At 42.1% G+C, this 57,671-nt stretch carries 49 protein-coding genes (1 of these 49 running past the window's edge); 40 read left to right on the top strand and 9 right to left on the bottom strand.

What is annotated here, in order from left to right:
- The 3 genes in view from tatC to H7U22_RS18925 are tightly spaced (at most 7 nt apart) and all read right to left on the bottom strand, a layout consistent with a single transcriptional unit that may run on beyond the window.
- On the bottom strand, positions 1–47 hold the beginning of the coding sequence (tatC, locus tag H7U22_RS18935) for a twin-arginine translocase subunit TatC (RefSeq protein ID WP_187072908.1). The gene continues 832 nt to the left of window position 1, outside the view; 47 of the gene's 879 nt are visible here — the first part of the coding sequence; the start codon lies at positions 45–47; its stop codon lies beyond the left edge, outside the window.
- Between the two features lie 7 nt (positions 48–54).
- On the bottom strand, positions 55–1,095 hold the full coding sequence (locus H7U22_RS18930) for a permease prefix domain 1-containing protein (protein WP_187072907.1): 1,041 nt from the start codon (positions 1,093–1,095) through the stop codon (positions 55–57).
- Positions 1,065–1,406: a PadR family transcriptional regulator gene (locus H7U22_RS18925; RefSeq protein ID WP_222621903.1), complete on the bottom strand. Its 342-nt coding sequence runs from the start codon at positions 1,404–1,406 to the stop codon at positions 1,065–1,067. Before H7U22_RS18925 ends, H7U22_RS18930 begins: the two co-directional genes overlap by 31 nt.
- A 640-nt stretch (positions 1,407–2,046) precedes the next feature.
- On the opposite strand from H7U22_RS18925, the gene H7U22_RS18920 reads away from it, so the two are divergent.
- From H7U22_RS18920 to H7U22_RS18880, 10 genes are all read left to right on the top strand, one after another.
- The gene (locus tag H7U22_RS18920; RefSeq protein ID WP_187072906.1) at positions 2,047–4,641 is read left to right on the top strand and encodes a galactose oxidase; all 2,595 of its coding nucleotides are present in this window, start codon (positions 2,047–2,049) and stop codon (positions 4,639–4,641) included.
- 148 nt (positions 4,642–4,789) lie between these two features.
- Positions 4,790–7,894, top strand: coding sequence for a SusC/RagA family TonB-linked outer membrane protein (locus tag H7U22_RS18915; protein WP_187072905.1), 3,105 nt, complete (start codon positions 4,790–4,792; stop codon positions 7,892–7,894).
- Positions 7,895–7,903: 9 nt separating this feature from the next.
- A complete protein-coding gene (locus H7U22_RS18910) occupies positions 7,904–9,337 on the top strand; it encodes a SusD/RagB family nutrient-binding outer membrane lipoprotein (protein WP_262890377.1) in 1,434 nt (477 codons plus the stop codon).
- The gene (locus H7U22_RS23340; RefSeq protein ID WP_262890376.1) at positions 9,243–9,500 is read left to right on the top strand and encodes a SusD/RagB family nutrient-binding outer membrane lipoprotein; all 258 of its coding nucleotides are present in this window, start codon (positions 9,243–9,245) and stop codon (positions 9,498–9,500) included. Before H7U22_RS18910 ends, H7U22_RS23340 begins: the two co-directional genes overlap by 95 nt.
- A gap of 9 nt (positions 9,501–9,509) precedes the next feature.
- Positions 9,510–10,559 carry a glycoside hydrolase family 99-like domain-containing protein gene (locus H7U22_RS18905; RefSeq protein ID WP_248284806.1) on the top strand — a complete coding sequence of 350 codons (1,050 nt, stop codon included), beginning with the start codon at positions 9,510–9,512 and terminating at the stop codon, positions 10,557–10,559.
- Between the two features lie 2 nt (positions 10,560–10,561).
- Positions 10,562–11,707, top strand: coding sequence for a metallophosphoesterase family protein (locus H7U22_RS18900; RefSeq protein WP_248284805.1), 1,146 nt, complete (start codon positions 10,562–10,564; stop codon positions 11,705–11,707).
- On the top strand, positions 11,704–14,850 hold the full coding sequence (locus tag H7U22_RS18895; RefSeq protein WP_187072904.1) for a SusC/RagA family TonB-linked outer membrane protein: 3,147 nt from the start codon (positions 11,704–11,706) through the stop codon (positions 14,848–14,850). Before H7U22_RS18900 ends, H7U22_RS18895 begins: the two co-directional genes overlap by 4 nt.
- A 9-nt stretch (positions 14,851–14,859) precedes the next feature.
- A complete protein-coding gene (locus H7U22_RS18890) occupies positions 14,860–16,464 on the top strand; it encodes a SusD/RagB family nutrient-binding outer membrane lipoprotein (RefSeq protein WP_187072903.1) in 1,605 nt (534 codons plus the stop codon).
- A gap of 29 nt (positions 16,465–16,493) precedes the next feature.
- Positions 16,494–17,546: a glycoside hydrolase family 99-like domain-containing protein gene (locus tag H7U22_RS18885; protein ID WP_187072902.1), complete on the top strand. Its 1,053-nt coding sequence runs from the start codon at positions 16,494–16,496 to the stop codon at positions 17,544–17,546.
- A 32-nt stretch (positions 17,547–17,578) separates the two neighbouring features.
- Complete coding sequence (locus tag H7U22_RS18880; protein WP_248284804.1) at positions 17,579–18,823, top strand: purple acid phosphatase family protein; 1,245 nt, start codon at positions 17,579–17,581, stop codon at positions 18,821–18,823.
- 121 nt (positions 18,824–18,944) lie between these two features.
- On the opposite strand, the gene H7U22_RS18875 is transcribed toward H7U22_RS18880, so the two are convergent.
- Complete coding sequence (locus H7U22_RS18875; RefSeq protein WP_248284803.1) at positions 18,945–19,442, bottom strand: EamA family transporter; 498 nt, start codon at positions 19,440–19,442, stop codon at positions 18,945–18,947.
- 170 nt (positions 19,443–19,612) lie between these two features.
- Here H7U22_RS18875 and H7U22_RS18870 point away from each other — a divergent pair, with 170 nt between their 5' ends.
- The 19 genes from H7U22_RS18870 (at position 19,613) to H7U22_RS18780 (ending at position 41,941) form a co-directional block, all read left to right on the top strand.
- Positions 19,613–20,212 carry an HD domain-containing protein gene (locus H7U22_RS18870; protein ID WP_187072900.1) on the top strand — a complete coding sequence of 200 codons (600 nt, stop codon included), beginning with the start codon at positions 19,613–19,615 and terminating at the stop codon, positions 20,210–20,212.
- Positions 20,213–20,294: 82 nt separating this feature from the next.
- Positions 20,295–20,972: a response regulator transcription factor gene (locus tag H7U22_RS18865; RefSeq protein WP_187072899.1), complete on the top strand. Its 678-nt coding sequence runs from the start codon at positions 20,295–20,297 to the stop codon at positions 20,970–20,972.
- Positions 20,969–22,222: a sensor histidine kinase gene (locus H7U22_RS18860; RefSeq protein WP_187072898.1), complete on the top strand. Its 1,254-nt coding sequence runs from the start codon at positions 20,969–20,971 to the stop codon at positions 22,220–22,222. The genes H7U22_RS18865 and H7U22_RS18860 overlap by 4 nt, the downstream gene beginning before the upstream one ends.
- A 67-nt stretch (positions 22,223–22,289) precedes the next feature.
- Positions 22,290–23,081, top strand: coding sequence for a phosphatase PAP2 family protein (locus H7U22_RS18855; protein ID WP_187072897.1), 792 nt, complete (start codon positions 22,290–22,292; stop codon positions 23,079–23,081).
- Between the two features lie 63 nt (positions 23,082–23,144).
- Entirely contained in the window at positions 23,145–24,656 is a 1,512-nt protein-coding gene (locus H7U22_RS18850; RefSeq protein ID WP_187072896.1) for a glycosyltransferase family 39 protein, read from the top strand.
- An 81-nt stretch (positions 24,657–24,737) separates the two neighbouring features.
- Positions 24,738–25,979 carry a TolC family protein gene (locus H7U22_RS18845; protein ID WP_187072895.1) on the top strand — a complete coding sequence of 414 codons (1,242 nt, stop codon included), beginning with the start codon at positions 24,738–24,740 and terminating at the stop codon, positions 25,977–25,979.
- Positions 25,980–25,981: 2 nt separating this feature from the next.
- Complete coding sequence (locus H7U22_RS18840) at positions 25,982–26,905, top strand: HlyD family efflux transporter periplasmic adaptor subunit (RefSeq protein ID WP_187072894.1); 924 nt, start codon at positions 25,982–25,984, stop codon at positions 26,903–26,905.
- A 2-nt stretch (positions 26,906–26,907) separates the two neighbouring features.
- Positions 26,908–29,952, top strand: a complete 3,045-nt coding sequence (locus H7U22_RS18835; RefSeq protein WP_187072893.1) for an efflux RND transporter permease subunit — start codon at positions 26,908–26,910, stop codon at positions 29,950–29,952.
- The gene (locus H7U22_RS18830) at positions 29,942–30,604 is read left to right on the top strand and encodes a phosphatase PAP2 family protein (protein WP_187072892.1); all 663 of its coding nucleotides are present in this window, start codon (positions 29,942–29,944) and stop codon (positions 30,602–30,604) included. Before H7U22_RS18835 ends, H7U22_RS18830 begins: the two co-directional genes overlap by 11 nt.
- 95 nt (positions 30,605–30,699) lie before the next feature.
- Positions 30,700–31,707 (top strand): YncE family protein, encoded by a 1,008-nt coding sequence (locus tag H7U22_RS18825; protein ID WP_187072891.1) that lies wholly within the window; start codon positions 30,700–30,702, stop codon positions 31,705–31,707.
- 113 nt (positions 31,708–31,820) lie between these two features.
- The gene (locus tag H7U22_RS18820) at positions 31,821–32,411 is read left to right on the top strand and encodes an RNA polymerase sigma-70 factor (protein WP_187072890.1); all 591 of its coding nucleotides are present in this window, start codon (positions 31,821–31,823) and stop codon (positions 32,409–32,411) included.
- A 24-nt stretch (positions 32,412–32,435) separates the two neighbouring features.
- The gene (locus H7U22_RS18815) at positions 32,436–33,473 is read left to right on the top strand and encodes a FecR family protein (RefSeq protein WP_187072889.1); all 1,038 of its coding nucleotides are present in this window, start codon (positions 32,436–32,438) and stop codon (positions 33,471–33,473) included.
- A 12-nt stretch (positions 33,474–33,485) separates the two neighbouring features.
- Complete coding sequence (locus tag H7U22_RS18810; RefSeq protein WP_187072888.1) at positions 33,486–36,023, top strand: TonB-dependent receptor; 2,538 nt, start codon at positions 33,486–33,488, stop codon at positions 36,021–36,023.
- 2 nt (positions 36,024–36,025) lie between these two features.
- A complete protein-coding gene (locus H7U22_RS18805; protein ID WP_187072887.1) occupies positions 36,026–36,847 on the top strand; it encodes a DUF4249 family protein in 822 nt (273 codons plus the stop codon).
- 84 nt (positions 36,848–36,931) lie between these two features.
- On the top strand, positions 36,932–37,120 hold the full coding sequence (locus H7U22_RS18800) for a hypothetical protein (RefSeq protein ID WP_222621902.1): 189 nt from the start codon (positions 36,932–36,934) through the stop codon (positions 37,118–37,120).
- A gap of 26 nt (positions 37,121–37,146) precedes the next feature.
- On the top strand, positions 37,147–38,001 hold the full coding sequence (locus H7U22_RS18795) for a sterol desaturase family protein (RefSeq protein WP_187072885.1): 855 nt from the start codon (positions 37,147–37,149) through the stop codon (positions 37,999–38,001).
- Complete coding sequence (locus tag H7U22_RS18790; protein WP_222621901.1) at positions 37,988–38,488, top strand: DUF2147 domain-containing protein; 501 nt, start codon at positions 37,988–37,990, stop codon at positions 38,486–38,488. The genes H7U22_RS18795 and H7U22_RS18790 overlap by 14 nt, the downstream gene beginning before the upstream one ends.
- A gap of 78 nt (positions 38,489–38,566) precedes the next feature.
- Entirely contained in the window at positions 38,567–41,173 is a 2,607-nt protein-coding gene (locus tag H7U22_RS18785) for a DUF5686 and carboxypeptidase-like regulatory domain-containing protein (RefSeq protein WP_187072883.1), read from the top strand.
- Between the two features lie 351 nt (positions 41,174–41,524).
- Entirely contained in the window at positions 41,525–41,941 is a 417-nt protein-coding gene (locus tag H7U22_RS18780) for a DedA family protein (RefSeq protein ID WP_248284802.1), read from the top strand.
- Between the two features lie 86 nt (positions 41,942–42,027).
- Here H7U22_RS18780 and H7U22_RS18775 read toward each other — a convergent pair whose 3' ends face one another.
- Positions 42,028–42,492: a PepSY-like domain-containing protein gene (locus H7U22_RS18775; protein ID WP_187072882.1), complete on the bottom strand. Its 465-nt coding sequence runs from the start codon at positions 42,490–42,492 to the stop codon at positions 42,028–42,030.
- A 179-nt stretch (positions 42,493–42,671) separates the two neighbouring features.
- Here H7U22_RS18775 and H7U22_RS18770 point away from each other — a divergent pair, with 179 nt between their 5' ends.
- Together H7U22_RS18770 and H7U22_RS18765 are read left to right on the top strand one after the other, a co-directional pair.
- On the top strand, positions 42,672–43,349 hold the full coding sequence (locus H7U22_RS18770; protein WP_187072881.1) for a response regulator transcription factor: 678 nt from the start codon (positions 42,672–42,674) through the stop codon (positions 43,347–43,349).
- Entirely contained in the window at positions 43,346–44,617 is a 1,272-nt protein-coding gene (locus H7U22_RS18765; RefSeq protein ID WP_187072880.1) for a sensor histidine kinase, read from the top strand. The genes H7U22_RS18770 and H7U22_RS18765 overlap by 4 nt, the downstream gene beginning before the upstream one ends.
- 279 nt (positions 44,618–44,896) lie before the next feature.
- Here H7U22_RS18765 and omp85 read toward each other — a convergent pair whose 3' ends face one another.
- The 3 genes from omp85 to H7U22_RS18750 all read right to left on the bottom strand — a co-directional run bounded on the left by omp85 (position 44,897) and on the right by H7U22_RS18750 (position 48,338).
- On the bottom strand, positions 44,897–46,312 hold the full coding sequence (gene omp85 / locus H7U22_RS18760) for an Omp85 family outer membrane protein (RefSeq protein ID WP_187072879.1): 1,416 nt from the start codon (positions 46,310–46,312) through the stop codon (positions 44,897–44,899).
- A gap of 74 nt (positions 46,313–46,386) precedes the next feature.
- The gene (locus H7U22_RS18755) at positions 46,387–47,667 is read right to left on the bottom strand and encodes a sensor histidine kinase (RefSeq protein WP_187072878.1); all 1,281 of its coding nucleotides are present in this window, start codon (positions 47,665–47,667) and stop codon (positions 46,387–46,389) included.
- On the bottom strand, positions 47,664–48,338 hold the full coding sequence (locus H7U22_RS18750) for a response regulator transcription factor (RefSeq protein ID WP_187072877.1): 675 nt from the start codon (positions 48,336–48,338) through the stop codon (positions 47,664–47,666). Before H7U22_RS18750 ends, H7U22_RS18755 begins: the two co-directional genes overlap by 4 nt.
- Positions 48,339–49,024: 686 nt before the next feature.
- Between H7U22_RS18750 and H7U22_RS18745 the strand changes: the two genes are divergently transcribed.
- From H7U22_RS18745 to H7U22_RS18710, 8 genes are read left to right on the top strand one after another with little or no spacing between them, the layout of a single operon-like run.
- Positions 49,025–49,426, top strand: coding sequence for a single-stranded DNA-binding protein (locus H7U22_RS18745; protein WP_187072876.1), 402 nt, complete (start codon positions 49,025–49,027; stop codon positions 49,424–49,426).
- Positions 49,427–49,463: 37 nt separating this feature from the next.
- Positions 49,464–50,549 carry a DUF932 domain-containing protein gene (locus tag H7U22_RS18740; RefSeq protein ID WP_187072875.1) on the top strand — a complete coding sequence of 362 codons (1,086 nt, stop codon included), beginning with the start codon at positions 49,464–49,466 and terminating at the stop codon, positions 50,547–50,549.
- Between the two features lie 41 nt (positions 50,550–50,590).
- Positions 50,591–50,809 (top strand): hypothetical protein, encoded by a 219-nt coding sequence (locus H7U22_RS18735; RefSeq protein WP_187072874.1) that lies wholly within the window; start codon positions 50,591–50,593, stop codon positions 50,807–50,809.
- 5 nt (positions 50,810–50,814) lie between these two features.
- Positions 50,815–51,327: a hypothetical protein gene (locus H7U22_RS18730; RefSeq protein ID WP_187072873.1), complete on the top strand. Its 513-nt coding sequence runs from the start codon at positions 50,815–50,817 to the stop codon at positions 51,325–51,327.
- 11 nt (positions 51,328–51,338) lie between these two features.
- Positions 51,339–51,557: a PRTRC system protein C gene (locus H7U22_RS18725; RefSeq protein WP_187072872.1), complete on the top strand. Its 219-nt coding sequence runs from the start codon at positions 51,339–51,341 to the stop codon at positions 51,555–51,557.
- A gap of 55 nt (positions 51,558–51,612) precedes the next feature.
- Positions 51,613–52,722, top strand: a complete 1,110-nt coding sequence (locus H7U22_RS18720) for a hypothetical protein (RefSeq protein ID WP_187072871.1) — start codon at positions 51,613–51,615, stop codon at positions 52,720–52,722.
- Positions 52,719–53,432, top strand: a complete 714-nt coding sequence (locus H7U22_RS18715; RefSeq protein ID WP_187072870.1) for a PRTRC system protein B — start codon at positions 52,719–52,721, stop codon at positions 53,430–53,432. Before H7U22_RS18720 ends, H7U22_RS18715 begins: the two co-directional genes overlap by 4 nt.
- Positions 53,429–54,223 (top strand): PRTRC system ThiF family protein, encoded by a 795-nt coding sequence (locus tag H7U22_RS18710; RefSeq protein ID WP_187072869.1) that lies wholly within the window; start codon positions 53,429–53,431, stop codon positions 54,221–54,223. Before H7U22_RS18715 ends, H7U22_RS18710 begins: the two co-directional genes overlap by 4 nt.
- Positions 54,224–55,567: 1,344 nt before the next feature.
- On the opposite strand, the gene H7U22_RS18700 is transcribed toward H7U22_RS18710, so the two are convergent.
- Complete coding sequence (locus H7U22_RS18700; RefSeq protein WP_187072868.1) at positions 55,568–56,566, bottom strand: restriction endonuclease; 999 nt, start codon at positions 56,564–56,566, stop codon at positions 55,568–55,570.
- Between the two features lie 176 nt (positions 56,567–56,742).
- Between H7U22_RS18700 and H7U22_RS18695 the strand changes: the two genes are divergently transcribed.
- The gene (locus tag H7U22_RS18695) at positions 56,743–57,636 is read left to right on the top strand and encodes a hypothetical protein (RefSeq protein WP_187072867.1); all 894 of its coding nucleotides are present in this window, start codon (positions 56,743–56,745) and stop codon (positions 57,634–57,636) included.
- Positions 57,637–57,671: the final 35 nt, after the last annotated feature.

Raw genomic sequence — 57,671 nt, 5'->3', positions numbered from 1 at the left:
TTTTTTAGATCTGAAAGCCATCCGCGTAGGGTATTCTTGTTCAACATGATGGACTTATGATGATACCCCAAGCAGGTTGATGAGGTAATTACGTGTCCTTTGGTAAAGTGCGCCTGTCAGTAAAAAACACAGTGTGATAAGGTAGTATTTGCCGAACATGTGTGCATAACGGCCGCTAAGTTCTGAAATACAGAATAATATTAGGGGCAGCTGAGCACAAAATAGGTTGATACCTTTTTTCTCCGAAAAGCTGATCATCCATCCCAGTGCAGCAAATAACGGACATCCGATAAAAAGCGGAAGATAGCTAATGGCATAAGTATAGCTAAAGATAATGGCAAGGCAAGCCACCCCTCCCAGTAATAGGGAGGTTTTCCAATTTATTTTCCGGTTAAAGACGGATAACGTGCGTATCGGTTGGTTGTTTCCGATCAAAAGAAAATACCCAATTAGCCCGATCAAGCCAAAATAGAAAATCTGGGTAAGGGTTTTGAATTTTGGTGCAGTCGTGTGAAGGGTATCCAGTTCACCAAGGCTGATTAGCTGAATGATAAAAAACCCTGAGACAATAACTACAGCCGCCGAAATAAAAGCTGTCAGTATATTTAATTTAAAGGCGAGTTTACTTATTGTCTTTGCCAGGCTTCTTCCCTTAAAAGTAAAAGCCAGTATGATGCCAATCAGGCTTAAGGTCAGTATGTTAAAGGCTACTGGCCAGATGTTGTCATTGCTGGGGACTGCTCTTGCGCCTTGCTGGTGATAGACCCTGAATAGGAAGGCAGGAACCACAACAAAAAGAGACTGTAAAAAGAGCATAATAACGGCCCCATAGATCATAAGCAGGCCATTTTTTCTGAATGGAATATCCGGATTAACCTTCTCAAATTCGGCCTCAATTGCTGAAATGGATCCGATGCGTTTTGCCGCTACCGACCACACTTCTTCCTCGCTCAGGCCTAGTTCGGTAAGCTCAGTTATCATATCCTCCAAATGGGCAGTCAGTTCTTCCCTGTCTTCATTTGTAAGTGATGTTCTGGTAAGATTTGATTGCCATTCAGCAAGCTTTAAACTGATGTAAGAGGAAGTGGTGCCCATAAAATATTTAAAAGTCCGTTCATAAATTCCCAGCTCAATTTTTCTTGCTTCAGCTGCATTATTCCTTTTGCGGTAATGGTGTAATACCGTCTTCTCTTTTGGTTTTCGGCAATACGCCATTCCGAGAGAATCAGTTCTTTGTCCTCTAACTTTCTCAATACCGGATATAAGGTTCCATCCGAATATAGAATTCTGCCCTGCGAAGCATCCTTTACTTTTTTAATGATCTCATATCCATAACTCTCACCCCCAATAAGGGTACAAAGGATTATCGAGACAGAAGATGCGGCTGTTAATTCCTTTGATAACATGTAAATATTTTTTTCAAATGTACATAGAAGTTCAATGTATTAAAAATTAATTCTCTGTTTGTTAGGTGATATTTTATAATTTAATGATAATGAGGTTTCTATTATTTTTTTTCTGTGCTGGCGAGCCAGGCCGTAAAGGGGGTAAATAAAAATTAAAGCACAGATAACAGTAAGGAGTCTGATCATTCTTTATTCTGTTTCGATATTTGTGTTTAATAAAACGATTCCTCTTAGCCCAGAGGGGCGAATCGAAATATTTACACTGAAATTTTATGTTCTATTTGAAGGTTGATTTTACCTGATGTTTGTTTTTCGGATGCACGAAATTACGCTGCGTATATTAAGAGAATTTAAACTTGAGTTTAAAAGTTAGGTTACTTTCTGTTAAATATTAACAACAGTTGGCTTTTTTGAAATTAATTTAGCAAGCGAAAGATCACCTTAACCCAGTATAATAAAGTTATAATTTCAATTTCAGGTAATAGAACTAAATATAAAACAACTGTGTACATAACATGTATTTAACAGTAAATTAATATGGAAAGCCTTTCTTTGCAGTACACAAAACATATTACCTGCTGCGAAGAGCTATCCCCTGAGTAAGTGTTAATGGATATAGGATTATAATGATTTTCGTAAAATGATCAATTTTAACTGGCCTTCTGATTGCTCAAGTTTTCCAGGAAATAGATGCACTGCTAAATTGGTTTTTATTGGTTTAATTTTTATTTCATTTCTATCTTATGGCCAAAATAACGGTCTCCAATTTTCAGGACAAAATGCTGTTCAGGATAGGCGCACTTCTCTCGATCTAAGTTTTGAAGACGATTTATGCCTTAAAGGAAATTTTGAGCTTTCTTTCGACTTATTTTTTTCGCCTAAACAAAGAGATTATTATGGCTATGTGTTTCGCCTGATTGACCAGCAGGGATATAACATAGATTTGCTTTATGATCAAAAGTCTACAAACGGACAAAATTTCAAATTAATACTGGGAAATAGATTTTCAAAAATTGCATTCAATTTAGACACCGGGATTTTGCTTTCCAAGTGGACACATTTTAGTTTGAAATACAATCGGGAGAAGGATCTTCTCGTGTGGAGCGATGGATACCATACCCTTTCTGAACGACATGTAAAGCTCACAAACTCTGAATGTTTTAAGATTTTATTTGGAGCCAACCACTTTAAACGGTTCAAAACAACTGATGTGCCAGCGATGAACATCAGGGATATTCGGATCCTGGTGAATGAGCATTTAAATTTTTACTGGCCATTAGATGAATTGGAAGGTTCATCTCCTTTAGACCGTGTTAGTGGAAGGAAAGCTAAGGTGGAGAACCCCACCTGGATTAACGGAAATCACAGCAAGTGGCGAATGATTAAAAGTTTTACAGTGAAAGGGCATCCCAGTACGGCATTTAATTTAAACAAGGAACAGGTTTACGTTGTAGCGCCAAATTATTTGTATCAATTTTCTATCCAGGATGAAAGTATGGATTCTGTTTCCTATGATGCCCCGAGAAACCTTAAAGCGGGCAATCAATCTATCTATAATCCTTTATCAAACGACATATATAATGTGTTTATTGATCAAAAAAAGGTTTCAAAATATAATCTGGCCACACAGCAATGGAATCAGCCGTATGATCTGCCTAAACGACTCACTAAATACTGGCATGCGAATAAAGTAATTTCTAAATGGGATTCTGCGCTTTATGTTTTTGGGGGTTATGGCCAACTTATGTATAAAGATTCGATCCAGAGGTATGATTTGAAAAATAAGGTCTGGAGTGAAGTAAAAGTCAATAAAGGGGTATTTAAACCCAGATACTTAGCTGCATCTGGCATTTCGGCTAATGGAGAAAATATTTTTATTTTAGGTGGCTACGGTAGCAATACCGGGCAGCAGATGCTCAACCCTGAGAATTATTATGATCTTGTTACTTTTTCTTTAAAAACCAACACCTTTAAAAAAGTTTTCGAATTGCAAAGGCCAGATCAGGATTTTGTATTTGCTGCATCACTCATCATAGACTCTGCAGCGCAAAAGTATTATGGTTTAATTTTCCCAAACGATAAATTCAATTCAGAGTTAAAACTGGTGAGCGGATCGCTTTTGCAACCAACATATCAAATATTGGGCAACTCCATTCCATATCTATTTCATGACATTAACGCTTATGCTGATTTGTTTTATTGTCCGGTGAATAAAAAATTTATTGCCATAACTCTTTTCACGGATGATGATCATGTAACAACGGTAAAAATTTATGCAATTGATTCACCGGTGGGTACGGGTAGCGTACTGAATAAAATCAAAAGACCTCCTTATTATTTGTATTTGGGCGGAATTCTTCTCCTGATGGTGGGTCTGGGGATGGCCTTAATTATACTGAGAAGAAAGAAAGTTCGAGAGGATTCAGCATTGCCGATAGTTGGTATGATTGAATTACCTGACATTGCGGAAGTTGCGTCTGTATCATCTGATTTAATTCCCTCAGCTACTTCGAAACCGATTCAACTTTTACTTTTTGGTAATTTACAGCTTTTTGATGAAGAAGCAACAGAGGTTTCGAAGCAACTTTCACCATTGCTGAAAGAGCTATTCTTACTGATCCTATTACATAGCCTTCGAAAGGAGGGGGGGATTTCGGCCAAAATGCTGGATGAAATTTTATGGTTTGGGAAATCCGAACGTATTGCAAGGAACAATCGATCTGTAAATATTGCAAAGCTTAAAAGCTTTTTGGATCGTTTAAATCGTTTTCGGCTGAATAAAGACTCCGGATATTGGCGCATCGATATTGATTTGGAATTTGTAGATGTGGATTATATTCATTACCTGAAAGTTGTTCAAAGTCAAACAGCTTCAGAACAGAAAGTACGAAATCTTTTTGAGCTTATTAAACGTGGTCCATTACTGCAAAACCTGGAATTTGACTGGTTGGATGGATTTAAATCAGAATTGTCGCATGAAATTATAGATGTTTTGCTTTCACAATCCAGAAGACCCGAAACAACTAAAAATCCTGAATTGGCAATTCAATTGGCAGATTACGTCTTTAGTTTTGACCCGGTAAACGAAGAGGCTGTGATATTGAAATGTCGGGCCCTGGGTCTTCTTGGAAAGCATGCACTTGCTAAAAACACTTTTGATCGTTTCGTAAAAGATTACCAGTCTATTTATGGCGACGCTTTCAAAAGAACATTCCGCTCCATAATGCAAGAATAAGCTGTGCTCATGTTAACAATATATTAAGCTTTTGCTAACAAATTCGCCATTAATCTCCTGTTAGTCTTTTGTTAATGCGTTAAGCCGTAATTCGCATCGAAAATTCCTGATTCAATCTGCTTCAGGCCTATCAAATTCGAACACAAGTATGAAACTAATTTACGCGTTATTAATTTGTTTTTTAATTTTTCCTTTTGCGCTTTCAGCACAAATATATTCTGTTAGGGGAACGGTAACAGATATTGCTGATGGGAAGCCGCTTGTTGGTGTAAGTGTTAAATCTATTAAAGGGATGAAACAGTTAGCCATTACAAATGGTGCAGGCCAATATGCAATAGCCAGTGTAGAGGCGGTGGATGAAATTTTTTTCAGTTATGTCGGAATGCAGACTGTACAGGAAAAAATAAACGGCAGGGCAAAAATTGATGTGGTGATGACCGCCGATCAAAATGCACTTTCGACAGTTGTTGTTACAGCCCTTGGCATAAAACGTGAAGCGCGTTCGTTAAGTTATAGCAGACAAGGATTGAATGGGACCGACCTTAGCGAAACCAAAAGCCCCAATTTAATCAGTTCGCTATCTGGAAAGATTGCCGGAGTTCAGGTTGTTCCTCCCGGGTTTAATACCGGGTCTGCGAGAATAATTATAAGGGGAAACAGTTCATTAACGGGCAACAATCAGCCACTCTTCGTTGTGGATGGAATGCCTATAGACAATACTCCAGGGGATGGGAATATAGACTATGGAAACGGTGCAGCGAACTTGAATTATGAGGATATTGAAAGCATAGAGATCCTGAAGGGACCTAATGCTTCTGCGCTTTATGGTTCAAGGGCTGCAAATGGGGTGGTGCTGATTACCAGTAAAAAAGGAACTGGTAAAACAAAAGTCACTGCAAATTCCAGCCTGATGTTCCAAAAATTAACGGAATTTCCTGAATATCAAAACGCTTATGGTGTAGGTACCTCATTCTATATTGATAATACCCACAGTATTCCGGAGGCAAACGTGAATTACAGAAGTTGGGGTTCTCCGATGTTAGGCCAACCCTACGTTGCCATTAATGGTGAGCTTAAATCATATCTACCTAATCCAAACAATGTTAAAGACTTTTATAGTCAGGCAAAACTTTTTACCAATAATATAGCGCTTGAAGGGGGAAGTGGTAATAGCATTTACCGCATATCTTATACGAATTATGCGGGGACAAGTGTTGTAGATGGATTTAATAAGCAGGGCAAAAACTCATTTGATCTGAGTTTACAGAACAAAGTCAGTAAATATTTCAGTTTGGATGGAAAGATCAGCTTTGTTCGCGATCGGGTGGATAATCGCCAATATTCCAATTCAAACGGAAGGAATCCAACCAATCTGTATACCCATATGGCACGTAGTACCGATCTTGCTGAAATGGATCCTTATAAGAATGCGATAACAGGTAAAGAAATTGGCACACATCGCAATTTTAGCAACCCGTATTGGGTAATTAATGAAAACCCCAATCAGGATACTAAAGATCGGCTTATTGTTGCAATTAATCCACAGGTGACTATAAATGACTGGCTTAAATTCACCACAAGATTGGGTGCAGATGTATTTTGGTGGGATGGCTTTGAGTTTAACAATATTGGATCTGTAATTGCCAATAACCCGGACGGCTTTATGCGAACTTTCAATACGAAGCAACAGAATTTCAATATGGAGGGGCTTTTAACCTTGAAAAAGGATATTGCTGACTTTTCAGTGATGGCTAATTTGGGGGCCAGCAGCTTTCGGTCAAATTTTGAAAAAAGAGATGAAAGTATTAATTCCTTACTCCAACCGGGCTTAATTAATCTTTCTAATGCAAAAGAATACCCAACAGTAGTTCAGAGTATTAGAAAGCGGCAACTAAATTCTGTTTTCGGTGCGCTTTCTTTAGGATACCGCAATTACGCGTTTATTGATCTTACAGGCAGGAACGATTGGACCTCGACACTACCTAAAAGCAATAATGCCTATTTCTATCCATCGGTTGGAGGGTCTTTAATCCTGAATGAATTATTGGGTGTGGTGAATAGCGAAATTTTAAGTTTTGCAAAACTGAGGGCTTCTTATGCCATAGTGGGGAACGATACGGATCCCTATCGCCTGGCACAAACCTATTCATTTAATGGTTTTTTTAATGGGGCAACACTTGCTTCACTTTCCACTACAATGAACAATCCGGATTTAAAGCCAGAGCGCACCGTTTCTAAAGAGTTCGGTACAACACTTCGGTTCTTTAAAAACAGATTAACAATCGACGGTACGTATTATGATGCTGCAACGACCAATCAAATTGTTACTGCTCAATTGCCTACATCAAGTGGGTACCAGCAACGTATTTATAATGCCGGAAAGATTGCAAATTGGGGTTATGAACTCAGTGCTGATGCAAAAATTTTACAGGGCAAAGCCTTATCCTGGCAGGCGCAGCTAAACTATTCAAAAAATAATTCGAGGGTAGTGTCTTTACTTGATGGAATCGACCGATTTCAGCTCAATAATAACTCAAGTTACCTTTATGTATATGCCGAGGTTGGGAAGCCTTATGCCTATTTAAGGGGTTTAGGAGTTGCAAGAGATGCTGAGGGGCATATGCTGATTGAGGATGGAGGTTCATTGCTGGTTAAAGATGCCGATATGGCTTTTGGAACGGCATCGCCAGACTGGTTGGCGGGGTTGACTAATACTTTCAGGTATAGAAAATTTGACCTGAGTTTTCTTATTGATGTAAAAAAAGGCGGCATCATTTACTCTGGAAGCTATTCTCGAATGCTTACCAATGGAGTTGTGGCGGAAACCTTGTATGGTAGAGATGATTTTTATAAACACAGCGTCATATTTGGCGAGAATGGTACAGAGTTGAGTGGTGGTGCTGTTTGGGATGCCTATTTCGCAAATGGCACTAAAAACACCAAATATGTTACGCCTCAAAACTATGAGTATGCACGGCCTAATTATGCAGAATTCGTTATTTACGATGCATCATACGTAAAATTACGTGAAGTAGCCCTGGGTTATAACCTGCCCGATAAATGGGCTAAAAAACTAACGCTTAAAGGAGCACGAGTATCTGCCTCTGGTAGAAATCTGGCTATTTTATATAAGAAAACACCGAAGGGAATTGATCCTGAAGCGACTTCTACCTCAGGAAATGGACAGGGAATAGAAAACGGAGCTCTTCCACCAAATGCCATATATGGTTTCAACATCAGACTCACTTTTTAATTTAGAATCATGAAAATTAAATATATTTTATTTCTGCTTTCACTCTCGCTATCTATGGGCTGTACCAAGGATTTTGAAGAGATTAATCAAAATCCGAACAATCCGACACAAGTGGAACCTGATTTTCTGCTTACCACTTCGATTTTTCAAGCCATGAACCTCTATGGGGGTGACATGAACCGCGTAGTGTTTTTCAATTACACGCAACATTTCTCCGGGTTTCAGGGTGAATTTCAGCGTTACAGTTTCAATAATGCGACTAATAGCGGGTACTGGAAAAGTACCTACATCGGATGCATGCAGCCTGTAAATCAAATTATTTTGAATTTTAAAGCTAATTCTGCATACAAGAATAGGGTATTAATTGCCCAAATTTGGAAAGATTACATCATTTCAAATGCGGTTTCGATATGGGGGGCCGTACCTACCACTGAGGCGCTTAACGGAAGTCCATCTGTTCCCTTCACTAAAGAAGAAGACATTTATTATAATCTCCTCGCAGACCTAAAGCAGCTTGCATCTTCCATAGATCTTTCGGGCGATAAATACAGTGTTGTGGCAGATAAAATATATGGCGGTGACCTGCTAAAATGGAAAAAGTTTGCAAATACACTAAGATTGAGGTTGGCCATGCGAATTTCAAATGCAGCGCCAAACGGAAATCCCGAAGCGGCTAAAAAGCTGGTACAAGAAATTTTTGCTAACGAACAAAATACGATTACCGTACAAGCTGAAACTGCAGCACCAGTTTGGGGTACATCAAGCGATACCTGGTCTCCTCTATATAATTATGTAGTTTACAACTATACAGCAAACAAGGCGACAATTCCAGTGGTTAATGAATCGCTTATTTATCATATGGCACCGTATAATGATGCAAGACTTGCCATTTATGCTCAGCCAGCCAAACAAGGTCCTCAGCTAAATAAATTCTTTGGGCAAAATATTTCATATGGTGGTGGTAGCCAATATGCCTCTGGACAGGTGAATCCACATACAGGGCTTAAACAGGATGACTATTCTTATATTGGTGCGCGATTTTTGAAACCTGATGCGGAATATGTATTCATCTCCTATACAGAAGCGTGCTTTTTAAAGGCGGAGGCATCTTTAAAGGGCTGGGGCGGATCAAAAAGTGCGGAACAATATTATTACGAGGGGATTGATGCTTCTTACAACCGCTATGGGCTAACAAGTGCTCAGGCTGCCATATATAAAAATACACCAGGCGTAAAATGGTCTTCAGCATCTGATACTACAGGCAGAAGCAGCCAATTTAAAGACTGGTTGCAAATCTGTTCAAGTTACATCGCTGCTGGAGATAACTACAAACAAATTATCATGCAGCATGGCTATACCCGGACAAGGCGTAGATGCCTGGGCGCTTATCAGAAGGAGCAGAGTTTTAGAATTTCAACCACAATTTGCTACATACGATGGTGACTATGCTTATCTACCAAACCGCATTATTTATCCAAGCGACGAGCTAAATACCAACGCTGCTGAAGTAAATAAGGCTATACAGGGGCTAAACGGACCAGATAATTTAAAAACAAAACTTTGGTTTTCATTGCCAACAAAAAAGAATCCCTTTCTACCCTTCTAAAAATTTAACATGAAACATTTATTTATTATCGGTACGATTGCAATGCTTTTTTTGGGTTGCAAAAAAGAAGACCAGCACCTGCCGCCTGATTTTAATTATCCTATTCCGGCCGTGCAAATCACGGAAAATGTAAATGTGGGTGCCTATTATACCAGTTATACAGCAGCAGACTGGGCAAAAAAATACACTTACACACCCCTACAGGGAGAATACAATTCACTTCTGCCTGCTCCGATGGATCAAAACCGCCAATGGGCAGACCTAGCCGGGCTCGACTTCTTTATCTTTAATTGGAATGGAACGGCCTCTAGCAATCCACTTTTAAGCAGTTTTGTTACCGATAGAAAAAGCAAAGTGAAAATGGTAATTAACTATAATATTGCTCATTTAAGTGTAAGTAATACTGCCCCGCTTACAGGTGGGAAGCTGATTACAATGATTAGCGAACTGAATTCCCTTGCTACCACTCATTTCAGTAAAGATTATTATTTTCAGATCAACGGTAAGCCGGTTATATTAATTACACCACTTAATCTTGCCGCTTCTGCCACTACAAGCGTGAATTATACAACAGTTATTCCGGAGGTCAGAGCTGCTCTGAAGGCATCTGGTTTCGATGTTTACATTGTAGGTGAGATTACATCAGGCTGGCTGCCTCCACAGAGGTATGCCCAGGCCGCAAAGGCTGTCGATGCGGTAAATCTATCCAACTGGTCGACCAGTAATTACGATCAATCCGTTTTCTTTAACGCTTATAGCGATCAAAACTGGAAGAATTGGACCGATTCTACAAGCAGTTGGAAGGTTGATTTCGTTCCATGTATTTTTCCGGGTTTTAATGATAAGGTATCCACTCCGGCAAGTAAACTTTATAATCTGGGCAGAACAGCTGATTTTTATAACGATTACTGTAGTGTAGCGAAAAGCAATATGTCTGCGAAGCGCCTAGTCATCATCAATTCCTGGAACAACTTTCAGATGGGCACCAGCCTGGAGCCTACAAAAGAGTATGGTACAAGCTATCTTGAAATGACCAGGAAACAATTTAAGATTAATTAATTATGAGGTTATATATGGCAAATGAACTGAACCGCAGAAAATTTATTACAACATTAGGCACTTTGGCTGCAGCGCTTCCACTTGGTGCGTCTGCCTTCGATTTCATTCCAAGTCCGGGGAAAAATTTCGATTTTATCCTTTTAGGTGATCTCCATTTTGATAAACTTGAGCATCATGATATGGAATACATTAAAACAGCATATCCAAACGACCTGGGGCAGATCAAAAACTATTCACGCATTACCGAAGAAAACCTTCCTTCGTTGATGAAAATTGCAAAGCAAAAGGCGATAGAAACGAATGCAGATTTTTTTCTTCAATTGGGCGACTTTGTTGAGGGGCTTTGCGGATCGGAAGAACTGGCCAAAAAACAAACCGATGAGTTTATTGAACTGGTTCGGCAGCAAGATTTTAAACGGCCATTTTATGTAATTAAGGGTAATCATGATATTACAGGTAAAGGCGCTCGGGAAAATTATGTTAAAACTGTGGTGCCTTGGCAAATAGAGGAACAAAAGCAGCCATTAAACAAGGCCAATTCGACCTTCGTTCATAAAAACTCAAGATTTATACTCTTTGATTCCTACAGTCCGGAAGAAAGCTTAATATGGCTTAAATCCGTTATTAAAAGCCATAAAGAAAAGCAACTCTTTTTCTGTATCCACCAACCAGTAGTGCCTTTTGATGCCAGGGCTAACTGGCACGTGTTTTCCAGCAAAACTCAGGAGGTTTTGAGAAATGAATTGTTGGAACTGCTGGGCGAACATCATGCAATTGTACTTTGCGGGCATTTACATAAGACCTGTATTTTGACCCGGGCTACTGCGAAAGGGAATTTTGTACAGCTCTGTTTAGGAAGCGTTATTCCCTCAGCCCATGCAGATATTACCAATCATTTGACAGGCCTCGAATTCTATCAATCTAATTTGGTAGATCTTGAACCGAAATTTTCTCCAAACTCACTGGAGGAAAGAAAGATAAATCTTTCTAATGAGAAATTATTTATTAAGCACTATGAGTATGCAAATTTTTGCGGCTATGCAAACGTAAGTATAGATGCTAAATCAGGAGTAACCCTTTCCATATATGCAAATCTTGATCAGCAGCCGTGGTCGATTATAAACCTCACCAATTTATTAAAATTATGAAAATAAACTTTTATCTATTCATTTTGTGCTGTGTTTTGCCCACTTTTTTAAGGGCACAAACGCGGGTCAGCGGAACGGTTTCAGATGGTACGGATAGGTCTCCTCTGCCAGGGGTTACTGTAACCGTCGTAACTAAAATCGGACCTTCAACGAGCGCCTATACAAATACAGATGGTAAATATTCTTTAGTGCTACCCATTGGGGCAGAAGACCTGATTTTCTCGTATACCGGGATGAAGGCGGTAACGGAAAAAATTGGCGGAAGAATTCGCATTGATGTTGTGATGGCTGGTGAAAGCAATCAACTTCAAACAGTTGCTATCACCGCTTTGGGTATAAAAAGGGAGACAAGATCGTTAAGTTACAGCCGTCAATCAATGGATGTATCTACCTTAACACAGGCGCCTTCTACCAATATTGTATCTTCACTATCCGGGCGTATTGCTGGGGTACAGATTACACCTTCGTCTACAAATACAGGATCTGCCCGTGTTGTGATCAGGGGAAATAACTCTATATCGGGGAACAATCAGCCACTTTTTGTAATTGATGGAATTCCGGTAGATAATGAAGCCGGGGATGGGAAGGTGACGACATCCGGCAATACAAATCTGGATTACGGAAATGTGGTCGGAAACATAAATCCTGAAGATATTGAAAATATTGAGGTGCTTAAAGGGCCGAATGCCGCGGCCTTATATGGTTCACGAGCGGCGAATGGTGCCATCTTAATCACAACAAAAAAATCTTCCGGAAAGAAATTTCAAGCAACATTTAACTCAAATTCTACCTTCCAGCGCATCACTGAATTTCCTAACTATCAAGATCAGTTTGGAGCAGGCAACAGCTTTAAGCTGGATGGATCCGGATCAACCAATAATCCACAAAAGATTCCTAATCTTGGTGTGTTTAACAGGAGCTGGGGTGCACCACTTTTAGGTCAGCCGGTCATTAGCGTAAACGGACAATTTAAAGATTATCTCGCTCAGCCCGATAACGTTAAAGATTTTTATCAAACTGCGGCCATGCTCACCAATTCAATAGCTGTTGACGGTGGCAATTTAGAAAATAATTACCGTTTCTCTTATACCAACTATCAAGGCGGAAGTGTTGTTGCTGGGATAAATAAAGCAACCCGGCACAATGCAAATATCCGGGTGCTTAATAAATTTACAAAGTGGCTGGATCTGGATTCGAAAGTTACCTTTATTAACAATAAAGTGGTTAACAGGCAATATATGAATGGGAGCACCCGAAATCCGGTTTATCAATATGCCTATATGGTGAGAGACGATAAGCTTTCAGAATTCGAAATTTATAAAGATGCTTATGGAAACGAAGTTAATACCCACACAGATTTTCTGAACCCTTATTGGGCGATCAACGAAAATCCAAATCAGGACGTTAAAAATCAGTTGCTAGGTGCCTTTAATCTGAATGCTAAAATAAACGACTGGTTAAAATTTACGGCTAAGCTGGGCACAGAAATGTATTGGCTTAACGGATACACTTTCAATAACAAAGGCTCTAAAAGCAGCCCGAATGGGAGCATGGCCACCTTAAATAATAATTTTCAGAGTACAAATGCCGACGCAGTGGTTTTTGCCAACAATAAGATAGGCAAGTTGACCATCAATTCCTTTTTAGGTGCCGGCACATTTAGAACAAAATCTGAAAAAAATGATCAGAGCATTGCCTCTCTCATTCAGGCCGGCCTGGTTAACATCTCCAACTCAGGCGAAGCTGCAACCGTGAATCAATTTTCATCAAAAAAGATCATCAATTCCATTTATGGGTCAACATCTATCGGATATGATAACTATTTGTATCTGGATTTAACGGCGAGAAACGATTGGTCATCTACCTTGCCCTCCGCAAATAATTTTTATTTCTATCCATCAATCGGCGGGTCTTTTGTTTTTACGGATGCATTTAAAAATTTGGGCGAAAGGGTAAAACCGATACTTTCTTTTGGTAAACTAAGAATGTCTTATGCTGTTGTTGGAAATGATACCAGTCCATATCAGCTTACACCAACCTATAGTTTCGACGGTATTTACAACGGGCAGGCCTATGCTTCTCTTTCCTCTACATTCTTTAATCCGGATTTAAAGCCGGAGAAGACGGGCTCTTTTGAATATGGACTAGACCTTCGGTTTTTAAAAGATAGAATTTCTTTCAGTGTAACACGTTATAACGCGGCTACTACAAATCAAATTGTACTGGCACAGATTACTCCGGCAAGTGGTTATAATGCCAGGTATTACAATGCAGGAGAGATTCAAAACAGAGGTACCGAATTAATCTTATCTGGAACACCCATCAAAACCAACTCCTTTACCTGGAGCGCTTCTGCAAACTTCGCCAAGAACAATTCGCTTGTGAAGAGTTTGGTCGATGGTGTAAATAGTTTTCAATTGAATTCATGGTTTGGAAGACTGCTGGTATTTGCCGAAGTGGGTCAGCCTTACGGCGTAATCCGAGGTGCAGGATGGAAGCGGGATGATCAAGGAAGAAAATTGGTCGCCGCTACAGGCTTGCCTATTGCTGTTCCAAATCAAGTGCTTGGCACTGCTACACCCGACTGGACAGGCGGTTTCAGTAATAGCTTCAGGTATAAAAATTTTAACCTAAGCTTGCTTGTGGATGTACGTAAAGGTGGAAGTTTCTATTCAGGTACTTACCGCAGATCATACATATCAGGTGCAATTGATGACACCTTAGAGGGAAGAGCAGATTATTACCTCCACAGCTATATTTATGGGGAAGCTGCAGCAAATTTAGCCGGCGGATTTATTTACCGTGATGCCTACTTTGAAGATGGTACACCTAATAATAAGTATGTGAGCCCTCAATCGAATGGCTTTGCAAACGTGGACGAGATGCAGATTTTTGATGCAAGTTATGTGAAGCTGAGAGAGGCTGTGATTGGTTATGACCTTCCTGCATCATTACTCAAAAGAGTTAAAATTGCTAACGCCCGGATTTCCCTATCAGGCAGAAACTTATGGACTATTTATAAAAAAGCGCCTAAAGGCATCGATCCAGAATCGAGTGTAACCTCTGGGAACGGACAAGGCATAGAATATGGCTCCTTACCGCCTTTTTCTACTTATGGATTAGATTTAAGACTTACTTTTTAATTGCAATCGATGAAAAATATAAATAAAATGGTTTTGATTTTTTTCATGACGGTGGCCTTTACCGCATGTAAAAAAGAATTGAATGAAGCGAATATTAATCCCAATAATCCTGAAACTGTTGATCCTGAATTCCTGTTGAATACTTCGGTTCTGAATACCATCAATCTATTTGGCGGTGCTATGCGAAGAGAAACTTTGTCTCATTACTCCAACTATGTATCGGTAGGGGGCGGGCAACTTCCGCGTTATTATACTTTTGCAGCAACGATAAATGGGTATTGGACATCAGCTTATGTGGGTTGCTTACAGCCACTTCACCAGATTCAATTGAAATATGCCGGAGATCCGATTTATAATAACCGGGTGGCGATCGCTAAAATTATGGAAAGTTACATCTACTCGAACTTAGTCGCCATATGGGGTCCCATTCCAAAGTCGGCCGCGCTTACAGGCGACCCGTATGCTGCATATCAAAGCGAGGAAGAAATTTACATAGCTCTGTTGAATGACCTAAAATCTGCAGCCAATTCTATAAATCTCAGCGGCGATACTTATAAAGCTTCTGCTGATGCGGTGTACGCGGGGGATCTTAATAAATGGAGAAAATTTGCGCACACGCTTCGTTTGAGGTTAGCTGTGAGAATTTCAGGAGTTGCCGAATCAAAAACTCGTGAGGTCGTGGCTGACGTGCTGTCCAATGAAGCAAATACAATTGCATCACAAACAGAAACTGCGAAAACCAACTGGGGCACCACATCAAGTAATTGGAGCTACCTGTATCAATACAATATCTTACAGGCGGCGGCAAATGCTGCCAGCTTAAATGTGATTAGCGAATCCCTTGTACAGCACATGCTGCCGTACAATGACCCGCGGTTAGCTATCTACGCCAAACCAGCAAGCCAGGGGCCGTATAAAGGACAGTTTTATGGTCAGCCAAAAACAACTTCACTTCCTCCGGGATTGAGTTTGCCTAACAATCCTCATGCTTCCCTCGGCCAGATGGATTATTCTATGATCGGAGATTATTTTACCAGACCGGATGCAGAATATGTGTTTCTGTCTTACGAGGAAAGCTGTTTTCTTAAAGCGGAGGTCGCACTTAAAGGTTGGGGGGCAGGCAAAACGGCAGAACAGTATTATAACGAAGGTGTAACAGCATCCCTTTCAAAATATAATCTCCCACAACAGTCGATCACGAATTACCTTAATCAGCCAGGGATAAAATTCAATACAGTGGTAGATGTAACAGGCAGGGAAAAAAACTTTCAGGATTATCTCGGCATTACTTCAAGTGCAATAACGACGATCAATCCGTTTCGTCAGATCGTGATGCAGACATGGATTGCAGGATTTTACAACGCAATGGACGCGTGGACTTTAATTCGAAGAAGTCAGGTGCTCGAGTTTCCACCGCATTTTAACCCCGATGGCGGAGAAGGTGGTTCGCTAGGCTATGCTTATATTCCCCAACGCCTTAATTATCCTGGTATAGAGTATCAGGTAAATACAGCAGAGCTAAATAAAGCTGTAGTGAAGCTTGGCGGTGTGGATGCACTTCAAACCAAACTCTGGTTTGCATTACCAACACTAAAGAATCCATTTTTGAAATAAGGTTTACGTTTATCTTCAACATAAAAAAAATGAAATATATACTGTTCATGCTGATTACTATCCTCGGTGTATCATGCAAAAAAGACGATAATCTGATCGAGAAAACAGATTATATCTATGAAATTCCTCCTGTAAAACTTACCAGTGATGCCAAGGTAGGCGCCTATTACCTCAATTATTTAGCAGCAGATTGGGCAAAAGTTCATTCGGATACCTCTATATTGGGGAAACCTTACAATGCCGTTACTGATCCGGCAATATTTCCACAGCAATTAGACTGGGCAGACGAAGGCGGAATAGACTATTTCATATTTAAGTGGAATGCAGCTGCTACAGATAATACATTGCTTAATACTTTTGTCAGCAGAAGGTCGAGTCAAAAAGTTAAGATGGTGATTGATTTTAATATGGCACATCTTAATGCAACAAATGCTTCACCACTTACGGGAGCGAAACTACTGACGATGATTAATGAGTTTAAGACACTCGTTAGTCAGTACATTTCAAAAGATTATTATTTTAAAATCGGTGACCAGCCTGTCATTCTAATTTCTCCAATCAACCTATCTGCAACAACATTAACTAGTATCGATTATAAAGCCGTGATGTTGAGCTTACGTTCAGAATTAAACTCACTAGGCATTAACCCATATTTTATTGGTGAGTTAACGACAGGTTGGGTGGCACCATCAAACTTTGATCAAACCGCTTTGGCATCAATGGATGCGTTGGTGTTAACCAGCTGGAATACGCCTGACTTTGATCGTTGGTGGGGGTTTAACAGTTATCTGGATCTGAACTGGCAGAATTGGAAGAAATCTCTGGAACAAATGAATGTTGAGTTTGTACCTTGTATTTTTCCGGGTTATAATGAACCGACAGCGACAACACAGCGTGTGTTCGATAGGAGCGAAACCAATTATGTTAATTACACAAATGTGGCGAAGAAAAACATGGGAAAAAACCGCCTGATCATTATCAATTCATGGAATGATTTCTCAAAGGGAAATGCCCTGGAACCCTCAAAAAAGTTTAATAAGCAATATCTCATATTGACAAAAAGAGAATTTAAGGTGCAATAGCCTGTTACACGAATATGATATATAGAAGCGTATTGACATTATTCATAGCGATCATGTTATCGGGTACAATCCTGGCATTTGGACAAACCGGAAATATTCATCTGAGTTGGACCGGAAAAAACAAGCCCGATGTTTCCCATACAATGGCTGTAACATGGAATGCTATCGGGAGTAAATCCATGATTTGTTATGGCGAGGATAGTCTTGATCTTAAGTTAAGTAAAAGCCCAATAGCAATTGAAGTTTTTAATGGTAGTTCAAAATCTTATAATTACAAGGCGAGGTTGACCGGATTAACTCCCGGGCGGACATACTATTACAAATGTGGTACTGAGGATGCAAAATGGACACCAATCTATTCCTTTAAAACGGCGCCTGTTGCAGGAAGTGAGCAGGAATACATTATTGGCGTATGGGGAGATACGCAAAATAATGCGGGCAATCTCGCATTTGAGCAAACAGAGCGGATTGTGAAGCAGATGGCTCACTATCCTTTAAATCTGAGTATCCATATGGGAGACATTGTAGAAAACGGCTCGGTGGAGAAAAGTTGGTACGAATTTTTAAAGATCGCCCAACCCATAACCGCAATTGCCCCATTCATGCCTGCGCTGGGTAATCATGACGTGAATAATAAAACCAAAGAAAAAGAATTTCAGAAGCCTTTCCCCATATTTTATGATTCTTTTAATTTGCCAGGAGACCATCTGAATTACTCATACGATTATGGAAACATTCATTTCGTGGCTGTAAATTCTGGCTTTGCTCAAGGTGCCGCAAAGGAAGGAAAGACACTTATGCAAAAGGAATCTGCTGACTATAAATGGTTGGATCGAGATCTGGCATCGGCCAGGAAAAATAGAAACATTACCTGGATTATACTGTATGCACATTATCCGATTTATTCTTTCGGAGTTAGCCATATTCCAGAATGGCAATCCAACATTTCGCCCTTGCTTGATCAATATCATGTTGACCTTTGCCTCACCGGCCACAGGCATGTGTATGAGAGACATAAAGCGATGCGAAACGGGATAGCGGATCGGCAGGAAGATCAAATGGTTTATGACCATCCTAACGGAACCGTTTATATTACGAATGGCTCATCTGGCGGTTCCCTCCAAGGTTTAGGAGGAGACAACATGCCTTCCATGGTATATACGGCTAAAGAAAAGGTGTATACTTACGCCATAATGACCGTGCAGGGCAATAAAATTATCTATGATGTTTACAATAGCAAGAATGCTAAGATAGATTCATTTAGCCTTGTAAAATGATTTCATAATCAAAATGAAGGTTAGAAACAGAAATTCTTTTTGTGCAAAAAAACCGTTTGGCTTATGTGACTAATGTCAAAATTTTAAGTTTTTTTTTAATATTTTTAACGAATTTTAACCATTAGATATTGCACATATTTAGACTCAAATCTGTAGTGAGTAATAGGTGAGCTTTCGCCAAAAATGTAGAAAAAAGTGCCCCTAAATGTGCTTCAATGCATTTAGTTTGATTCTCGTCGGCTCTTTGAGGATTAAGAAAGGCAAGTCCCATTGCTATGGCTACACTGAGCTTATCGATTGGCGCAACCTTCGAAACATCTCCGGTTTCGAGCGCTTTAAAATAGAAAATCCATGAAAGACCTGTCGCAATTCCGGAGAGTGAGAGAAAGATCAGGTTGTTTTTGCTTAATGTTTTAATTTGGGAGATTTCGCCGCTAGCCAGTACTATGCTCCGGGCAATAAAAAGAATAACTGCTGTGCGGATTGCTGTTGCTAAATTACCGTTAACACCCTTAATGCCGATTTTAGCCAGTATTGTAGTAGCCGCAGCAGAGAATGCCGATAGGATTGCATAATATTTCAACATATTTAAGGTTTTAATGTTGATGACAATACTCATTACAGCCAATTTAGTTATCAATTCTGTAGTAAAACTGTACAAGGTTTGGGCGGAAGATTTAAATACAATGGGAATGGGAAAAAAAAATCATCAATTGGGTATACTGCATTTTGCTACAGATTTTCTCCAGAATTGTGCCTTATCATTGCATCGGATTAACTTAATCTATAATGGATAGGACAGCTGATAAATTATTGACCAAGGTAGCCGAGTTCGTTAAAGATCAATTGAAGAACAGACTTTCTCAAAAAATGTATTTCCATAATCTTGAGCATACCTTATTGGTTGTGGAGGGTGCACAGGTGATAGCCCGACATACCGGCCTTTCCAAAGATGATACTTTGATAGTGATCCTTTCCTCATTTTTGCACGATCTTGGCTATACCGAAAAATATGTCGGTCATGAGCAGGCCAGTGCCGCTATTGCTGTAGAATTTCTTTTAGAAAATGGTTTTGATGAGTCAAGGATAGAACTTGTGCGGGGTTGCATAATGGCCACGCGATTTCCGCAGTACCCCAAAAATGAATTGGAAATGGTGATCTGCGATGCAGATTTCTATCATTTCTCGCTAAAGGAATATCAGCACTATGCGGCTAGGTTAAAAGCAGAATGGGAAGAAAATCTTGGCCTGGTTTATACAGACCTTGCCTGGGATAAACTGAACCTGGAAATGCTAAGTCGTCACGAGTACTTTACTGGCTATGGGAAAAATATATTGCAGCAAATGAAGGTGTTTAACATACAAAGTCTCATCGACCGCATTGGTTAAACAGCGGGCTGGTGGTTGATCAATAGACCCAGTTAGCCAGGGGCTGGCTTTAAAATTCCTACATAATTTAATAATTTATACCATGAAAATATTGGTTATCGAAGATGAACAGGCCCTGTATGAAAGCATTCTTAGCTATTTTACCGGAGATGGGAATATATGTGAACATGCTGCCGATTTTGAGGCTGGGGTAGAAAAAATAGAACTGTATAGTTACGATTGCATACTGTTGGATCTTGGACTTCCGGGAGGTGAAGGACTGGAAATTTTATCAAGGTTAAAAAAGCTGAACAAAAAAGAAGGAGTATTGATCATTTCTGCAAGGCATTCCCTCGATGACAGGCTTTCGGGACTTGATCTTGGCGCGGATGATTATCTTGTAAAGCCCTTTCACCTCTCAGAGCTGAAAGCAAGGGTGAGCGCGATCGTACGGCGCAAGAATTTTGATGGGGATAGCGTCATTAAGTTCAATGAAATGACTATCGATGTTGGGGCCATGAAAGTAAATATAGACGGAACGCCAGTTTTCCTTACCAAAAAGGAGTTTGACCTGCTCGTTTATTTTCTGTCAAATAAAAATAAGGTGGTCACAAAAAATGCGATGGCAGAACATCTTTGGGGTGACGAGATCGATCTGTCTGATGATTTTGATTTTATTTATACCCATGTTAAAAATTTAAAAAAGAAACTAAGTGAGGCAGGCGCAAGGGATTACGTTAGATCAGTTTACGGCATTGGATATAAATTTGCAGAAGCATGAAGTTATCCACTCATTACAATAGGGTTAATATCCTAACATCTGTCATTGTGCTGATTGTTACCGGTATTATCTATTACCTTTTCATTCACCTGATCCTAACCAATAAGCTTGACAAGGATCTTGTTGTGGAAGAAAATGAGATCAGACAATATACCGATACTTATCAAAAACTTCCGCTCCCGGCCAGTTATATAGATCAAAGGGTTTCTTATGGTAATGTTACCGGGAATGCCCATGGGATCAGGGAATTCAGCTATACCAACTATTATAATCCAAGGGAAAAGGAAATTGAACCCGGAAGGAGCCTGATTACTACAGTAAGACTGGGTGATAAAAATATTCTAGTTACCATTACCAAGTCACGTGTCGAATCGGAAGATCTGGTCAGGATTATATTGCTGATCACCATTATAGTAACCCTTGTTCTTTTAATTGTGCTAACATTGATCAACCGTTTTATGCTTAATAGGCTTTGGCGGCCCTTTTTTGCAATTCTCAACCGGATGAAAGGTTTTGAAGTGAGCAAAATGGACACCATCAGTGGCGAACCGACCCGGATAGATGAGTTCAATGAGCTCAACAGATCGGTTAACGCCATGGCAGAGAAAGTGAAACAGGACTATAAAGAACTGAAAAGCTTTACCGATAATGCTTCGCATGAAATGATGACACCACTGGCGGTAATCAATTCTAAGCTCGACTCGCTCTTGCAGACAGAGCCATTTAGCGAGCAGCAGGGTGCACTGCTAGAAGATATCTATCAGGCTACCGGCAGGCTTTCCCGATTGCACCAGTCGCTTTTACTTCTTTCAAGGATCGAAAATAACCTGATTTCTGACGCGCGGAAAATTGATGTGAAAGAGTTGGTCGAAGAAAAGAGACGTCAGTTTCACGAGCTTTTTGAACGTGACGGACTACATATAGAAATGCATCTTTCAGATCAAAAAATAATCATGAGCCGCTATCTTGCCGACATTCTTCTGAACAATCTCTTTAGTAATGCAGTTAGGCACAACATCAGCGGAGGAACAATTAGGATAGAATTGTCCGAACATAAACTCATCTTATCCAATACAGGAAAAACACTAAATATCCAGAACCGGATGTTCGACCGTTTTTCAAAGTCTACTGAATCCGAGGGAATGGGGCTCGGCCTGGCCATCAGTAAACAGATCTGTAACCTCTATGGATTCAATATTGAATACAGCCACGCCGGAAACATGCATTTTTTTTCAATTTATTTAGGCTAAGGACGATAACTACAGATTTGCTACATAATTGCATGATAGTTTTGATCAACAATTAAAACTTTAGGTCATGCGCAGATTACTTCTTTCCACCCTATTTTTTATCACCGCAATATCTTTTTGTTCCGCACAGAATATTGATTCTACGCTAACCGCTCCAGCAGACTCTGCCCGTAAATGGTATACCGGAAACATTATCCCTAAAGCTAAATTCAGACCAGCGGCTTTTATTGCCCCAGTGGTATTAATGGGTTATGGCTTTGCTGCGGTTTACGATCACGGAGCGCTTAAACAGCTTGATGTGAGCACTAATGCAGAATTACAGGAAGACCATCCGCTTTTTGCAGCACACGTGGATGATTATCTCCAGTTTGCACCGGCAGCTGCAGTTTATGCCCTTAATCTTTCCGGCGTCCGGGGGAAACACAACCTGTTCGATGCCTCTATGTTATACGTAACTTCGGCAGCCATTATGGGTGTTTCCACTCATTTTGTAAAACAGGGGGTAGGAAGGATGAGGCCTGATGAATCGGGGACCAATTCTTTTCCCTCAGGGCACACAGCCTCCGCTTTCATGGCCGCGGAGTTCCTTCATCAGGAATATAAGGATGTAAATCCCTGGATAGGTTATGCGGGTTATTTCGTAGCAACAGCAACAGGAACACTTCGGATGTACAACAATAAACACTGGTTCAGTGATGTGGTGGCCGGAGCGGGTTTCGGTATTGCATCCACCAAGATCGCCTACCTGATCTATCCCTATATGAAGAGTCTATTTACTGCCAAGAAAGAAGGCAACTTTACCCTGATGCCGTTCCATCAGCCAGGCAGTACTGGGCTTATGCTCTCCGGAAAGTTTTAGAATGCTCTAATTAAGAACCTGTATCATTTCATCCATTTTTTGAAAGCCATTATCCCAAAGTTTATGGATTTAATCAAAAGATTTAAAAGTACAGCTCTTGGAAAGACCGCTTTCTATATGCTGATAACGGTCATATTGATCAGGTTCCTTTCCATATTTTTCATGGGACCCATGCCCCAGGATGCTTATTATTTTTTCTATTCCCAGCATCCTGCACTTTCCTATTTCGATCATCCCCCTGCAATTGCCTATCTGCTCCGGATATTTACATCGGTACTGGGCAAGAACGTTCTGGCCATAAAGCTTGCTGACTCGTTGTTGACCCTAATGACCTGTATTGCAGTTTACAGGTTGGCCATCAGATTCTTTCCCAAATTCGAAGCCGAAAAGATCATCATATTATTCTTAAGTACACTGATGGTCAGCATTCTTTCGCTGGTCTCAACCCCTGATACACCATTGCTTTTTTTCTGGACACTTTCGCTTATTGCCCTTCAAGAAGCCATATTTAATGGAAAAAGATTTTATTGGATTTTAGCGGGGGTACTGATGGGACTGGCCTTCCATAGTAAATATACCGCCGTATTTCTTCCCGCTGGCATGATCCTGTTCTTATTGCTCTCAGATGCCAACAGGAAATACCTTTTAACAATGTGGCCATGGTTAAGCTGTTTGATAATGGTGGCTGTAGCCTCACCTGTAATCATCTGGAATGTGAACAACCATTTCGCTTCATTCGCCTTTCAGGGCACACAGCGGATGCATGAGGCTGCGGCATTTACCTTAAAACCAAAATTTGTGCTTGGGCTTTTCGGTCATCAGTTGGCATTGTTGATTCCCGTACTCTTTATTGCGGTGCTTTACTCGGCATTTAAACTGATCAGGACCTATTCCAACCGCTGGAGCCAGATGCCAACAACTGGTGTATTCCTTTTGTGTTTCTTTCTGCCCATATTTCTTACTTTCCTTTTGCTCTCGCCGATTTATTGGATCAAAATCAACTGGATGATGCCCGCTTACATTACCGGAACTATTTTGGCGGGAAGTTTTATCGGCAAAAAGTGGCTCCGTATACAGGTGATCATATCCTTTATAGTTCACCTGGGCCTTCTTGCAGAAATTCTCTTTTATCCCTTTCCCATTAAATCTGATGATACCTGGGTGGGATGGAGGCCGCTTTCCGATCAGGTTGAAATGATCAGAAAACAGCAGCATGCCGATTTTATTTTCTCGGCAGATAGCTATAAGACTTCTGCGGAGCTTAACCTGTACAGTGAAAATTTTGTTTACGGACAGAATGTGATCGGAGAAAATGCACTGCAGTTTGATTTCATCGGAACTGACCTAAGTGCGCTGAACGGGAAAGATGCAGTTTTCGTGGATTCCGATCCCCAGTTCAAGAGTGAGAAAATGGATACTGTTCCGCCCTCCGCAGTGCTGGCCTACTTTAAGTCCGTTAAACAGCTTAAGCCGGTTATCATAAACCATGGCGGGCATCCCATCCGCAAGTTCCATGTATATATCTGTCGTGGATACAAATATGCTAAAAGGGACAACTACAGAATTGCTCCATAATCTGGTGTTAATTTAGTCTGTATAACAGTAGAATCCTTTATCCTGCGACGTGTGGAAAAGTTTAAAACAATAAAAATAAACATGATCTATAAACTATTCGCTACCGTTTTACTGATTGTTTCAGGTACCATGGTGAGGGCACAGGAAGCCGTAAAGAACCTGGATTACTATTTGAGCCAGGCCAGGTTATCAAGCCCGGTACTTAAAGATTTTGAGAACCAGCGCAAGTCAGCCGGAATTGATAGCCTGATCATCAGGGCAACTGCAAAGCCGCAGGTGACAGGAACCGGTACCGGCCTTTATGCCCCCATCATACATGGGTATGGTTACGATGAGGTCATTACCAATGGCCAGGCACTCGAGGCCATGTTAAATGTGAATTACGACCTGCTGAATAAAAAGCGTATCAATAACCAGCTTGAGGGGATCAGGATCCAGAGTGATTCGCTCAGATATGCAGGTCAGCTATCGCTCTTTGACCTCAACAAATCAATTATTGATCAATATGTTACTGCTTTTGCCGGTCAACAGCAGGTAGACTTTAACCGCGAAGTGGTCGCACTTTTGGATAGGGAAGAAAAATTGCTAAAAACCCTCACCCGCAGTAATATCTATAAGCAATCAGAATACCTCACCTTTCTGGTTACCCTCCAACAGCAGCAGCTTAGCTTGAAACAGGCAGAACTGCAGTTCAAAAATGACTATGCAACACTTAATTATCTTGCCGGAATAACCGATACCACACAGGTAAGCCTTGCAGCACCCAAACTGCAAAGTGAAGTGTTTTCGGGTGATAAAAGTTTTTTTACCAAACGCTTTGAATTGGATAGCATAAAAAATATTAACCTGCGGAAAGGGATCGATCTTAACTATAAACCCAAGCTTGGTATCCATGCCAATGGAGGCTATAGCTCATCACTGGTACTCCAGCCCTATAAGAACTTTGGCGCCAGCTTAGGCTTTACCTTTTCGGTACAGATCTATGATGGCCACCAGAGAAAGATGCAGTATGATAAACTGGCCATTTCATCCAATACCGTTGCCGGTTACCGCGAATTTTTTACCCGTCAGCGGACCCAGCAGATTAACCTGATCCGTCAGCAGCTCTCACAGACTGATGCCCTTTTTGGAAAAATCAACGAGCAGATCCGCCTTAGCAAAGGACTTATTGATGTAGACAGCAAACTGCTCCATACAGGCGATCTGAAGGTATCTGATTTTATTATCGCCATTAACAATTACCTCTCTGCCCAGAACCTGTTGAGGCAGACCAATATCAACAGATTGAAACTGATCAACCAATTTAACTACTGGAACAGATAACCATGCAAAAATATTTAAAATTAACTTTCGCCGCCATGGCAGTAATTTCCTGCCTCTGGGCATGCAATAGCACAGATCCTACGGTAACGGATACACCTTCTCCTGTTATACCAGTGCAGGTAACCAGTCCTAAAGATAGCGCCCTATCTGAATATGTTGAGCTATCGGCTGTTTCTGCTTATCTTGAAAAAAGTTTTGTAAAGGCCAATATCAATGGCTACGTTCAGCGTACGATTGCAAAAACGGGCCAGCAGGTTGGAAGCGGTCAGCTGCTTTTTACCCTGATCACCAAGGAGGCCCGTTCCATCGGCAATACGGTAAATAAACTCGATCCCGGCTTTAAGTTTTCAGGTGTTTCCAATATCCGATCGGGCCAGGCAGGTACCATTGTAAAGGTGGATCACCAGAACGGAGACTATGTTCAGGATGGAGAGGCACTGGCAACGATCAGTAACCGTAACAGTCTGGTGTTCCTGCTCGATCTCCCTTATGAACTCAATCAGATTATCGCTAAGAACAAATCATTAGACGTGCTTTTGCCCGATGGGACCAAACTGGCTGGATCGGTTTCGGGTACCATGCCATCGGTAGATTCCCTTGCGCAGACCCAACGATATATCGTCAAGGTGTATTCAGGCAAGGATATTCCAGAAGGGCTGATCGCCAAAGTGAGATTGACCAAGCTCAGCCATCCACAGGCACAGGTGCTCCCCAAATCGGCAGTGCTGTCTAACGAGACTGAAGATGAATTTTGGGTAATGAAAATGATCAACGATTCAACAGCGGTAAAAGTGAACGTGAAGAAAGGGATTGAAAGCAGCTCATTAATGGAGGTACTCGATCCCAGGTTTGCAAAAACAGACAGGATCATCAAAACCGGAAATTATGGTATCGCCGATACCGCCAAGGTTAAAATACAGAAATAGCCATGAAAAACTTCTTTATCTCCCATAAAAATCCCATCCTGGCAGTCCTGATCATCATCCTAGTTGGTGGTGTTTATTCCTTCCAGCAGCTTAAGACAGGTCTTTTTCCAGAAATTACCTTTCCCAAGATCAAGATCATTGCCGATGCGGAACTTCAGCCGGTAGATAAAATGGTGGTTACCGTTACCCGGCCTTTGGAGAATGCAGTAAAACAGGTTCCCGATCTACAACTGGTAAGAAGTACCACCAGCCGCGGCAGCTGTGAGCTTTCTGCCTACATGAACCCTGGGGCAGATATCGATCTGAGCCAGCAACGGATCGAATCGCAGATCGCAAAGATCTCCGCCACGCTTCCCGCGGGTGTAAATATATCGGTAGAAAAGATGAACCCTTCTATACTCCCTGTTAGCGGATATAGCCTGGAAAGCCACAATTATTCTCCTGTCGAACTAAAAAAAATAGCGACTTATACCGTAAAGCCCTTTCTGTCGCAGGTTGATGGGGTTTCGGAAATCCGTGTGATCGGGGGCAAGACCAAAGAATACTGGCTGGAGCTCGATATGCAGAAAATGCAGTCGATCGGGATTTCCCCAGATCAGATTTCGGGAGCCCTTTCGCAGACCAATTTTATAAAATCCAACGGTTATCTGTCCGACAATAATTTCCTTTACCTCTCGGTAACCGATGCCACGGTAAAAACCAAAAGCGACCTGGAACAACTGGTACTCACCAGAAAGGGGAACAGGACGGTCCGGATAGTTGATGTGGCCAAGGTGAACATCCAGCAGAGCGTGGAATATACCCGCATCAATGCCAACGGGAAAGACGGCATACTGATCGCGGTAATCAAACAGCCAAATGCGAACCTTGTGGATCTTTCTGCACAGATGGCTGCGAAGGTTTCGCAGCTTAAAAATATTCTACCCTCCGGAGTGAGCATCAAACCTTATTATGTGCAGGCTGATTTCGTTAACGAATCCGTTAAAAGTGTCCGTGACAGTTTATGGATCGGACTTGCCCTCGCTATTATTGTAGCCATTATCTTTCTTAGGTCTTTAAAGGCCAGCGCCACCATTCTTATTACCATTCCGGTTACTTTATGCCTTACCGTGATCGTGCTTTATTTTATCGGGTATTCTTTGAATATCATGACCCTTGGTGCCATTGCAGCAGCCATTGGCCTGATCATTGATGATGCCATTGTTGTGGTAGAGCAGATTCACCGGACGCATGAAGAACATCCCGATGATCCAACCGTAACCCTGCTCAGTAAGGCTATCAGCTATCTGTTCCCGGCCATGCTGGGCTCATCCATCAGTACCATTGTAATTTTTATTCCATTTGTACTGATGACCGGGGTGGCAGGTTCTTACTTTCAGGTGATGACCAATACCATGATCATTACCCTGGTCTGCTCATTTTTTGTCACCTGGATCGGGCTGCCGGTAATCTACCTGCTGCTGACCAGGAACTCACACAGCAATGCATCCGGGAAAGAGGCAATCGTTCATGAGGTAAAATCGCAGAACTGGGTACGCTTTTTCATCAAGCGGCCATATATTTCTTATCTGTTTATCCTTGTGCTTATCGCATCGATTGTACTGGTCTTCCCAAGGCTTCAAACGGGCTTCCTGCCAGAAATGGACGAAGGCAGTATCGTACTGGATTATGCATCCCCTCCTGGAACTTCACTTGAGGAAACCGACAGGATGCTGAGGGAAGTGGAAAAGGAAATTGTCAAAATTCCGGATGTCCAAGCCTATTCAAGGAGGACTGGAACGCAGATGGGTTTCTTTATCACCGAGCCGAATACCGGAGATTATCTGATCCAGTTGAAACCGGGCCGTACCAAAACTACAGATGAGGTGATTTCCGACATCAGGACCCATATTGAGCATACCCAGCCTGCACTTGTGGTCGATTTTGGTCAGGTTATCGGCGATATGCTGGGTGATCTGATGAGTTCAACGCAGCCCATTGAAATCAAGATTTTTGGAAATGACCAGCAGCAACTTCAGGTACTCTCCAAGCAGGTTGCAGATCTGGTTTCGAAGGTAGGCGGAACTGCGGATGTATTCGATGGGATCATATTATCTGGCCCAACGGTTAACATACAGCCCAATTTTGCCATGCTCTCTCAATATGGCATTACCCCGCTTTCTTTTCAGGCGCAGGTGCAAACGGCTATGCAGGGAAATGTAATCGGTGACCTTTACGATAAACAACAGCTTTCGCCAATCAGGATGGTGTATCCTGGGAGCCGGAGCTTTGGCATATCGGACATTGCTGCCCTTAAGATATTCGTTCCAAACGGGACAGCGGTGCCCATCCAGAACCTTGCCAAAGTAGATCTTCAATCAGGAAACGCCGAGGTGGAGCGGGAGAACCTGCAGACCATTGGTGCCATTACTGCCAGGTTGGACAACAGGGATCTTGGAAGTGTAATGAAGGATATCCAGGCGGCGGTTAGCAGCAAGGTTAACCTCCCTTCGGGCTACCATGTCGAGTATGGCGGAGCCTATAAAGAGCAACAGCAGTCTTTTTCTGAGCTGTTAACCATTTTGATCGCCTCGAGCCTGCTGGTATTCAGTGTGATCCTGTTTCTTTTCAGGGACTTTAAGATTGCCTTTCTGATCCTGCTGATTTCGGTGTTGGGCATTTCTGGAAGTTATCTGGCGCTACTGCTGACGGGTACACCCTTAAATGTGGGCAGTTATACCGGGCTGATCATGATCGTGGGGATCATCGGGGAGAATGCCATATTTACCTTTTTACAGTTTAAAGAATCCCTGCACGAAAAAAATGTAGATGATGCGATCACTTTTGCCATCTCGACCAGGTTGAGGCCAAAACTCATGACGGCACTGGGGGCAATCATCGCGTTAATGCCTTTGGCCCTTGGTATAGGAGCTGGAGCACAGCTCCACCAGCCGCTGGCTATTGCGGTTATCGGAGGATTTACTGTTGCGCTCCCACTTTTGCTCATTGCACTTCCAAGTCTGATCAGAAGATTTTACACCAGCAAAGAAGAAAGAAATGAATCTTGATCGTTTTAAATTTCCGGGTGCGGTTTTTACAGAAAAAGCCGCAAGCTATATTACGCTGGTCGCGGTACTTGGATTTACGATCCTAACAATTATGGTAGTGGTATTTCCGCCCACCACGCTAGACCGCTGGTTTTCTTCAGAGGTACAGGAACATGGCAATGCCTTTTTTGATACTTTCATGAAAGGGGTTAGCAGCATTGGCTACATTGAATATATGGTGCCCCTGGTGTTGGCCTCATCTATTGTCCTCCTGCTGATGAAACAAAAGAAAGAAGCATTGTTTATGCTTTTTACCTTAGTCTCCGGTCTGGTCAGTTCTGTAGCGAAATATTTTGTAAACCGGCCAAGGCCAGCTAAAGATCTGGTCAGGGTAATCGAACTTACCAGGCAGCAGAGTTATCCCAGTGGACACGTACTCTTCTATACGGTATTCTTCGGTTTTGTGGTTTTTCTGATGTACCGGCTCAAAAAGATCCCGGTCCTGTTAAAGCTGTTGATAGCTACATCAAGTATGACAATGATCGCTCTTGTGTCTATTTCAAGGGTGTATCTGGGAGCACATTGGCTAACGGATGTACTGGCAGGTTATCTGCTCGGCATCATATGTCTTTATGGGCTCATCCGGTTATATTTTTCAGATTTTAGACTTTAGGAAAAATATTCATCGCTGCAGGTCAAACTACAGTTTTACTACAGACTCTTACCCTTAATTTATACTAAAAATCCAACTCAACAAAAAAGAACAAAATGAAAAAGAACTTCTTAAGTGCAATTATGTTATTGGGTATGATCATCGCCGCTTCTGCTCAGCAAAAGCCAGGTATGCACCTATTGGCAACCCATAAGATCCAGAGCGATGGCGGCTGGGACTATCTCACAATAGATGGAAAGAACAATAATATTTATCTGTCCCATGGGAACCAGGTGAATATCCTGAGCAAAAATGGCGGTGATTCAGTTGGTGTAATCCACAATACACAGGGTGTTCACGGGATTGCCGTTGCGGGTCCGGTTGGAAAAGGTTACACGACCAATGGCAGGGCAGGTACCTGTACGGTATTCGACCTGAAAAATTTTATGGTAATGGCTACGATAAAAGTAGGACAAAATCCTGATGCCACTTTTTATGACGATTTTTCTAAAAAAGTATTTGTATTCAATGGAAAGAGCAGTGATGCTACGATAATTGATCCCACAACCGATCAGGTCCTCTCAACCATTCCCCTGGGGGGAAAGCCGGAAGCCGGGGTTTCTGATGGGAAAGGGAAGATCTACGTGAACATTGAGGATACGGGTGAAATTGTATGTTTTGATTCGGGCACCTTCAAAATACTTTCCAGGTATAAACTCAAAGGAGGCGAAGAGCCTTCAGGCCTTGCCATCGACCGGGCTACTTCAAGACTTTTTACGGTGTGCGCAAACAAGGTGATGATCATCCTGGATGCAAAAACAGGAAATCATATTGCAACCTTACCCATAGGCGATGGATCAGACGGTGTGGTTTTTGATCCTGTAACCAAAATGGCCTATAGCTCGAATGGCGAGGGAACCATTACCGCAGTTAAAGAAGTTTCGGCCGATAAGTTCATCGTTCAGGAAACGATCAGATCGGAACCTGGCGCAAGAACGATTGCCCTTGACCCCCTTACCCACAATCTCTTTCTTCCAACGGCATCATTCGAAAAAAGCACGGATGCTACCCAGCGTCCAAAAAGGGTTTCCGGTACGTTCAGGGTGCTCGAATTTGGTAAATAGATTAAATATCCCGCCCATGTTAATGGCTGACGGGCAATTAACATGGGCCGGATATCTGCTGTCGTTTTAAATTCCTTTGCAACCTCATAATAAAATATCATCCATCCACCACTATGGAAACAGCAATCAGCGATCAGGAAATCCTTAATGCAATCTCCATGAAGGACATTAAGGCATTCGACGGGATGTACCGATGCCATTATAAGCGGTTATATATCCTTTCTTTCCGCCATCTGCGTAGCCAGGAAATGGCCGAAGAGATTGTGCATGATGTATTTATTAAGATCTGGAACTTGAAAAACCCACCAGTACTCAGCTATTCTCTTTCCAGTTATCTATCGAAGGCAGTAGTGAATACCTCTTTGAACGCTTTAAAGCACGAGAAAACAGTAAAGGGATATACCGATCTCGGTGAGATCGGGGAGTTGGCCCAAAATGATCATACGGATGAGGCTGAAGCACTTGAAATGCAGCTAATAGCACTGGAAAGGGCAATTGAGGAATTGCCCGAGCAATGCCGAAAAGTACTTTTGATGAGCAAATTCGAAAAGCTAAAACAGCAGGATATTGCCTATAGGCTTGATATATCCATCAAGACGGTTAAAAACCATCTTACCTACGGTTACAAAAAGCTGAAAGAGCACCTCGAATATCCAATAATCCTCATTTTTATTATTATCTTGACTTTATATAGGTCTTTTTAACTTTGGTACTGTCTAGCGAATAATATGGAGAACTTTGACCCGACTAAAGGAGAATCATTTTACATTCAGCTCATCTTTGATGAAATGGAAGGCAATATATCCCAGCATGAAACTGAACAGTTAATTGTCTGGAGAAAACAGGATCCTGCCAACGAGAAAACCTATAGGGAGATGGTCGAAAATGCCGACAATCTTGAACTGCTAAAAATTTACAGACAGCTCGATACGGAGATTTCGATCACCTCCCTGCACCAAAAACTCAGGGCCGGACAAAATATTGATAAACCAGAGAACAGAAAAAATCTCTCATTGGTTTACCTGCGATGGGTCGGAGCAGCTGCGGTGCTTTTTCTTTTCATCTTTTCTTCCATTTACATCTTTCAGCAACAGGATAGGGTAGTGCTGTCCTCAACCCATACGGAAACTGCCCGATTTACCCTGCCTGATGGTTCGAAAATTGTACTGAATGCAAATTCCAGTATAGCTTACTCTAAGCGGAGTTTTCACCGTTCTAGAGCGGTAAAATTACTAAATGGCGAATGCTTTTTAGCTATCGTACACAATCCCAATAAGCCTTTTTCAATCAGTTATGGAAATATCTCCGTGAGGGATATCGGCACAAGTTTCAATTTTGGAATTGATGGAGAACAGCTTAAAGTTTCAGTGCGCTCTGGTATCATCAGCATCCATGAAAACAGATCTGAAATTTCAAAAGCCATATTGAAAGCCGGAGAAACAGCAACCTACCAAACCAAAACTGGGCACATGCATCGGGACAGCATCCGTGACCTCAATTACATGGCCTATGTTGACCATCACCTGGTTTTCAATAATGCCAGCTTAAACGAAGTTGCAAAGAGCCTGGAACTGGCCTATCACAGAAAAATCAGGATTTTGGGTTCCCTTACCTTGAAAAGGCATTTTACTGCCGAATTCAAAGACAGGTCATTAAGTGATGTGCTCTCGGTAATCTGTGTCGCATTAAATCTGGAATTTTTAGAAAAGGCTGGGATAATCTATCTTCAGGAAAAAAGAAAACAGGTGAGAACCAACGGAAGTTAAAACAAAAGAAAATTGGCCAATAGGAATCAATCCTGCGTAAAAACGATCATCATATGCCTAAGTGTATGCCTGTGGTTCCATGGGAACTGCTTTGCACAGGAAGACCCTTTAAGTAAATCAATTACGATATCGTTAACCGGAGGAACCCTTTCAGGGGCAATAGAGCAGTTGCAGAAGCAAAGCGGGCTCTCTATTGCATTTGATCCCCAGATTATGCCCAATATCACCATAAAGGCACAAAGTTTCATCAATCAGCGTATGGGCAAAATTGTTTCTGTTCTTATTGATGGAACAGCACTTAATTTTGAGCTCATTGCAGGCACAATCGTGATCACTAAAGGAGCAAAGCTCAGCCTTACAATCCATGGGATTGTGCAGGATGCAGAGACGGGCGAAAACCTGATCGGGGCAATACTCGAAATCAACGGGGAAAAGCAGAGTTCCAACCAATATGGCTACTTTTCAATTTCGCTGGCCCAAGGAATTTACAGCTTGACCGTTGACTATTTGGGCTACAATACCTACTCAACACCTATTGTTCTCAATCAGGATAGCTATCTGGACGTTCACCTCGGAAAAAAAACATATCAGCTTGAACAGATCAGCATACATGCCAGTTCCCTCTCGGAAGACTCACTCGAAATGGTACGTTCGGTGAGAAGACTATCGCTGAAGAACACCAAAAAAATGCCCTATTTTGCTGGCGAAGTTGATGTGATGAAGGCCCTTCAGATGCAGCAGGGTGTAAAGAACCCTTCAGAAGGCAGCTCGGCACTCTCGGTAAGGGGCGGAGACTATGACCAGAATCTCATACTGATCGATGAGGCACCGATTTACAACCCAACGCACCTCTTGGGTCTGGTTTCTGTCCTTAATATAGATGCGGTGAAAAATGTTGAGCTCTATCCCGACTATATCCCCGCCATGTTCGGTGGAAGACTATCTTCGGTAGTAGATACACGGCTGGAAGAAGGAAGCCTGACCGATTATCACCTAAAAGGGGGATTTAGCCTGCTTTCGGCCCGACTGGCAACCGAAGGGCCGCTCATCAAAAACAAAAGTTCCTATCTTTTTGCAGCAAGAAGAAGTTTGACAGATCTGTTCAATGCCGGTTATGGCTTTTTTAATGTCAATGCCAATTATTATGATCTTAATTTTAAGACAAACTATATCTTAAGTATAAAGGATAGGGTATATTTATCACTTTACCATGGGTTTGATCATCTTTTTTCCCAGGACAATTATAGTAATAACTGGACCAATACCACAATGACCTTCAGGTGGAACCATATTTATACACCAAGGCTTTTTATGAACTTTTCTGCCATTTATAGCAATTACAGGAGCGATCTTAGCCTTAATGGTAACCAGTCATCCAACAACGAATGGCTTACCGGGATCAGGGATGTTACCCTAAAGGCTGATTTAGCCTATAATAATGGCAGGGGAAACCATATGCAGTTCGGAGTGATAGGCACCCGCCACCATTTAAGGCCGGGTGAAACCCTGGTTGATGACAAAACGACAAGCCTTAACCGTGTGTCGGCACTGGAGTATGCATTGTACTTTGACCATGACCTCGAATTTTCACGCTTTTTGCAGGTAAGGTATGGGCTTAGGGCAGGGATTTTTAACCAGTCCAGTGAGATCGGAACAAATATTTATGGCCCTTCCTGGTCGAGTTATAACCTCGAGCCCAGGGCGCAGCTTATTGTCACCATTAAAAAGAACAGGTTATTGAAATTTACCTACAATAGAACCGTACAGCACCTTCAGGTCTTGCAGAACAATGAGCAGGCCTATTCTTCTATCGATACTTATATTTCCTCCGGGCCAACTGTTGCACCACAGCGCTCAGACTTTTTTTTTGCCACATTCAGCTATCTCGGCATGCATAACAGTTCATTCAACCTTTCTGCCTACACTAGGAATTCCCATAACCAACTGGATCTTGTGGATCATGCCCAGATCATCCTTAACCCTGACTATGAGCAGTTAATAAGGGTAGGCAGGTCGTCCGCCTACGGTCTCGAGCTTTCGGTGCACCATAACGTTTGCAAGGGAGCTGTGGGATTAGAATACACTTATTCACGGGCTTTCAGGACAACAGCAGAAATCAATGGGGGTGAAAAATATCCCGCCGGATATGATACTCCACATGACCTCAGGGTTTCATTAAGTTATCCTTTGAGCTCCAGACTTGTGCTTTCCTCGCTCTTCAATTACCGCAGTGGAAAAGCTACCACGCTTCCGGTGGGCTTTTACCTGAACAATGGAATAAAAGTACCCATATATGAAGGTCGGAACAATGCCCGGCTGCCCGACTTTAGCAGGCTTGATATTGTATTGCAGCTCAATCCAAAAAACAGGACTACACCAGATAAGGCAAAAAAAGTTGAAAGTACATGGAACTTTGGTATCTATAATGTTTACGATAGGCGAAATCCACTATTTTATAGGATCACAACAGTTGAGCCGGCAAAAAACATAGGATTTGAAGAATCCTTTTCGGGGATACTTCCCACATTTTCTTACAGTTTTAGATTTTAGCGATGAAAAAACGTCTTGGATTATTTATTGTTATGCTTTTAGCCTTCGCCTGCAAAAAGGAACTGGTTGATAAAGTGGTGCTTCCTGATGCACAACAGGATATCCCCTTGGTTGTTGAGGGCGGCGTTACTACCGGTTCGGATGAACAGTATATTTTTTTGAGCAAACCATCTTTTTCTGCGCAGGGAGATGTTACCCCAGTTAATGATGCTGTTGTAACCATAAACAACGTCCCATTACAGCTTACCTCAGTGCCCGGTGTGTACAGCGCGGTATTACTGGATAACAATATGTTCGGTAAGGCTTACCACCTAAAAATATCCTGTAACGGAAAATCTTTTGAGGCTGTGGATACCCTGAAAAAAAATGTAACTCCCAAAAACAGTGAACTAAACTTGAGATCGAACATCGAGGATGGAAAAATTACACTTTCTATTCCCAAACATATATTTAACGGAAACATGGCATCACAGTTTCTTTACAGGCTACCGGGCGGAAAGGCATGGTCGCCAGGGAGGTTTGATCAAAGCCAGGATTTCCGTTATATGCATACTTACGCAACTCCTTATGCGCTTTCTCCAGTGCTAGAACAGCGTACCGATTATGTTTGCGCTCCAACAGACAGTGTAACGGTATATCAATTCTCAATTTCGCAATCCTACGAGCGGTATCTGTATAGTCTTTTTCAGGAAACAGATTGGAAGAGCCTGTTTTCTTCAAATCCAGGCGTGATAAAGGGAAATGTCTCTGGCAGCGCTCTGGGCTTCTTTCACTGTAGCGATGTCTCCCAGAGGTCGCTTACCGTTGCCGAGCTCATCAGATAAATTTCTGATCTTTTTTTGGTTTTTTTTGCTGCCCTGTATAGGACTATTTTTTCTTTTTGCTGTCCTGCTAATAAAAAACAAATTATGGACCCTTTGCAAAAAGAAAATCTCAATGCAAAAATGCAGTTGTTGATACCGTGGCTGCTGCTTGTTACCCCATTTCAACGCTCAAACCCCTCTGTTAACATAGCGGTTATTGAAACTGACCAGTGTGGCGAAAACGATCAGCCCTTACCGGCCGGGGACTATTCTGCAGATGAAAATAATCAATAATCCCATATCATTTATTCCGATTTCCCATGAACGGTAAGCCAGATCATTCAACTACACTCCAGCTCTTTTTCTTTGCCACCCTTGTCATCGCCCTGTGGAATGCTGAAATCCTTTTCAGAAAGGAACCCTTGAGGGAGAAATGGCGCCACACTGTACTCAATCTCCACTTTTTGTTAACTGCGACACTGGTTCAATTGCCTTTGACGCTTGCCGTAATCAAGGTAAGTGAATATACAGCCGATCAGGGGCTGGGTATATTGAACAGGCTGCCCTTACCATCCAGTTTCGCCATCAGGTTTCTTATGGGCTTTTTGGTTATGGATTTCTTCGAATACATCTACCACTACATGATGCACAAAACTGCATTTTTATGGAGCTTTCACCTTATCCACCACAGCGATACCGAGCTTGATGTTTCTACAACTGTAAGGGAACATCCGGGGGAAACCTTTATCAGGGTCAGTTTTATGGTACTTACTGTTTACCTGTCAGGTGTTCCATTGGCCATCTTGCTTATCCGGCAGTTCATCCAGAGTTTTTCAAACCTGATGGCCCATACCACTATTTCCTATCCCGCAAGACTGGAACGCATTCTTAGGTGGGTTTTTATTACCCCGGGGCTTCATAAGGTCCATCATCATGATAGCATGCCGTACACCGATTCGAACTATGGAGATATTCTGTGTATCTGGGACAGGCTCTTCGGAACCTACCGGGAACTTGAAGTATCGGAGATCAATTTCGGCATTGATACCGTCAGCCCTTCAGAGATCAGGACTTTCCCAAATTTACTTGCCTACCCCTTCCTGAAAAAGGAGAAAAAGCAGGAAGCAGAAGCCAGTAGCGAACCTATACCTCAAAAACTTTATGTCAATCCCTAGCAAACAGAGTCTTGCCTCGTTCCTGTTGATTTTTTCGATGCAGGTTTCGCACGGCACCAGATCCACTGTGTGCAGTGCTGAAGATCAGATCCTCGGCGATTGGCTGTCTCTTGAGAAGAACGTTGTGGTAAATATATCTAAAGAGGGCAGGGCTTTTAAGGCCACCGTAATGTGGTTCACCGACAAAGACATCATTTCGAGGCCGATGGAGAGCAGATGCGATAGTCATAATCCAAATCCTCAGCTTAGGAAACGAAAACTGTTGGGCATGGAAATCCTTAGTGGATTGAACTACAACCCTTCTTCGGGAAGATGGGAAGACGGATTGATTTATGACCCCTTAAGTGGCCGCGACTGGAGTTCGGTCGTAAGCCTGGAGCGGGATGGTATATTAAAAGTTAAGGGTTATTGGCATTTTGAGTTTTTAAGTAAGTCCGTTTCCTTTAAGAGGATTGTCTTCAATAGGCAAAAAAAGGATTTCCGGTAATTAGGTAGCCTGAAACCTATTTCCTTTGTTTTTGTGCAATGGCCATGTTAAATAACTATAAACGATATTCTCAATCTGATGAAAGTTAATCCAATTTTATTTTTTTTGATTCTCCTGTTTCCACTTATGCTCTTCGGTCAAAGGCGGGATAGCCTGTTTAAAGCCTCTGATAGCAAAGGAACTGTGAAGCTTCTGGATTCGGCAGTGCATAAGGTCCCAACTGTTGTAAATGGGCAGGTTCTTGATGCATCCACTATGCAGCCGCTCCCCAGTGTTACGGTAAGTTTTGCTGGGGGGCAGGCCACGGTCAAGACCGATGGGGATGGCCGGTACAGCATTATGACCAAGGCAAAGCCTATGCAGCTTAAGTTTTCTTCTGTTGGCTTCAAAACCGTGATCAAGTTGATTACACCAGGTAAGACCCAGACATTGAATATAATGCTAGCGGGAAGTGATAACCAGCTCGGAGAGGTATCTGTCCATGTAACGGGCAAAACGCATTATAAAAATAAGGATAATCCGGCTGTATCGCTCATCCAGCAGGTAATAGACCACAAGAATGCAAATAGCATGCAGAATGCCGATTACCTGGAGTACCACCAGTACGAACGCATTAATTTTTCTTTTTTTGATCTTCCCGAAAAGTTCCTGAAATCGAAGGTTTTCTCGAAATATAAGTTCCTGCTCGATTCCACTATGATGATCGGCGACAGTATAAAAACAGCATTGCCGGTGTATATGGGAGAAAAATATTCGGATGTTTATTCGAGGGAAATGCCTTCGAAGACAATTAGGATACTCAGGGCGCATAAGGAGGTAAACTATAGCACACTTATCGATAGCGCTGCGCTTGATATCTACCTGAACAGGCTTTATGGAAATCCCGATATCTATGCAAACAATATCTTTGTGCTCACCAATCAGTTCCTGAGCCCCATCGCCGATCATGCGCCGGAATTTTACAAGTTTTTTATTACCGATACATTAAAAACAGGAAAGGAAAAGCTTGTTGAGATCAGTTTTACACCCAGAAACCTTGGCGATCTGCTCTTTGAAGGAAAATTGTATATTACCATGGATGGCCGCTATGCCGTAAAATCAGACCTGCTCTCGATCAATAAACATATAAATATCAACTTTGTGCGAAGAATGGATATCAGGCAGGACTTTCAGCAGTATCCCGATGGAAGGTTTTACCTGAGTAAAAGCAATGTTCAATCGGATTTTGGACTGATGAAAAAGAAAGGAACCAAGGTACTGGGCAATAGGGCCGTTTCTTATACCGGCTACAAGCTCCATTCTCCATTAACAGCAGATTTCTATCAGGGAAAAGTGGACCAGGTAGCGTTTTTTTCAAAAGCGGCGGCAGACAAGCCCTGGGATAGTCTGCGTACCGATAGCCTATCTGGGGCTCAAAAACTGGTGTACAGACATATTGATAGCCTCCAGACAATGCCTTCCTATAAAAGGACAGTATGGCTGGCCAAATTCGTAACGGCAGGATATGCCGATATTGTTCCGGTACAGCTGGGGCCAAACGGAAGTTTTTATTCCTTTAATTCGCTGGAGGGAAGTAGGATAAGCATAGGTGGCAGAACCACGAAAGATTTTAACCATAATATTTATCTTGAAGGTTATACCGCATACGGCCTTAAAGACCAGAAGTGGAAGTATTGCCTCGCCACTACTTATGCCTTTAACGGCAATCCGGCCTGGGGCTACCCCAGTAATTACCTAAAGCTAAGCTATCAGTATGATACCGATATCCCCGGACAGAATTTCCTGATTGATAAGTTCCAGAGTATCCTGGGTTCCTTTACCCGCGGCAAAAACGACCTATGGCTGTATAACCGGATATTTAAGGCAAATTATGTAAGGGATTTTCCGGATCATCTCTCTTTTAACATTGGGCTAAAGTACTGGTACCAGAATCCTGCAGATAATCTGGTTTTTCAAACAGGAAAAGGGGAAAGGTTGAGCAGTATCACCACTTCCGAGATTAGTCTGGGCCTGCGTTATGCCCCGTATGAGCAGATCTTTATGGGGTCCGAGAACAGGCATACCATCAAGAGCAAATATCCAATATTCTCCATGCAGGCTGCCTATGGTGCAAAAGGTGTTCTGGGCTCGGGTTATAACTATTTATCCCTTGGTGCAAATATCTACAAAAGGTTTTACCTCTCGCAGCTGGGTTATTCAGATATTACCCTTCTGGGGGGATCGGTACTGGGAAGGGTTCCCTTTCCGCTGCTCTCAATCTTGCCGGCCAACCAGACCTACCTCTATGACAAGAGTGCCTACAACAGCATGAATTTTCTGGAATTTGTAAGCGACCATTATATCGGGCTCGATATCACCCACGCCTTCGGTGGTTTTTTACTAAATAAGGTTCCCCTTATCAAACATTTAAAACTTAGGGAATTCGTTTCAGGCAAGATTATCTACGGCGGACTTAGGGCTCAAAACAATCCATTTTTACACCCGGATCTGTTCAGATTTCCCAGCAGTTCCTCCGGAAGCCAGTCGACTTTTCCACTTGGGAATGCACCTTATGCAGAAGTGGGTTTAGGCATTGGGAACATTTTAAAGGTACTCCGTGTTGATGTAATTAAACGCATCGGCTATCTTAACCATCCAGGCGTAAGCCCGATCGGTCTGCGCTTTACCATCGGTACTGAACTTTAGCATCACATTGGCACCCCTACAGAATTGCCATTTAATTTCGCGCCTAGACCTTGCTCACCTAAAAGGGCGGTTACGATCCATTTATTAATCAATATAAGTTTTGGAAGTTATACATCAGGTTTTTGATTTATCCTGAATATCGATAAACACATAGCAGTAATTGTCAACGATACCGTACGCTAACCTATCTCATCCTTTTCCTATTATTTTTGCTGAAACAGGCCCGTTTGTGATCCCTTTTCTGCTAGGTGATTCTTTACTGTTTGCAAGAGGCGCCTTGATTGCTGGTGATAAAACCGCTGAACATTTTCTTGATGTTCGTTATCCTCTGTGCCGCTGCCATACTTGGCGATGCGCTCAACTATAAACTGGGCAGCCTTTTTGGCCCAGGCGTTTTCAAGGAAAAAAAATACTCAAATTGAAATACCATCTCGATGCGCAGGCATTCTTCAACAGGCATGGGGCAAAGTCCATTGTTTTTTGCCGTTTCAAGACCATATTCCGTACCATAGCCCTGTTTGTTGCCGGTATTGCAAAGATGCCATTTTAAGGTTTTTTACCTATAATGCAATTGGTGGAGTATGCTGGATCCTCATTATGCTCTATACCGGCTATTTTCTGGGCCAGATTCCATGGTTTAAAACCCATTTCGATGTGGTGGTATTGCTCATCATCGGGGTGAGTCTGCTTCCTGCTATCTGGGCTGCCGTTAAAAGCAGGCTACAGCTTAATGAGATACAGGAAGGCCTCAAAGAAATAGATCCCTAACCGGTGCCCGGGAGGAGTGGTGATAATCTGTATAGATAAAGGGCTGCCCAATAATTGGACAGCCCTTCCGTTTAAATTCAAAGCTACTAGTCTTTTTTCTCTTTTTCTTCTTTCTCCACCTCTTTCTTAAGGATTTTGCCATCGGCTGAAACATGAACGCTACAGGTTAGCTTACCTTTTTCAGCCTTCACTTCATAGATCACCGCTGCGTTGGGTTTCTCCACTTTTTCACCATCTTCAATCTTAAATCCCTTAAGTTCTGTTTCGACCGCTTTTACAACTATTGCTGGAAGCTGGGCTTTTTTCATTTCAGTCTCGGTTACTACCCAGTTTCCTGATGCATCAAAGTTCGCTGCCTGTTCAACTGCTCCGTTTTTGAATTCTGCCTCAAATTCTGTTGCATTTTCTTTAGACCATTTAACACCGGTTGCAGCCGGAAATTTTTTGGCAAATGCCGCTTTAACAGCAGGTGGGATGGTAATCGGTTTTGTTTGTGCATATAATGCTCCTCCCAGAAGAGCAACAATTGCCATTATTGAAATCTTTTTCATGTAAATTGATTTTTATTTACACAAATGAACAACCCAATTCTGAGTATTTGCTAAGTTTTTGGGTGTTTAGTCTTGTTTTTTAAAATTTTTAGGGCAAACTTGATATATAACATCGACTGTCCAATAATCAGTTTTGCTCCAGAATTGAACCTTAACTTTAGGGACTAAGCATTCTGATTATGAAACTTTTGATTGTGGAGGACGAAACAGAGTTGGTTTCATCCCTGCTTTCCTTCAGCAGAAAGGAAAAATACCTCGCAGATGTTGCCAGAAACTACCGTGAAGCAAAGGAACGGGTATCTTTGTATGAATATGATTGCATCCTGCTTGATATCAATCTGCCGGACGGCAGTGGGTTGGAGCTTTTAGAATATTTAAAAACAATAAGCAGGAGCAACGGTGTGATCATCACCTCTGCAAGAGATTCATTGGATGACAGGATTAAGGGGCTGGATTTGGGAGCAGATGACTACCTGACCAAACCCTTTCACTTTTCTGAACTCAATTCGCGTATCCAGGCCATTATCAGAAGGAGTAAATTTGGTTCCTCCAGTCTATTGGCATTTAACAACCTTAAGATTGATATTAATCTTAGAACTGTCATGATAGATACCTCGGAACTGGGCCTGACCAAAAAAGAGTTTGAAATCCTCCAGCACCTCACGGCCAACAAGAATAGGATCATCAGCAAGAATGCGCTGGCCGAATATATCTGGGGAGACCATATCGATTCGGTAGATTCTTTTGATTTTCTCTTTCAACACCTAAAGAACCTCAAGCGCAAACTTAAAGCTGCAGGAGCATTACTTGAAATAAAAAGCATATATGGCGTTGGATATCAATTGATCGGATCATGAGGACAATCAGACTGCTCAACCTCACCTCGATTGGTTATCTGCTGATTTTCGGTCTGTTGACGGCGGGCTTTTACTCTGCATTTTTTTTTATTGTGCAGAAAGCAGTGGCAGAAAGCACGGATGAAGCACTCTATAACCGAAAACAGCGGATATTGACCGAAATCACAAAAAATGGGGATAAGTTGCCCAATGACGCCTTTCACTTTACTGATTTTAGACTTTCCAAGGTACCCATTAACTGCAGGGCAAAAGATATGCTCAGCGATACAGCGATTTATGAAAAAGGTGAAGAAGACTCGTATGATTTCAAAAAGCTCACCAGTATAGTTCAAATTGGAGGAAAAAAATACCGTCTGGAGATTGTTGTGCCACAGATGGAAAAGGAGGCCATTGTTTCCAGCATAACAAAAACAATATCTCTGGTTTTGGTACTCATGGTATTCACTTTTGTTATTGCCACGCTCTTTTTTTCGCGTGCGCTATGGCGGCCATTTCACAGAACTTTGTCCAAACTGGATGAATTTCAGGTTGAAGGTAAAGAAAAACTGGAGATAGGTGCCTCGTGGATAGCGGAATTTGATAAGCTGAACAGATCTATTACGCACCTGACCTTAAGGGCCAGAGGTACCTTTGAAAACCAAAAGCAGTTTATCGAAAATGCTTCTCACGAACTTCAGACACCATTGTCTATAAACCAGTATAAACTTGAACAGCTTATCGATGACCCCGATCTCACTCACACGCAGTCAGGTATCGTTCAATCCCTTATCGATTCCAATCAACGGATGACAAGACTGAACAAAATCCTTTTACTGCTGGCCAAAATTGAGAATGGACAATTTCCCGAAAATGAATCAGTCAATATTAAAGCATTGACTGCGGATATTATAAAGAGGTTTGAGGATATACAGACAGCACTGGGAATATCAGTTGATATTTCCAATACCGAGGAAAATCAGTTACTTGGGAATAAAATGTTGATAGACCTGCTCTTATCAAACCTGATCAAGAATGCATTTGTACATAATATTGCCGGGGGAAAGATAATAATTGTGATCCGAAAAAACTGTTTCTCAATTTCTAATAGTAGTAACGGTGCAGAAATACCGTCAGATAAACTGTTCGAACGTTTTTACAAAAGCAGCAACCGAACTGAAAGCTGGGGACTTGGGTTGGCGCTCGCTCTAAGGGTTTGCCGCTTGAATGGCTGGGAAATACACTACAGTTACGCAAATCGGATGCATTCTTTTCAGGTGGGATTTTCTTGAAAATTAAGGTTCTTTGGCCTATATCATTGTTTTTGGACAGATGAAGATAAGCACTTTTAAAAATTGAAAACGATTTCCATAACTTTGGTTACAATCATTTTGAATTAAAAGAATCTTGCCTGGTACTGCGGCGTTTCAGTGAAATTGATGTGACTATAATTTTCTCATCAAGGAAGGGATGTTTCTGTCTCATATATTAATCTGTTAGGCTAAAAAGGTGCGTGGACGGTAACAATAGCAATCAAACAGAGTGCCCGATTGGGCACCCTGTTTGATTGCTTAAAATATCTGTCCGATGCCAAAGAAAAATAGTCTGTCTTCTTTTGAGATCCCATAGTCAAAAAATAAAATAGTGGATTGGTTCCAGGATATTCTTGCGCCGGCACCAAAAGATGTTTTGATATTCTTGAAACTGATGTCCTGCCATCGGTCTCTTACGGTTCCGGCATCGAAAAATGGCGCAATGCCAAATCCAAAATATTGTTTGCCCAATCTAGCCTCAGCCAATCTTGCCCTAATTTCAAAGTTTGCAAACCAAACGGATCTCGCAAGGAACCTGTTGGCTCGATAACCGCGTAAGGATTGCCTCCCTCCAAGACTATTTATACTTCCATCAGGGCTCCATTGGTCCTGAAATTCAAAGAATGGGGCCTGTTTGCCAAAGATATTTCCCGCACCGAACCTTGCTGCAAAAACAGTCCTGGGTCCCACAGGCAGTTTTTTGTAATACCGTCCTTGAAGAAATAGCTTGTTAAAGTTGAATTGAGAACCAATGTATTTGCTTGAGTATTCATTGGCAGCTTCGAAATAAAACCCTTTTGTCGGGTCGGGTTCAAAATCCCGGGTATCGTAGATTAGAGCGGCCTGCAGAATCGAAATCCATCCGCCCTCAAGTCCCGAGATTTTTCCCTGTTGAAAGTCCCTTCTTAAAAGAGAGGTTCCGTTTAAGGCTTTTGTTTCCTGTCCGGTAAGGGGATCGACGGCATCTGTTTCCTTGCCTTCAAACGTGGCGTAGGCAAGGTGCTGGATTTCGTAACCGCCCATTAACCTCCAAACGCCCTTGCCCAGGGCGTAATCTGCCTTAAGATTCAGCATGAACTCTGTTTCCCTAAAGCGGTTCGAAAGTGCGTCGCTCACCATTGATGCCGCCTCGCCGGCCTGGCCCTGCCTTAATGTTTTTCTCGCTACATCAAATGCTTTGTAAGTACCGTATCCCGAACTGCCCATTGGGGCAGAGGGTAGGCGAAGCTCACCTAGGGTTTCTTCGGTTGAGCCAAAATATAGATTAGAAGGATTTTGCTGGGCCTTGAAATCCACCTTAAATCGCCATCTTGATCCTTTATAGTAGGGCACATCAAGTGAAAGTACCAGTTCTCTTGCATTTGAGGTATAATAGGCAGCATTGGCCTTAAACCTCATCAAATATGGGGTATAAGGAAAGAGCAGATTGTCCCGTTTTCCATTCCAATAGATGTTCGAACGTAATCCAAGTCCAAAACCGGTTACCGGGTCGGAGGAAAAATCGGGTATCCCTGTTAAAAAGGTACCTTCTTTTTTCTTTTGTAGATCGCTATCCGACATACGTTTTGATCGGATGAATGATAGTGTATCTTCCGTTTTTTTTAAGGTGTTAATCTGTTGCGCATGCAGTCCGAATGCTGCAGTCAAAAAGAGCAATGTTGCAAAATATTTCATAGGTATCATTTATTTAGGTCAATGATCCGGTAGAAATTGGAATTAATTTTGAATTTTTTAAAAAATGGAGTGGATCAGTCAAAATTGATCGAAAAGAAATGTCTCCCATCTATAAAATGGTAGTCAACCTTCCAATTGTGCCTGATACAGATTTCCTTAATGATTGCCAGACCGAGCCCGCTCCCTGCTTCGCTGCCTGAGGAAAACCGTTTAAAAAGCTGCTCCCTATTTAGCGACACGGTGCCAGAATTGGAAACCGTAAGTGCATTTTGGCTTAGCGTAATGCCGACCGCCCCTAAGTGAATATTGTGACGGATCGCATTGGAGAGCATATTGCTGATCATGACCTCAACCAGCGGCCGGTTCGCAAAACGTATCACATTTGGTAGGATATCCATTTCGGGTCGTCCATCAATAGAGTAGTGTTCCGAAATCTCCAGGGTAATCCTTTCGCTGAGCTCACTGAGGTTTATTTCTGTATGCTCTTCAAACTGATGGTTTTCGATCTTGGCAAGCATGAGCAGGTTGCGGTTTGTTCTTGATATCTTCGAAAGTGCCCAATTGATTTCCTCAATAATCTGGTATTGCCTGTCGCTCACCGGCTCATCCTGCAAAAGAATGTCCAGTTTTCCCTTGATCACAGCAAGTGGTGTCTGAAGTTCGTGTGAGGCATTTTCGGTAAATTCGCGCTGGCCTTTATACACCGTAATCGTATGCTGAATCAATTTTTCCAGTGCCTGGTTCAGTTCTGTAAATTCCACCACTTCAGAGGCCGAAAAGGTTATAGGCTTTTGATGGTTCAGATTGAATTCCTTGAGGTTCTGTAAGGCTACTCGGAAAGGCTTCCAGAGATTTTTGGAAAGTCTTTTGTTGATGATCAGAAATCCTGCAACAAGTATCACAAAGAAAATCAATGTCACGCCTGCAATTGCTATCACAGTTTCTTCGGTTTCCTCCATATTGGTTTCTATGGTCAGCAGAAAGGATTGCCCATTGATTTTTATGGGCCTCTGAAGTCCTCGGAAACGGTCTACTTCATAGCGTTTTAGATAAGGGTTTGCCCTCAGTTCAGTAAATACGCTGTCCTTAGGCCAGCTTGCCCCCTTAAGGGGCTCTAGACTCGTTCCCGGCTGGATTTCGTTCCAAAGTGCAATGCTTCTTTTTAACTCCTTGTCGTCAAGGCGCATTGCATTCAGCTCATGCGCGGTACGCATGGCAATAATATCATTATGCTCGTCGAGTTCTTTTAGCCAGATGTTATCAACTAGATAATAGTAGGCAGGTATACTTGCGGCAAGTACAAAAAGTGCGTAGATGCTGAATGATCTGAGTGATCTGTTTAGAAGTTTCGTCATTTTTCCCATTTATATCCCGTCCCGTAAACGGTTTTAAGATAACTCCCATAGCCACCCTCGGAAAGTTTTTTCTTTAAATTTTTTACATGTGCATAAACAAAATCATGGTTGTCGAACATATCGGCATAATCACCAGAAAGATACTCAGCCAAGGCACTTTTTGAAATTACCTTATTGGGGTTACCTATAAAAAAGAGTAGAAGGCCAAACTCCTTTTTTGTCAGCAGAACCTGATTGCCGTTTACAGTCACACATTTAGAGGGGAGATCTATTTCAATTTCTCGCTGGATAATCCTGTTTGAACTATTAAAGCTTTTTCTTCTGATAACCGAATACATCCTGGCAGAAAGTTCCGAGAGGTGAAAGGGTTTCGTGAGATAATCATCGGCACCTATATGAAGACCTGTAATCTTATCTTCTATAGAATCTTTCGCCGAAATGATAATTACGCCATCTTCATTGCCCTGGGCTTTAATCTCTTCGAGTAATTTTATCCCATTTCCATCAGGCAGCATGATGTCCAAAAGGATGCAGTCGTAATTGTGTCCAATGATCTTTTGCAGTGCACTTTTATAGTCTGGCGCAAATTCGCAGATATAATCTTCACCAGAAAGATATTCTGCTATGCTATTCGCCATAGCTGGCTCATCTTCAATTATCAACACTTTCATTTCTTCTAAACTAACTCTGAATTCTGAATTAATTTAGAAGTTGGAGCTTATTGAAGTGAGCGAGAACTTTTTTTCGAAGCTACGCACCAAGATCTGCGGCGACCCTCTTGAGAATCCCGACAGTTCCCAGATCCAATGAATGAATGTAAAAACCAAAGTAATTGAGCCCCGGCTACCACAGACAAATTTGTCTTGAATTTTTGTTTGTCGTTGCCTTAGTGACTGGTGGAACGGGATCAAATAAATTGGTTTGCCTGATAGATCTCAATGCAAAAGAATTATTGGAGTTTTTTTTGAAGATACTGTTCTATTGCTTAGGAGAGGTGCCTGCTTTTCGTTAATCATAGGTAACAGAGGTATTTCATTACCGTCACCCGGGTGATTGAAGCGACTTTGGCAAACTCATGCTGTTTGTAACATCCAACTGAGTTTTATTTAAGCCAATGATTTATTTTTTTTCCAACGAAACGGATAAAAAGGCTGCGAATATCGCATGCCCCGCTTGCTGCGTACGCATAATGGCATCGCTACGCTCAGCCACCCTTCGGGACTTATAGTACTCCGCCGCTTAAGGGCATTGCGGAATTTCTGGCTTTCTTTTTTTTCGTTTTTTCTTTTGAAAAATTCTTGGGAAGGGCGATTGAAAAGAGAAACAGAAAATAATTTTTTACCTAAAGAATCCGAAAATGGAAATTACAGGAAGATTGACCGCTGACGCAGTGGTGAGGACAGTTAAAGGGGACAAAAAAGTGGTGGGATTTACCATCGCATTAAATGACAGCTACCGCTCGGGCGATGAACGCAGGGAGGTTATCACGTTTATCGAATGTGCCTATTGGCGAAACGAGGGCATTGCCGAATACCTCAAAAAAGGGGGCTTGGTGCAGGTTTACGGACGAATCGGTGTAAATGCCTACCTGTCGGGCAACAATGAGGCCAAGGCCACATTGACCTTTCACGTTTCGGAAATCAAACTTTTTGGCGGTGGAAGTCAAAACAGTTCCATTGCCAAGGGAGCGAAAACTGCAGAACCCGTTAAGGATGACAGGGACAACAGCATGGATATTGATGGCGACCTGCCATTTTAGGCTCTACAAGATTTCATTTCACTTAAAACAGATTATCATGGCGCATAACTTAAATTACAACAGCGAAACAGGAAAACACAGCTTTTTCTCGGTAAGGGAAAAAGCATGGCACGGGTTGGGAACAATCGTGCAGGACTATCCCACATCGGCAGAAGCAATGAAATTTGCGGGGCTCGATTATACCGTTGAGAAACGTCCGCTTTTTACCCTCGATGGTCAGCAGATGAAATTGGGGCAGGAACTTGATTCTCAAGGGATAACCATAGGCTCAGAAAAAGACATCATAGTGCCGAATTATTCCGCTACGGTACGCACCGATAACGATGTGGTTCTGGGCGTGGTCGGTAAGGATTACCATGTGGTGCAGAACATAGATGCATTTTCATTTTTTGATGGCATCGTGGGCGGTGGCGAGGGCATCATGTATGAAACTGCGGGCGCACTCGGCAAGGGGGAACGCATCTTTATTACCGCCAAACTTCCATCTTATATCCGTGTGGGCAAGGATGACCTTATCGAACAATATCTGTTCCTCACCACTTCGCACGATGGTTTTGGTAGTATCACCGCCGCATTTACACCCGTGCGCATTGTCTGCAACAATACCCTAAATGCCGCAATGAAAACCGCACGCAATGCAATCAGAATCCGCCATTCCTCGGGCGCATCCGACAGGCTCTCACAGGCGCATACCCTTATGGGCATTTCCAATAAACTTGGCATAGAGATGGAAGAAATCTTTAACCATTGGGCAAAGGTTCGCATCACCGATACCGAAACAAAAAAACTCATTCAGCTTGCAATGGCACCAAACAGGGAAGTCCTGTCCAAATTGGAAAAGGGCATCGACGACGAAGCTTCCGCATGTTACCGGAACATCGTGGAAGAGGTGTTCAGCTATGCAATGGGCAATCCCTCCCAAAGTTTGGAAACGACCAAGGGGACGGTCTTCGGTGCTTACAATGCGGTAACGGGTTATTTTCAGAATGTAAGGAAGTTCAAGGACAGCGATGCGAAATTTCGCTCCATTACAGAGGGGACAGCCAAGTTAAGGGCGCAGACCGCATTTGATCTCTGCACTTCTTTTTCCAAAAATAATCAGCTCGCATTATTGTCCAATTAGTATTTCGGGGCAGGTTTTTCTGCCCCTTAAAAAAAATCACCATGAGTATCTTATCCGAACATACCGAGCGGAGAGCCATTTTGGAAATCGCCAAAGCCCTCCGTCTTTTTGCCCGTTTTGATTTTCTCCTGCTTTCCGCAGAAGATGCACACCGATTAAGGGAGGCAGAAAACCTGCTGAAATCCATTGTTGGAAACAATGGCTACACCGCCCGTTTTTCAAAAAGGCGTGGCACAAGTATTTTGAAACTTAAATCTTGAATATCATGAAAACGAATTTTTTTAGGATGCTTGACCGTCTGAACCCCACAGGCGAATGGAAAATCTGTATCGCAAGAAAGGACAGCCAGATGATCCTTTCTGTTCTCTTGCTAAAAGGCGAGCATGGAAGCAATATTCCACCAATGGTGTTTTCGGGGCTTCCCGAAGAACTTGACGAGGGGTTTTACCCCGCTATGGAAAAGCCTGTCGGGCAGGTCACCTCACTTTTTGTCAACCTCGCAGAACATGCCCAAAGCCTTGAAGAGGCAAAAAAGGCAATAAGGGACAGGGCAGGGGCAAAGCCTGCAAAAAGCACCGATGGTGCAGATGCCCTTGGAGATAAAAAAAATGCCTTTGAGGATGCCATGAAAAACGTGCAGGAACTCAACAGTGCCTGCAGGTACTCGGATGCAATTTCGGCATTGCCTGCTGAAACAGATTACCCCGATAAAAAAACAGAAATTGAAAAATTAAGGGCAGAACTTGAACGGAAAGCCGCACAGCTTAGCCTGCTTTAAAAACAACAGATATGTTATCCACCACGATATTAAAAAGGGTTTTCCTGCACAAGGTGCGGGAAAACGAAATGACCCTCGCTGACCCGAACCCCTCGCTGTCCCCACAGGAAGTACTGAGTTTTTATTCGGGAACTTACCCCGCACTCACCACCGCAAAGATTGAGGGACCCGAGATTGCAGATGATGCGGTACAGTACCGTTTTCAGACCACCCTCGGGACAAAAGGATAAAACCCATGAACCAAAAAAGAGCAAAATGTACAGCAACCAAACCATACAGTCCCCAATGGTACAGACACCAGAGATTGGGCAGTTTTATAGAAAAAATCGACCGACCGAAAGATGCTTCGCAGTTGACCGGAATACCACAGAGCCACAGGCCAAAGCCCTCGCCCCTGGGATTTCAAGACCTGCTTTTCTAAGCAGGGCGCATCCTCCAAAGATTGGGAAATTTCTGCCCGAACTTCGGGCTTATGCAAGGATAGAAAGGGAATTTAAAACCTCCCTTTCCAATCTGTGTGCGCTTTACGATATAAGTGAACCTGAAATGGGCGGAATTTTTCCGATGAATATCTCGGGAGCATTTGAAAAGGTAGCCGAGGCGTTAAGCAATAGCCACGGGGAAATCAAGCCAAAGATTATGCAGGACAAATCGGGAAAAGTATGCCTTGCTACCCAAAAGGTATTCGATACCCGAATGACGCTCTACTACCTGCCACTTTGCTCCTTATGGGAAATGATGAAACAAAAGGACAAAAAGAGTGAAACCGCCCTTTTGCTTTCCGTGCTGTCCTATCTCTTTCAGATAGCAGGTGTTCCCCATTTTGCCGAGACTTACAGCTACCTCGATGGTATCTATGAAATGGTAGCGGAATGGAATGATGAACAGGAGCAGGATGAAGTGGAAGAGCCTGATGCGGAATTTATAGCAGCCCATTTTTCCATGATGAACGAGGCGGGGATAATCCTGCTTTCGCAGATGAACAGTCCCAAAAACCTCGCTCGGTTTCGGGGAAGGGTCAAGCGGTTTAAGCCCAAAAACGCACAGGGGAAAGCCCTGCTCAACTGCGCCAAAAATGCACTGCAATTATTCCGTGCTTTTCCTGCCCGCTCCGTGATGGACAACATGGCAATCCCTGCATTGGAAAGCGAAGAGGACAGCTTCATCCGCTCCGAGCAGTACATGGGTTTTTATTGGAGCAATAAGGACTGCGTCATTGACAGCGTGATGGAATATGTAAATGCCGAACTGAGTGAACTCTGCGAGATGGAAGAGCCTGTCAGCGTTCAGTATTTTGATTGTCCGCAGGATAGGGAATCCCATGACTTCACTTTTGAGGAAAAATTCTTCGCCCTTCTAAACGAGATTACCGACCATTTAACTGACCTATCATGAAAGATATTACAGACCTGTTTTCGGAAGCCTTTCTTCCCGTAAAGGCACTGCTATTTTATAAATCCACAAAAGACCAGTCCTTTTATGTAGAGAGCCATGACCTTGACAAAACAGGGGTAGCAACAAATGTGCATCCCCTCAATGAAAGGGAAAGCCTTGACCTTGGCTCAAAACTTCGGGCATCCGAGGATAAGGCAGATGGCTTCTTGAACCACAAAGCCCTATTGCCCGAAAACCTGCTGTGGTATTCAACACAAATCGATGGAGGGGCAATGTGGTACACCCAAAAAATGCGGGTCAGCCTTTTGTTTACCCCTGCACTTTCGATTCCCGATGGCTTGGCCTCTATACCACCGCTTTTGTGGAAAGCATCCAAAACAGGTTTACAGGTTTGGGCTTTGGAGAATGGGACAAGACCGCAGGCAAATACCATCCTTTGCCTTGCGCCATTCTTCAATGTTTATGCCGATGGGTGTGTCTGCATGGGCAACGTGAGCATCCATATTTCAAGGGATTGCAGTCTGTTGGATTTTATGGAATTATGGACGAAATATTTTTTTGCAAGTACGTTCTCCCATCTCTTGGTGGATAAATCGCCCGTTAAGACCAACATCGTTCAGCTCTGGCAGAGCCTTGTCGGCAGTGACAGAGCTTTCCCGATGAACCAGCTAAAAAAATCAAAATCAAAACTTTCCGATATAAGCTTATGAAAACCATCAAGGAGAAAATCCATATTGTTGCGCCCTATCTGCTCAATCCCACAAATGCTGTTTCGGTAAACCTAATTGGCGCAGGGGGAACAGGCTCACAATTGTTGACCGCACTTGCAAGGATGAACTATGCCCTTAACAGCTTGGGGCATGCAGGCTTGCAGGTCACCGTTTTTGACCCCGACCAAGTGGAAAATGCCAACCTCGGCAGGCAGTTGTTCTGCGGGCATGAGGTCGGAATGAACAAGGCCGTGGCAATTTGCAATAGGGTCAACCGCTTTTTTGGGACAAACTGGAAAGGCATTGCAGGGAAATTTATGTATGAAAACGAGGATGACCGTAAAAATCAGTTTATGGCGAATATTACCCTTTCCTGTGTAGATACCGTACAGTCACGCCTTGAGATCGGTGAGGTTTTGACCAAACATTCCAATTGTCAGAGGAAAAGGGACAGCCCAATGTATTGGATGGATTTTGGCAACACAAAAGATGCAGGGCAGGTCTTGCTCTGCTCTATGCGAAACATTATCCAACCGATATCAAACACATTTGAAACGGTTTCCGCTCTTCCTGCATTCCTTTCCGAGTTTGAAGCCCTGGGTATTGCTGAGACCAACGAGCCGAGCTGTTCCCTTGCGCAAGCACTTGGGAGACAGGATCTTTTTATTAATTCCTCACTTGCCAATCTTGGGGCATCCCTGCTCTGGTCAATGTTCCGTGAGGGTCTTATCAAATACAGGGGATTTTACCACAACTTAAAGGATTTTAAAACACAGCCCATAAGATTATGAAAATTGTTGATTTGGAGGGAAGTACACTCACAGTAACGGATTTGAAGTAAGCCATCCGACAGGCGGATATTTTCAGGCATTTGCGCCATAAAAACAACAGATTTGAAACATTGGATAAAAGATTAATAGCCTATTGGGAAGATATATATCAGAAATTAATTAATAATAAAGGTTAACTGTCAGCCAAATTTGGCCGTCCTCCGGACGGCCCGAAAGCCTCGCGTTCTTCGAACACTCGGCTAGGACTTTCTTTAATTTCAATAAATTCGGATAATGTTGAAGCTATCTTGCTAACTTAAGCGGTTAACTTGATTAATGTCATCAAAATTATTATATGTACCCATTTTCGTGAAAGTAAATTTCTACTGATTTGCAGTTATTACGTTCGAACAACATTGAGCATGTTTTCTATCCGATATTCATCAAGCAATTGCCCGGGTGACCACTTGATATTCAGCAATGAACTCAATAAATCATAGTATTAATAGGACTTGAAGTACCAAAATGAATTAATAAACTTAAAAATGCCGTTGTGTTTTAAGCTTCTTACTGTTTTATTATGCAACGAATTCGTCTCCAAATCCGAAAATTAACGGATTATTATTTTCTGCGTGTCATCCATGTATATAGTTTATTTTGATTTGCTTAGGTGCTATGGAAACTGTTGGACCTAAGATAATGTTCTACTGTTAATGTATAATTGAAGTTTAATATTAATGTATTATTAGGTTTGGCATCTCTCTCAAGCGAGGGAATAATATCATCTTTAAATATGGGGCTTCAAATATCGCGTTGTATACATTGTTTAAATGGGTTGGCTGGATAAGATTGAGATATTGTTCGACCTGTATATTATTGTCGCCAGCGAGTTGTTGAGGTTGTCCAGCTTTTGTTCCCTACTGGGGGGACTGGCCCCTTGATTTTACTTTTTAGCATGTCGTAAAATCATTTTCTATTTTTATCAAGATTGTATAATTACGATTGGTTAGAAGCTGGCATAGTAAAAGGAGATTTTAAGGGATATAATAGAGGTTCTGATAATTGTTCTGCCACACCTCGACTTTGATAATTTTACTTGTGATTCGATACAGCCCTATTTTGTAGAAGTAGTCTACATACTCTTCAATATTGGCGATTGTCTTGGGAAAATCGTAATTTTGATTGGATATCTTGATCATATCATCTTCGTAAGGTGTAATCCATAACGCCTTTGAAATGTTTGTATTTAAATACCAAAGGATAAAATAGTTATAGGTAGTGGGGAACTTGTGTGCAAGGTCGAAGACATTACCAATTAGAATAAGCCTGTTAATTTGTTTTTTGATCGCATTTGTTGGATGTTTGTTATCTGTTCAAATTCTGTTCTGGCTTTGAATATTTCCACATATTCCGCCCCCAATTTCTAATATTTTCAGCTTCTGCAAATTTTAAATTGTATCCTCTCGTGTCACATATCGATTTTCCACCAGGTGCTATATAACTTGATGTTGCAATAAGCCCAGTTGTGGCATTCTCAAACAGCACGTCAGTGTAAAAAGATTTAACAGTTTCAATCGATACTTTGTTTTCAGCTTTGTACCTTTTGCATTGGATCAGCATATGTGGCGCTGTGGTTTTGGAGGTATCGCTAAATACCCTTATATCTACACCCCCGTCATTTGACCCAGGCCCCAATATCACCTTGTAGCCTTCACGGCGAAAATACTCAGCACAAAAACGCTCGAAATTACGCCAATGTATCGTTTCAATCTCGTGCCCGTTGACTGCGAGATAATCCAAGAATTTTTGCTCAAGAAAAATGTTTTCGTTTTCAGAATTTATTTCGCAGTTAAATAAGTCTGAGAGTTTACTTGCTTTATCCCATTTTTTTGAGCTAGGTATAATGCAACTTTCATCACACCGTTCGTAACCAATATTGGCCATAGCCCTTGAAATCTCAATAGGCAGTTTTTTCTCCTTATGTATCCGCCTAGCGATTTGTTCCGGACTAAAATTGATGTTCTCTTGAAGAAGATTATTTACCAGAGATGTTGAAATACCAAGACTGTGGATATCCCCAGTCTTTTGAAGATACTCTTTCATGACCTGGTAATCTTTTCGGGTTTGAGATTCCGTAGGCAGATTCCCCACACGTTTTCTAACATACGTAAACATGCTCTCAATATCCTCCACACGTATTCTAACGAATTTTTTGAGATCATCCTTTTTTAAGTAATCCTGATCAAATGTTTCTAAAAGTATTTTTTTGAAGATTTCCCTGTCGATTAGTAATCCCGCCTTAATTCCAACATATTCCGTAGCCGCGTCATAAAAGTCGCGCAGACTAAATGTAACTGCACTCATGTTTTTTATTTTGAATGTATTAAAAAATTCTATAATAATAATAACTTATCGTTTTATAGGGATATATAAATAGTTATTTGTGTACCTTATTTTTAATATAAATTTAGGTTTCGCCTTTTATCATTTTCTGATTTTGATTAAAATCAGTTCAAATTCACCTCTCAAACCGAAAAGCTATGCCAACCAGTCGGAATCGCAAAAAGAAAAAAACAGTTAGGAAAATCAAATTGCCCTCTCTGGAGAAGCTTAAGGAAGAAATGCGTGCAAAGGGTTATGCTCCAGATCCGATTAAAATGAGGTATTTTGAAGCTGAGTTTGATGGTCACGGGGATAGCACATATCAGGAGCGTCTCGAAGGACTTAGAGCTGTAGGAAAAAAAGCAAACGAGGAATTTCCTGAAAAATATAGCAATATTCAGAAATGGTTTGAGCGCTACGATCAGCCACAGCTACTCTCTTTTTCTTTTTACTATTTTATGGTTTCTCCTGCAGGCTATGATGAAGAGGCTGTAAAGGGCTCACTTGAATTCCCTCCCTACTATCAGGAGCTTTTGCAGGCTTTTGCTTTAGCGCTTCCTAGAAGCTGCCAGGGGCGTCCGATGTCGGAAGAGGCCGAGCAGTTCAAAAAAGATCTGAAAGAAATAGGAGAGCTAAATAAACTTAAACACTTCAATTTCCCAGCCTCTGTCGTTTCAGCTGAGGAACTTCCGTCCCATCTTCTCCGTACCGAAATGATGATGCATACCACGGCTGTACGCAATTGGTCTTATGATCACAAGATGAAAGCGGTTACACTTGCACTGGCTGAAAGGCTTTCTGCAAATTTTATTTCAGTCAACGGCTTTCATCCGGTATTGTTCTTGAAATTAATTTACAGAATGACTGAAGAGGTGGAAGAGCGTATTAACGAACACAGGCTTAAGACTATGGAAATTATGCGACACAAGCAATACGATAAATTAATAGACTGTTATGAAGCGAACTTTCCGATAAAGCATTCAAATGTTGAAGAGAGGAAAAAGCTCTGGGTGGATAAACCGCTTCAAATTGACCCCTCTTCGCCAATCTAAAAAGTTCCCCTTAGCCGAGTTAATTTGATAAGGTT

Source organism: Pedobacter fastidiosus (assembly GCF_014306625.1).
GTDB lineage: Bacteria > Bacteroidota > Bacteroidia > Sphingobacteriales > Sphingobacteriaceae > Pedobacter > Pedobacter fastidiosus.
Note: the sequence above shows the minus strand (reverse complement) of the source record. Positions and strands in the feature narration are given on the sequence as shown.

Coding starts and splice junctions, on each gene's coding strand:
- H7U22_RS18725 (WP_187072872.1), top strand. CDS start 51,339: ATGTTATCCACCACGATATTAAAAAGGGTTTTCCTGCACAAGGTGCGG.
- H7U22_RS18840 (WP_187072894.1), top strand. CDS start 25,982: ATGCAAAAATATTTAAAATTAACTTTCGCCGCCATGGCAGTAATTTCC.
- H7U22_RS18780 (WP_248284802.1), top strand. CDS start 41,525: ATGCGCTCAACTATAAACTGGGCAGCCTTTTTGGCCCAGGCGTTTTCA.
- H7U22_RS18720 (WP_187072871.1), top strand. CDS start 51,613: ATGGTACAGACACCAGAGATTGGGCAGTTTTATAGAAAAAATCGACCG.
- H7U22_RS18795 (WP_187072885.1), top strand. CDS start 37,147: ATGAACGGTAAGCCAGATCATTCAACTACACTCCAGCTCTTTTTCTTT.
- H7U22_RS18865 (WP_187072899.1), top strand. CDS start 20,295: ATGAAAATATTGGTTATCGAAGATGAACAGGCCCTGTATGAAAGCATT.
- H7U22_RS18885 (WP_187072902.1), top strand. CDS start 16,494: ATGAAATATATACTGTTCATGCTGATTACTATCCTCGGTGTATCATGC.
- H7U22_RS18820 (WP_187072890.1), top strand. CDS start 31,821: ATGGAAACAGCAATCAGCGATCAGGAAATCCTTAATGCAATCTCCATG.
- H7U22_RS18835 (WP_187072893.1), top strand. CDS start 26,908: ATGAAAAACTTCTTTATCTCCCATAAAAATCCCATCCTGGCAGTCCTG.
- H7U22_RS18845 (WP_187072895.1), top strand. CDS start 24,738: ATGATCTATAAACTATTCGCTACCGTTTTACTGATTGTTTCAGGTACC.
- H7U22_RS18815 (WP_187072889.1), top strand. CDS start 32,436: ATGGAGAACTTTGACCCGACTAAAGGAGAATCATTTTACATTCAGCTC.
- H7U22_RS18800 (WP_222621902.1), top strand. CDS start 36,932: ATGGACCCTTTGCAAAAAGAAAATCTCAATGCAAAAATGCAGTTGTTG.
- H7U22_RS18710 (WP_187072869.1), top strand. CDS start 53,429: ATGAAAACCATCAAGGAGAAAATCCATATTGTTGCGCCCTATCTGCTC.
- H7U22_RS18925 (WP_222621903.1), bottom strand. CDS start 1,406: ATGTTATCAAAGGAATTAACAGCCGCATCTTCTGTCTCGATAATCCTT.
- H7U22_RS18875 (WP_248284803.1), bottom strand. CDS start 19,442: ATGAGTATTGTCATCAACATTAAAACCTTAAATATGTTGAAATATTAT.
- H7U22_RS18905 (WP_248284806.1), top strand. CDS start 9,510: ATGAAACATTTATTTATTATCGGTACGATTGCAATGCTTTTTTTGGGT.
- H7U22_RS18765 (WP_187072880.1), top strand. CDS start 43,346: ATGAGGACAATCAGACTGCTCAACCTCACCTCGATTGGTTATCTGCTG.
- H7U22_RS18900 (WP_248284805.1), top strand. CDS start 10,562: ATGAGGTTATATATGGCAAATGAACTGAACCGCAGAAAATTTATTACA.
- H7U22_RS18895 (WP_187072904.1), top strand. CDS start 11,704: ATGAAAATAAACTTTTATCTATTCATTTTGTGCTGTGTTTTGCCCACT.
- H7U22_RS18910 (WP_262890377.1), top strand. CDS start 7,904: ATGAAAATTAAATATATTTTATTTCTGCTTTCACTCTCGCTATCTATG.
- H7U22_RS18805 (WP_187072887.1), top strand. CDS start 36,026: ATGAAAAAACGTCTTGGATTATTTATTGTTATGCTTTTAGCCTTCGCC.
- H7U22_RS18700 (WP_187072868.1), bottom strand. CDS start 56,566: ATGAGTGCAGTTACATTTAGTCTGCGCGACTTTTATGACGCGGCTACG.
- H7U22_RS18715 (WP_187072870.1), top strand. CDS start 52,719: ATGAAAGATATTACAGACCTGTTTTCGGAAGCCTTTCTTCCCGTAAAG.
- H7U22_RS18870 (WP_187072900.1), top strand. CDS start 19,613: ATGGATAGGACAGCTGATAAATTATTGACCAAGGTAGCCGAGTTCGTT.
- H7U22_RS18930 (WP_187072907.1), bottom strand. CDS start 1,095: ATGGGCACCACTTCCTCTTACATCAGTTTAAAGCTTGCTGAATGGCAA.
- H7U22_RS18735 (WP_187072874.1), top strand. CDS start 50,591: ATGAGTATCTTATCCGAACATACCGAGCGGAGAGCCATTTTGGAAATC.
- H7U22_RS18825 (WP_187072891.1), top strand. CDS start 30,700: ATGAAAAAGAACTTCTTAAGTGCAATTATGTTATTGGGTATGATCATC.
- H7U22_RS18775 (WP_187072882.1), bottom strand. CDS start 42,492: ATGAAAAAGATTTCAATAATGGCAATTGTTGCTCTTCTGGGAGGAGCA.
- H7U22_RS18830 (WP_187072892.1), top strand. CDS start 29,942: ATGAATCTTGATCGTTTTAAATTTCCGGGTGCGGTTTTTACAGAAAAA.
- H7U22_RS23340 (WP_262890376.1), top strand. CDS start 9,243: ATGGCTATACCCGGACAAGGCGTAGATGCCTGGGCGCTTATCAGAAGG.
- omp85 (WP_187072879.1), bottom strand. CDS start 46,312: ATGAAATATTTTGCAACATTGCTCTTTTTGACTGCAGCATTCGGACTG.
- H7U22_RS18695 (WP_187072867.1), top strand. CDS start 56,743: ATGCCAACCAGTCGGAATCGCAAAAAGAAAAAAACAGTTAGGAAAATC.
- H7U22_RS18745 (WP_187072876.1), top strand. CDS start 49,025: ATGGAAATTACAGGAAGATTGACCGCTGACGCAGTGGTGAGGACAGTT.
- H7U22_RS18750 (WP_187072877.1), bottom strand. CDS start 48,338: ATGAAAGTGTTGATAATTGAAGATGAGCCAGCTATGGCGAATAGCATA.
- H7U22_RS18850 (WP_187072896.1), top strand. CDS start 23,145: ATGGATTTAATCAAAAGATTTAAAAGTACAGCTCTTGGAAAGACCGCT.
- H7U22_RS18915 (WP_187072905.1), top strand. CDS start 4,790: ATGAAACTAATTTACGCGTTATTAATTTGTTTTTTAATTTTTCCTTTT.
- H7U22_RS18785 (WP_187072883.1), top strand. CDS start 38,567: ATGAAAGTTAATCCAATTTTATTTTTTTTGATTCTCCTGTTTCCACTT.
- H7U22_RS18730 (WP_187072873.1), top strand. CDS start 50,815: ATGAAAACGAATTTTTTTAGGATGCTTGACCGTCTGAACCCCACAGGC.
- H7U22_RS18920 (WP_187072906.1), top strand. CDS start 2,047: ATGATCAATTTTAACTGGCCTTCTGATTGCTCAAGTTTTCCAGGAAAT.
- H7U22_RS18855 (WP_187072897.1), top strand. CDS start 22,290: ATGCGCAGATTACTTCTTTCCACCCTATTTTTTATCACCGCAATATCT.
- H7U22_RS18890 (WP_187072903.1), top strand. CDS start 14,860: ATGAAAAATATAAATAAAATGGTTTTGATTTTTTTCATGACGGTGGCC.
- H7U22_RS18755 (WP_187072878.1), bottom strand. CDS start 47,667: ATGACGAAACTTCTAAACAGATCACTCAGATCATTCAGCATCTACGCA.
- H7U22_RS18740 (WP_187072875.1), top strand. CDS start 49,464: ATGGCGCATAACTTAAATTACAACAGCGAAACAGGAAAACACAGCTTT.
- H7U22_RS18770 (WP_187072881.1), top strand. CDS start 42,672: ATGAAACTTTTGATTGTGGAGGACGAAACAGAGTTGGTTTCATCCCTG.
- H7U22_RS18790 (WP_222621901.1), top strand. CDS start 37,988: ATGTCAATCCCTAGCAAACAGAGTCTTGCCTCGTTCCTGTTGATTTTT.
- H7U22_RS18860 (WP_187072898.1), top strand. CDS start 20,969: ATGAAGTTATCCACTCATTACAATAGGGTTAATATCCTAACATCTGTC.